We start from the raw sequence: 57671 nt of genomic DNA, 5'->3' as shown, positions 1-57671 counted from the left end.
GGTCGCCGAGCGCGCCCGCTTCGACGACACCACCAAGTGCATCCTCTGCGCCGCGTGCACGTCGTCGTGCCCCGTCTTCTGGACCGACGGCCAGTACTTCGGCCCCGCCGCGATCGTGAACGCGCACCGCTTCATCTTCGACTCGCGCGACGACGAGGCCAAGGTGCGCCTCGACATCCTGAACGACAAGGAGGGGGTGTGGCGCTGCCGCACGACCTTCAACTGCACCGAGGCGTGCCCCCGCGGCATCGAGGTCACGAAGGCCATCGCCGAGGTGAAGCAGGCCGTGCTGCGCGGCCGCCCGTAGCATCCGTCGGACGCCGAAGGGCCGGTGCGATCCCAGCGATCGCACCGGCCCTTCGCCGTCCGGCAAGTGCCGACGGGCGAGGGGCCGGTCCCCGACCGGCCCCTCGGTGGCGGTCGGGTCGCCGTTCCCCCGAAGGCGAGCCCGCCGCAACCCTCGTCCGTCAGCCGACGGGGCCCTCCCTCCGGCGGCGGATCGCCGCGATCGCGACCACGAGCCCGCCCAGCAGGACCAGCAGCCCGGCGTACCCGAGCACGCCGCCCTGGAAGCCGGTGCGCGCGAGCGGCTTCGGCAGGCTGACCGTCACGGTGTCCTCACCGCAGATCACCTCGGCGCCGATCGTGCCGTCGCCCTGCACCTCGCTCCAGCAGACCTCGCCGGTGTTCGCGATGCTCGACACCGTGGTGCCGGGCCTCACGTGCACCGCGAGGTCGACCACGGGCGCCTCGGGATAGCTCGGCCCCAGGACGCCGTACAGATCGCATCGGAGCGTGCCGCCGTAGCCGGCCGAATCCTCGCCGGTCACGTCGCAGTTCTCCCAGCGCGGGAACGCGGGCGCCCCGGCCGTCGTGATCGCATCCACCCGCAGGTGCGACGGGATCTCATCGATGAGCGTCACGGGCTGCGCCGCGCCGATGCCGGTGGAGGTCACCTGCAGCGAGTACGAGTAGTCCGCGTCGGGCGTCGTGGAGGCCACGCTCGCCGTCTTGTCGATGACGACGGCCGGCGGCCGGTCGAGCGCGCAGGCGGGCAGCGCCTGCGGGTAGACCGCGAGCACCGACTGCGACGGGTTGATCGAGAACGTCACCGACAGCGGTTCCTTCGTGACCGTGTAGGGGTCGGTCGGATCGCCGGTCGGGGTGTACGTCTCGCCGCGCCACGGGAAGGTCGGGCTCGTCTCGTCCAGGATCAGGTCGAGGAACCGGTAGCCGGGCACCACCGAGTCGGGATTCTCGAGATCCGCCTCGGTGATCGGCCGCCAGCCCGGGAACTCGAACGGTACACCGTTCTCGGCGATCGCGGCCCCGGGCCAGACCAGCCGGCCGTTCCGCGCATCCCACGGCACCTGCTCCGTCTTCACGAGCGAGCCGTCCGCCGACGTCCAGGTCACCGTGATCGGCGCAGGATCCACGTTGTCGGTGGTCTGGATGTCGAAGTAGAGCCACGGGACATCCGCGATGCAGCGCACATACGCGGCGGGCTGGATGCGCTTGACCGGCACCTCGTCGTCGGCGCAGTCGGGACCGGGATCACGGTCGCGCGCAGGGTCTTCCCCGGTGACCGCCACGCACGCGGTGTTCGGGATCGGAGCGGTGTCCAGCGGCGGCACCTCGGGCGGCGGCGCGTTCGGGTCGACCGCGGGCGGCGTCTCGATCGGCGCTTCGGGCAGCATGAGCACCGGGATGCGGATGGTGGTCACCGCACCCGACGGATACAGCCCGGTGTACGAGGCCGCGAACGCACTGTCGGTGTCGCCCGACGTCTGCGCCCACACCCCCGGCAGGACCGCGGGGTCGGTCTCGAACGTGGCCGGGCCCGTCACCGCGAGGGTCGGATCGATGAGGTCGGTGACCTCGAGATCCGTCACATCGCGGTCGAGGTTGGTGACCGTGAGCACCCACGTGAACGCGTCGCCGCTCTCGACGGCGGTCTCGCCCTCGTCGAGCTCGTGCGTCTTCTCGATGCCGACGTCGTAGTCGCAGTCGGCCTCGTTGATCACGTCGTAGGTGTTGACCGTGCGGTCGAGCGTCTGCTGGCCCAGCCCGGTGGCCCCGACGTAGAGGCAGGTCGGGTCGATCTCGACCTCGGTCTCGGCGATGCCGACCGTGTCGCCCAGCGCATACGGTCCGTTCTCGACCCCCCAGTCGACCTGGTCCTCGTCGAGCACGGCCTGCGCGTCGAAGCCGGGCACCTCGCCGTTCGGGATGGGCTCACCGCCGTCGATGACCCAGAACTTGTCGAGCACCACGACGACCGGCACGTCGAAGCAGGCCTCCGACCGCCATTCACCGCCCGACACGACGGTCGCGCCGTTCAGCAGGCCCTGCCCGCCCTCGCCCTCGCACAGCAGCGACGGGTCATCGGGCACGTCGGCGACCGTGAACGAGACGGTGACCGTCACCGTGTGGGTCGCACCGGCGGGAAGCTCCTGGTCGGCGACGATCGTGTCGGTCGTCGGCTCGGCTCCATTCCAGTCGGGGTCGACCGCGACGTCGGCGCTCGTGGCCTCGCGATCGGTGATCGTCACCCCGTCGGCGAAGTCCGGCGCGTCGATCAGGTCGTACACGAGCGCCTGCGTGTCGCTGCTGTTCGTGACGGTCAGCTCGTACGTCGCCTCCCAGTGGTAGGCATCGGCACCGTCGTCGACCTTCACGACGTCGCCGACCGTCGTCTTCAGGATCTCGGGCGCGGCGGGCACCCCGCAGCCCTCATCGGTCTGCACCGCGCCGTCGCTGACGAGCCGGATCACGTTCAGGAAGCCGACGTTCGGCGCGCCCTCCCACGCGGCGCAGGTCGTCGTGTCCGGATCCTCGAACGCGGCGGCGTCCACCGCAGCCGTCACCGTGACGGTGTAGGTGTGCACCTCGTCGATGCCGATCGGCGTCGGGGTCGCGACGATGACCGTCGTCGGGTCATCCGTCGGGTTCGCCCAGCTGCCGCTCTCGCCCTCGCCCGACCACGCGGCGCTCAGGATCTCGATCGACGGCCCGAATCGCAGCGTGTCGCTCAGCGTGTAGGTCGAGACGAACTCCTCGTTGCCCGTGACCGTGACCTGGTACTCGACCGTCCAGACGCCGTCGCCGGCCTGCGTCACGGTCGGGTCGTCCTTCACCACGGTGGGAACGCCGCCCTCTTCGATGTCGGTGCAGGTGTCGTCGGTGTCGACGATCTCGCCGCTCGTGAGCGTGGTCCCGTTGAAGAACCCGGTGCCCGGTTCGCCGGGCACGCAGAGCCGCTCATCGGCGGGCAGGCCGGCCGGAACGGTCACGTTCAGCGTGATGCGGTACTGATGCTCGCCGCCCGCCTCGATCTCGGTCGTCGGCACCACCGGGATGGTGTCGGGCACCGGCGACACGTCGTCGGCCAGCACCGTGGGATCGGGATCGATCCGCTCGATCGTGTACGAGTTGACCGTGACCGAGCCCGGGAACGCCGGCTCGTCGTCGAGCGTGTAGATGCCCGGCTTGGCGCCCGCCGACGTGTTCGTGACCGTGAGCAGGTAGCTCACGTCCCAGGTCGCGTCGTCGCGCTGCACGGCCGTGGCGCCCGTCTTCGCCACCTGGGGAGCGCTGGGTTCCGAGCAGGCCGTGTCGACCGAGTCGTCGCCGCCCACGGTCAGGATCGCCGCGTTGTTGAACGCGCCGTCGACGTCGGTCTGCGGGCAGGCGGTCTGGGCGGGGGTCAGCTGCGGCCCTTCGACCACGATGCCCTCGACGAGGATGCCCCAGGTCACGGATGCTCCGCCGGCGAGGTACTCGTCGACGACGAGGTCGCCCGATCCCGCCCACGACGTCGCGTACGGCAGCCCGTCACGGGTGACCGTGAACGTCGCACCCGATGCGTCGTTGCCCGTGCCGAAGTGCAGGTCGTCGGCGAGCGAGTAGAGACCGCCGAGTTCGTCGTCGAGGTTCTCGACCAGGATCTCGTAGGCGATCGTCCAGGTGCCGTCGGACGCCTGGCTCACCGAGTCCGCCACGACGGACTTGTCGTGCACGATGTCCGGCACGTCGATCTCGACGCAGCCCGTGGCATCCTGCTCCTGGTTGCCCGAGTGCAGCGTCGCCACGTTGTTCAGCCCGTTCTCGTCGGGGCAGCCGAAGGCGCCGTCGGCGGAGTCGAGCCGCACGACCACCTCGATCTCGTAGACGTGCGCTGCCGCACCGCCCTCGAGCTCGACCGCCTCGGCCAGCAGGGTGTTCGGCGCGACGCCGGTCCATCCGTCGACGGGGGTCACGCCCGCGGGCGCGGCCGTGACGACGGCATCGCCCACCTGCTCGACGTCGGCCGGCAGGTCGAGTGCGTCCTCCAGGTCGTAGACGACGGCCGTGTCGGGCGACGGGTTCGTCACCGTGATGGTGTACGGCAGGGTGAAGGTGCCGTCGCCGTGGTCGACCGCGGTGCCGCCGAGCTTCTCGATCTCGGGCAGCACGGGTTCGGCGCAGGCGTCGTCGTGGTCGACCACCTCGTCGTCGACCAGCAGGTCGACGGTGTTGAGGAAACCGCCCGCGCCGGGCTGCTCGCCGGGCTGGCACTGCACGTTCTGCGGTGTGAAGGCGCCCGCATCGACGATCGCATCGACGGTCACCGTCCAGACGGCCGGGTTCGGATCGGAGCCGATCGGGGCGACCGTGCCGCCGGCGGTGAAGCCGGTGTCGGGATCGAAGGGCGTGTCGGTCACGCTCCCCGGCGGCTGGTAGGTCGCCTGGCTGATCGTGATCTCGCCGCCGAAGTCGAGCTGGTCGTCGATCTCGTAGTCGACCGACGCGAAGTTGCTCGGGTTCTCCACGACGATCTCGTAGACGATCTCCCACGAGCCGTCGTCCTGCGGGGTGAGCGACACGACGTCCTTGTGCACGGTCGGCGTGAACGGCTTCAGCCGGTTCGTGATGGTGCAGGATGCATCGTCGCCCGCGCCGAGCGCCGGCAGCACGCCGTCCTGCAGCTCGAAGTCGTCGCCGCCGTCGATCGAGCACTCCCACGGGCCCGCGGCCTCCCATTCGTCGGCGTGCTCGAAGTCGGCCGCCGGCTCCTCGGTCAGCACGATCGGTTCGCCGATCGCCACCTCGGTGACCGGCAGATGGCCGGCCGCCGGGCCGAACACCGTCCCGCCCTGGGCGGCGCTCAGCTCCCAGTCGTTCGCGTCGCCGCCGGGCGAGTTCGGGTCGATGAGCTTGCGCAGCTCGATCGTCGGGCTCACGGCGGAGTTCACGATGCGGCAGACCAGCGCGTGACCGGATTCGACCGTGACGTCGTCGCCCTCGATCGCGGCGAACGCGCCGCCGTCCTCGGAGCACTCCCACACCGTGCCGTTCACGTAGCCGTCGGGCGCGTCCGTCTCGGACAGCGTGTAGCCGCCCGGCATGACCGCGGTGGCCGGGAAGCCGCCGGCCCCGCTGACATCGGCCTGGTCGCCCGGCATGGTGTGCGTCTGCACGCCGTTCGTGACGGTCGGGGCGACCCAGTCGCCGGCGGTGAGCGTCCACTGGTCGGCGCCGTCCTGCGTGTCGGGTTCGCCGTCGCCGTCCAGGTCGATCCACTTCTGGAGCTCGATGGTCGGCTTCAGGAAGTTGGTGGCGGTGCAGCGAGCCCAGTTGCCGGCGGGCACGTTCACCCCGCCGTTCAGCCCGTCGAATCGAGTGGTGCTGAAGATCGGGGCGCCCTGGCCGTCGACGCCGGTCGCGAGGACGCAGAACCAGGTTCCCGTCGCCCCGGCCGCCGCGTTCGAGTCCCACTGCAGGACGCCGGGTTCGTCCACGACCTCCGCGAAGGTCGGCGCGAACTCCTGGAAGTAGAGCTCGGCGTTCTCGGTGGTCGGGTCCTCGGCGAGCGCGTACACCGATGCCGGAGTGATCTCATGGGTCACCCCGTTCACCCCCGCAGCGAACTCGAGCGGGTTCTGCGGCTGCGTGGGGCCGGGGTTCGGCAGCGCGTCGAGCGACCACTCGTCGGGTTCGGCCGGGCCGCCCTGCGGGCTCTTCGCGAGCGTGAGGCGCGTCTCGCAGGTCACGGTGTTCGTGAGGGTCACCACGTTGACCGCCGGCTGCGGCTGCGTCAGGGTGAACTCGCCGTTATTGAGCTGCGGGGCGTAGCTCGCCGTGTTCGTGCAGAGCAGGGGCACCTGGACGGTCTCGGAGATCTCCACCGTCGAATCGACCCGGAGGTTCGGCACGACCACGCCGAACGCGTACGTGCCGTCTCCCGCCGGGAGGTCGTCGTTGCCCGCCAACTGCAGCGATGCGCTCGCGGCGATCGGCAGGGTCTGGCCGTCGGCGAACTCCTCGTAGACGCCGTCGCCGTCTGCGTCGATGCGCCAGAGCTTGTCGACGCGCAGGTCGGCCTGCTGCTCGACGGCCTGGTTGCGGATCGTGCAGCGCACGGTCTGCTCGAACAGCGCATCGACGAGCACGCCGTTCTCGATGTTCTCGACGTCGAGCCACTCTCCCGGTGCACTGGCGGTGTCGCAGCGCATGTTGTCGCCGTTGTCGAACGGCAGCAGATCGAAGTCGTTCTGCGGGGTCTCGGTGATGCGCAGCCGATGGCTCGGTGCGACATCGCTGAAGTCGATGCGGAAGCCGACCGACGGATTGGTCGTGCCGTCGGCGGACACGGCGTAGTCCTCGCCGACCTGGTCGAGCTTCACGATCGGTTCGCCCTCGGTGGACTCGGCGGTGATCTGCCAGCCGAATCCGTCGGTGACGGTCTGCCCGTCGGACGAGACGATCTGCTTGGTGACGTTGACGGTGCCGCCGCAGACCTCGCTCGCACGAGCCTGCAGACGCGCCGCGAGCTCGGCGTAGTCATCGACGGTCGACCAATCCGAACCCTCGATCGGGCCGCTCACGGCGATGAGGTTGTCGGGATCGTCGAACGCGCCGATGCCGACGGAGTACATGGCCACCCCCGACGCCTTCAGCGCGTTGGCCGAGGCGAGCGAGTGCTCCATCTCGATGAACCGGGTGTCGATGCCCGCGCCGGTGGCGGGGCTGTCGTACCGCGTGGGGTTGCCGTCGGTGAGCACGACGATGACGTCGAGTGCCTCGCGGTCGGGGAAGTAGCTCCAGAGGCCCCGATCCCAGTTGGTGTACTGCGCGGGCTGGATACCCGTGATGAGCCCGTTCGCCTTGTTCAGCAGCGTGGTGAGCCCGGCGCCGCTCGTCGGGGTGAGCCCGATGCTGCTGTTCGCCGCGTTCACCGTGGCGTTGCTGCCGGCCGCCGGGCTGAGGGTGCCGAACGTGTGGATCGCGACCTGCGACGGGGTTCCGGCGAGCGCGTTGACGAACCCCGCAGCGGCGTTGCGCAGGTCCTGCTGGGCTCCTGCGGCGTCGACGGACGCCGACAGGTCGACGAGCAGCCCGATGTTCAGGCCGCAGATCTGCGGGAGTCCGGGGTTGGCGCGCGAGAGCAGCCAGTCGCCCGTCGACGTGGTGCGACCCGCCCCCGAGGGCGGGACCTCGATCGTCTGGCCCGAGCCCAGGTTGCCCGTGTTCACCACCGAGTAGGGGGTCTGCTGGAACGATCCGTTGTTGAGACCGGTGACGAGGGAGGTGTTGATGCGCCAACCCTCGGGCACGTCCACGATGGCGGCGCGCACTGCGCGCTCGGCTCCGGTGGTGCCGGTGCTGAGCGCCCAGCACTGCCCGTTCGCGTCGGTGAGACAGGTCGCGACCGGAGGGCCGTCCCACGTGCCCGGCTGGTTCTGGTTCCAGAAGCCGACGGTGACGCCCGCGACGCCGACGATCGCGGTGTCCGCCGCGTTGCGGTCGCCCGACACGTTCGCGATCACCTTCGCCTGGTTCACGCCGGGGTCGGGCCCGGTGCCGGTGCCGGTGCCGTCGGGGGTGACGACGAGCGCCGTGGGTCCGATCTCGGGGGCGGAGAGTCCGGGGAGCGGATCCGCGGGGTCGGACGAGACCTGCTCCGCGCCCGGTTCCGAGGCGCCTGGATCATCGACGCCCGGCTCCTCGCCGTCGCGTGTCTCGGGGGGCGTGCCGGCCGGGGGCTCCCCCGCCGGCGGCTCGTCGTTCGGCGCCTCGGCCGGCGGGGTCGAATCGCCCGCGCCCTCGGTCGGCGCCGCGGGTGCGGAGGCTCCGCTGTCCTGCGCGCCGTCATCGGCGGTCGCCACGGCCGCGGTGCCATCGCCCACGGGCTCTTCGGCGAACGCCGTGGTGGGCACTCCGAGCAGCAGCAGCGCCCCGACGGTGAGACTCGCGACGGCGGCGCTGAGCCCTCGGCGGCGGCGGCGTTCCTGTTCGCGTCGTGCGCGCCGGGAGCGAGCGGCTTGCGGAAGGTGCTGCGGGAAGGTCATCGTCGGTTCCCCCGTCGAGTCGGTACATTCGCATAGAAAAGTGAGGAATGCGCACGTCTTCGGTGAGTCAAGCATCCGGCCGCGCCCGCCGACAGGTTCGGAGGGTAACCAATACGGGGGGTAGCACTGTCGCAAATCTCCCACTTGATCAGGGATTCACACAGAGCTGACCCTAGAACGGGGGTCATCCCGCCATACGGTCGCCGCGACCGCGCTTTCCGACCTCGGCTCGCGGGCCGTCGAGCACCGGCGACGGCCGTCGCTAGGGTGAGAACGTGAGCGACGGGCGACGTTCCAACGGCAGACGAGGCGCTCCTGCGCCCGACTCCCCTGCCGGCGGCGTCGACCGGGTGCGGCCCGCCGGCGAGGCATCCGAACCCGTCGACGACCGACCCGACCTGCGCGACCGGATCGAAGACCTGCGCCAGCCCCTGCGCGAACGCTTCGACCCGCAGATCCGCACCGTCACCACCATCACGAAGAAGACCCTGGCCCTGTTCCCCGTGCGCGTGTGGCGGCACTTCCTCGCGCAGAACGGCTTCATCCTCTCGGCCGGCATGAGCTATCAGTCGCTGTTCGCGGTGTTCGCGGGGATCTACGTCGTCTTCGCCGTCGCCGGCATCTGGCTCACCGGCTCCGCCCCGGCGATGACGGCGTTCGTGACGCTCGTGAACACCTACGCGCCCGGTCTCATCGGGGACGAGAACGCGGTCATCAGCCAGTCCGCGCTGGAGCAGATCGCCCAGTCCTCGAGCGGCGTCCTCGGCTGGACGGGTGTGATCGCCCTCGCCGGTTTCATCTGGACGGCGATCGGATTCGTCACCTACGCGCGCATCGGCGTGCGCAGCATGTTCGGCCTGCCGAAGGACTCCCGCTCCTACCTGCTGCTGAAGGCCCGCGACCTGGTCGCCGCCATGGCCTTCGGGCTCGTGCTGCTGCTGGCCTCGGCGATGTCGATCGTCACCGTGAACTTCATCGACTGGACGCTCGACCTGCTCGGATGGGACTTCGCCTCCCGGTGGTCGACCTATTTCCTCCAGGGCGGCGCACTGCTGGTGGTGTTCACGATCGACACGCTCGCGATCGCGGCGCTGTTCCGCTTCCTCTCCGGCGCGGCGATGCCGTGGCGGCGGATGTGGGCCGGCTCGCTGCTCGGCTCCGCGGGGTTGTCGCTGCTGCAGCTGTTCAGCTCGGTGGTGCTCGCGTTCACCACCGCGAACCCGCTGCTGGCGACCTTCGCGGTGTTCATCGGTCTGCTGCTGTGGTTCCGCGTCACGAGCATCGTGATCCTGGTCGCCGCGAGCTGGGTCGCGGTCGAGGCCGCCGACGCGCACGAGTCGCTGCGTCTGGTGACCCCGGCCCAGCTCGCGGCCGAGCGCGCGGCTCGGGAGCGGGCAGCGCTCATCACGGCCGCCGAGGTCAGGGTGCGCGAAGCGCGCGACGAGTTCGAAGCCACCGGATGGCTCGGCCGGATCCCGGCACGACATCGCCTCGAACGCGCCGAAGCGGAACTCGAGCGTGTGCGCGCGTCCGGCACGGACGGGGCCGACGGGGAGGAGGCGCCCGCGGGGAGAAGGGATGTCCGCGGGCTCCCATAGGATCGATCCCATGCCCTCGAAGCCCCTGCGCATCGCGACCGTGAACGTCAACGGCATCCGGGCGGCGTACCGCCGAGGCATGGGCGACTGGCTCGCCGGCCGCGGCGTCGACATCCTCGCGCTGCAGGAGGTGCGCGCCTCCACCGACGACCTCACCGGCCTCCTCGGCGACGACTGGGACATCGTGCACGACCCCGCCACCGCCAAGGGCCGCGCGGGCGTCGCGATCGCGAGCCGGCACCGCGCGAGCCTGCACCGCGTCGAACTCGGCGGCCCCGACTTCGACACCGCGGGGCGCTGGCTCGAGGCCGACTACGAGGTGGGCGACCGAGTCGTCACCGTCGTCAGCGCCTACGTGCACACCGGCGAGGCCGACACCCCGAAGCAGGTCGAGAAGTACCGCTTCCTCGACGCGATGGAGCAGCGGCTGCCCGAGCTCGCCGCGCACTCCGAGCTCGCCGTCGTGCTCGGCGACCTCAACGTGGGCCACCGCACCCTCGACATCAAGAACTGGCGGGGCAACCGCAAGAACGCCGGGTTCCTGCCCGACGAGCGCGCCTACTTCGACCGATTCGTCGGCGCCGAGGGCGACGAGCTCGCCAACCGCGGCGCCGGGCTCGGCTGGGTCGACGTGGGCCGCCGGTTCGCCGGCGAGGTCGACGGCCCGTACACCTGGTGGTCGTGGCGCGGCAAAGCGTTCGACAACGACACCGGCTGGCGCATCGACTACCACCTCGCGACCCGGGCGCTCGCCGACACCGTCGAGACGTACACCGTCGACCGTGCGGCCGCCTACGACGAGCGATGGTCCGATCACGCGCCCGTCGTCGTCGATTACGCCATCTGATCTGCAAGGACTCGTATGAACACCGCCCGCCCCGTCGTCTTCTCCGGCATGCAGCCGTCCAGCGATTCGCTGCACCTCGGCAACTACCTCGGCGCCCTCGTCAACTGGGTGAAGCTGCAAGACGAGGTCGACCCGATCTACTGCGTCGTCGACCTGCACGCGATCACCGTCTCGCAGGACCCGGCCGAGCTGCGCGCCTCGACCCGCCGCACCGCCGCGCAGTACCTCGCCGCCGGCGTCGACCCGCTGCGGTCGACGCTGTTCGTGCAGTCGCACGTGCCCGCGCACGCCGAACTCGCGTGGGTGCTCGGCACCATCACGGGCTTCGGTGAGGCGAGCCGGATGACCCAGTTCAAAGACAAGTCAGCCAAGCAGGGGGCGGATGCCACGACCGTCGGCCTGTTCACCTACCCCGTGCTGATGGCCGCCGACATCCTGCTCTACGGCACCGACCTGGTGCCCGTGGGCGACGACCAGCGTCAGCACCTCGAGCTCACCCGCGACCTCGCCGGCCGCTTCAACTCGCGATTCGGCGAGACGTTCACCGTGCCCGAGGCGTACATCCCGAAGGAGTCGGCGCGCATCTACGACCTGCAGGAGCCGACCGCGAAGATGTCGAAGTCGGCGGCGAGCGACGCGGGCCTCATCCGGCTGCTCGACGAACCGGCGCGCACCGCGAAGAAGATCAAGAGCGCGGTCACCGACACCGAACGGGACATCCGGTACGACCCCGCCGCCAAGCCGGGCATCTCCAACCTGCTCGACATCTACGCGACCATCACCGGCACCCCGATCGCCGACCTCGAAGCGCAGTACGCCGGCCGCGGCTACGGCGACCTGAAGAAGGAGCTCGCCGACGTCGTGGTGGGGGCGCTCGAGCCGATCCGCACCCGCACGTTCGAACTGCTCGACGACCCGGCCGAACTCGACCGCATCCTCGCGGTCGGCGCCGACAAGGCCGCCGAACGAGCCGAGCGCACGCTGGCGACGGTGTACGAACGCGTCGGCTTCCTGCGACGCCGGTGAGTCCCGAGATGCCGCCCGTCTCGCTCCGCACCGCGCGACTCGTGCTCGACCGGCCGTCTCCCGACGATGTCGACGTCATCACCCTCGCCGGTCAGGATCCGCCGTTCGAGCGGTACCCGACCATCCCGTGGCCAAACGCGCGCGACCACGCGGGCCTCGGCTCCTGGGCCGCCGCGCCGCACCGCGGTCAGGGTTTCATGGCCGAAGCGGTGCGGGCGGGCGTTGACCGGGCGTTCGACCTCGCATGGCCGACGGTGACGTGGCAGGCCCTGGTCGGCGACCACGCCGCTGCGGCAACCGCGCGCAACGTCGGCCTCGCCTTCGCGGGAATCGGGCCCGGGGTGCTTCCCCGACGCGACGGCTCGACGTCGATCCGCCGTCATCGTGCGGTGACTCCCGAGACCGACCCGGCCGCGGCCCGTTCGTCGTGGCCGGCCGAGACGTGCGCATGACCCTGCCGGCCGCGGTGCTGTTCGATCTCGACGACACGCTGTTCGCCCACCGGGGCGCGGTCGCCCGAGGCATCCTGACCCATCTCGACGCGGTCGGCATCGTCACCCCCGACGCCGATGCCGCCATCGCCGACTGGCATCGCCTCGAAGAGCTCCATTACCACCGCTACCTCGCCGGCGAGCTCGCCTACGAGGGCCAGCGGCGGGCGCGGGCCCGCGAATTCGCCGCGTCGCACGGGGTCGAGCTGACCGACGACGAAGCCGGCGAGTGGTTCACCGCGTACTTCGAGCACTATCGCGCGGCGTGGACGCTGCACGACGATGCACTCGCCTGCCTCGACGCCCTGCGCGCGAAGCGCGGCGACATCCGGTTCGGGCTCATCACCAACGGCGACCTCGAGTTCCAACAGCGCAAGGTCGCCCAGGTCGGGCTCGACCGGCTGGTCGACCTGCTCGTCGCGAGCGGCGAGGTGGGCATCGTGAAGCCCGACGCGCGTATCTTCCACCACGCGTGCGAGCTGCTCGGCATCGAACCCGCTGATGCGGCGTACGTCGGAGACCGGCTGCGCACCGACGCCATCGGAGCCGCTGAGGCCGGGCTCACCGGCGTCTGGCTGAACCGGGTCGGCGCGGTCGTCGAGCCCGCCGACGCAGCGCGCGCGGCCGACCTCGGCGTGCTCGAGATCACCGGCCTCGCCGAGCTGCCGGCCGCGCTCGCCCGCTGAACGCCGGCCCGCTCGACCACACCTGCCGACGCAGCGCCGAGCGCGATGCCCCCCTTCGCGCTGCGCCACGTACGCACGCGGTGCGCCAGCTCGGCCGGCACGGGCGGCGCACAACGCGATCCCCCTTCGCGCTGCGCCACGTACGCACGCGGTGCGCCAGCCCGGCTGGCGCGGACGGCGCCGAAGTGGCGCAAGGGCAGGGGCGAGACGGGGTCACCGCCCTCCTCGTCGAGGGGCATCGCACGCGGCCTCGGGGCGGCTCCGACAGTGTGACGGGATCGTGATCCCACGGGTCTCGTCGCTCGGATAACGTGCATCGACAGGCTGCCCGAACAGCCCACCTCGAGAGGACCCGATGGACCCCGCCACCGAGGTCGAGCGCTCGCTCGACGCCGAGCCCGCCGACACCTCGCCCGCCGACACCCCGCCCGCCGGCACCCCCGCGGCCCAGCCGGGCAGCGCCACCCCTGCAGGCGACGCGGCCGCATCCGGCACCCCGGTCGCCGAGCCGCGTCACGCACCCCGCGCTCGCCGGGGCGCGCTCACGGCGCTCGTCGTGGCGGCCGCCGTCATCGGTCTCGGGCTCGCCGGGTTCGTGCAGCACGTGGTCGCGACGGAGCTGCACGCCCGGTTCTGGCAGGGCTGGTCGGTCGCCGCCGGGCGGCTCGACGAGTCGTCTGCGGCCTTCGCCCGTCAGGTCGATCGCGGCGGATCCGACCTGCTTCGGGCCGAGTCGCTCCAGGCCGTCTTCACGCCGGCGCTCATCCCCGATGCCGACGCGGCGGCGTTCGGCGACGACGTCGACCGGTTGCGCGACGCCCTCGCGTCCGATCCCGCGGGGCCCGTGGCATCCGACACCGGGCTGATCGGAACCGACCGCTTCGCCTTCCCCTGGGAGCGGTACGCCGAGATCGCCCGACTGTTCGAGCTCGTGCCCGACCGGCACGCCGCGGCCGACCGCGCCGACGAGGCCGCGAGCGAACTCGGAGACGTCCGCACGGCCGTGCACGAGGCATCCGACGGCATCTTCGACACCGCGTTCGAGCAGGCCGAAGCGCAGCTCGCGGCGTACCCGGCGGCCACGAACCGCGCCCGGCTCGACCTGCAGTACCGGCTCGACGGCGACTTCCTCACCAGTGCGCCCGATGGCACCGCCCCGGTGCTGACCGAATTGGCGCAGATGGTCGAGGCGCTGCGGGTGTCGCACGAGGCGGAGCAGGCGCGCCGCGCCGATCCGTCGTACGGCGTCCGCGGTGAGATCGAGGCGTTCGCCGCGTCGCTGTCGAACGGGGTCGCGCTCGACTTCGCGTGGGCGTACGAGGTCGCGGGCAAGCCGAGCGACGGATGGTTCGCCGGCACCGCCGATTTCGCGATGGACGGCGACGAGTGGTCGTTGATCACGCTCTCGTTCTCGATCGCGGACGCGTGGCGCGACCCGGACGCCGAGGCGGTCGTGGTGCACGAGGTCGGTCACACCCAGGTGACCCGCGACGCGTGCCGGGCGATCTTCGACGGCCCCGAGTTCGCAGGCACCGATCATGAGATGTGGGCGACCGCGTGGGCGATCGGCATGGGGTACGACCGGCCCGGCGCCGGGATCCAGGCCTACGGCCGCCCCACCGACGCGCAGATCGCCGCCGCGAGCGCCTGCCGCTGACCCCTCGCCTCGTTCGGGAGCGCAGGGGGAGGCGCCCGCGGCACCGTCGCGCGTACGGAATCGCCCGGCAGAAGCCCCGGCGTCGGCGAGATGACGCGGAATAACGAGGACGTCCGGGCGTTGACCTAGAATCGACACGAGCAACGTGCTCCGGGGTCGGTGCAAGTCCGAACCGGCGGTGAGAGTCCGCGAGCGTCGCACGTCCGGCCGTCCGGCCGGGGGTGCGGGGTTGAACCGGTGGAATTCCGGTACCGACGGTGAAAGTCCGGATGGGAGGCGCACGTGTCGGCGACCGCATGCGCGGCCGTCGGTTCCGGCTTCACGCCGGGCGCCCCCGGAGCCGGAAACGGAAAACGACGGGATGACCGCCCACGAGGCCACGGCGATCGAGATCGCGGCGATGCGCCGCGCGCTCGAGCTCGCCGAGCGCGGCCCCGCGGCGGGTGTCAACCCGCGGGTCGGATGCGTCATCCTCTCGCCGGCGGGCGACGTGCTCGCCGAGGGGTGGCACCGCGGCGCCGGCACGGCGCACGCCGAGGTCGACGCGCTCTCGCATCTGCGGTCGGGGCAGGCGCGCGGCGCGACCGCCGTCGTCACCCTCGAGCCCTGCAATCACACGGGCCGCACCGGCCCCTGCGCGGTGGCCCTGCTCGACGCGGGCATCGGCCGCGTCGTCTACGCGGTCGGCGACCCGGGCGACCACTCCGCCGGCGGTGCCGAGCACCTGCGCGACGCCGGCGTCGAAGTGGTCGGCGGGGTGCTCGGGGCCGAGGCCGAGGCGTTCCTCGACGACTGGCTGTTCGCCGCCCGCCACCGCCGCCCGCACGTGACCGTGAAGTGGGCGTCCAGCCTCGACGGGCGGGCTGCGGCCGCCGACGGCAGTTCGCAGTGGATCACCGGTGAGGTCGCGCGCGCCGACGTGCATCGTCGCCGCGCCCTGGCCGACGCGATCGCGGTCGGCACCGGCACCGTGCTGGCCGACGACCCCGCCCTCACCGCTCGCGACGCCGCCGGGCGCCTCCTCGACGCCCAGCCCGTGCCGGTCGTGTTCGGCACCCGTCCCGTGCCCGCCGACGCGGCCGTGCTGCGGCACCCGCGCGACGCGGTGCTCCTCTCGGGCCACGACCTGGTCGCCGACCTGCACCTGCTCGCGGAGCGGGGCATCCGGTCGCTCTTCGTCGAAGGCGGCCCGACGCTCGCGAGCGCGTTCCTCGCCGCCGGGCTCGCGGACGAACTGCTCGTCTACCTCGCGCCCGCCCTGCTCGGCGGGCCGCGACTCGCGGTCGCCGATCTCGGCATCGCGACCATCGCCGACGCCCGGCGCTACGACTTCACCGACGTCACCCGGCTCGGCGACGACCTGCTCGTCGTCGCCCGGCCGAACCCGAGCCGCGCTCCGCGCCCCTCGGCCAGCCCCACGGAAGGGACCTGACATGTTCACCGGCATCATCGAAGAGCGAGGCTCGGTCACGCGCGTCGAGCGCACCGCCGACGCGGCCCGCCTCACCGTGCGCGGCCCGCTCGCGGTCGAGGGGGTGAAGCACGGCGACTCGATCTCGGTGTCGGGCGTGTGCCTCACGGTCGTCGACTTCGACGACGCATCCTTCACCGCCGATGTGATGGCGCAGACGCTCGCGATGTCGACCCTCGACGACGCGCGCGCGGGGCTCGCCGTGAATCTCGAGCGCGCGGCGAAGGTGGGCGACCGCATCGGCGGGCACATCGTGCAGGGCCACATCGACGGCACCGCCGAGGTGCTCGAGATCCGCCCGGGCGAGGCGTGGCGGGTCATCCGGTTCTCGCTCGATCCCGCGCACGCGCCGCTCGTGGTCGACAAGGGCTCGATCGCGGTCGACGGCGCCTCGCTCACCGTGAGCGCCGTCGGCGACGACTGGTTCGAGGTCTCGCTCATTCCCGAGACGCTCGCGGCGACCACGCTGGGCGAGCGGGCGGTCGGCGATCGGGTGAACATCGAGACCGACATCCTGGCCAGGCAGGTCGAGCGGATGCTGCGCTTCGACGCGCACCGGTCGCTGCCGTCGTCCCCAGCTGCCCCGGGTGCGCCGGCCGCCCCGGCCGCCCCGGGCGCGCCGGCACCCGAACCGTCCGTCGTCGAAGGGAGCCCCGCATGAGCCTCGCCGCCATCCCCGAGGTGCTCGACGCGCTGCGCGCCGGCAAGCCCGTGATCGTCGCCGACGACGAAGCCCGCGAGAACGAGGGCGACGCGATCATGGCCGCCGAGTTCGCCACCCAGGAGTGGATCGCCTGGATGGTGCGGCACACCAGCGGATTCCTCTGCGCGCCGATGCCCGCGGCGTTCGCCGACCGGCTCGAGCTGCCGCCCATGGTCGAGCGCAACGAGGACGCCCGCGGCACCGCGTACACGATCTCGGTCGATGCGGCGAACCGCAACTCCACCGGCATCTCGGCGGGCGAGCGCGCGCACACGCTGCGCGTGCTCGCCGACCCCGAGTCGACGCCCGACGCGCTCATCCGGCCCGGGCACGTGCTGCCGCTGCGCGCCGTCGACGGCGGCGTGCGCGAGCGCGCCGGGCACACCGAGGCCGCCGTCGACCTGATGCGGCTCGCCGGCCTGTCGCCGGTGGGCGTGATCGGCGAGCTCGTCGCCGACGACGGCGAGATGATGCGGCTCCCGCAGCTCATCGAGCTCGGCGACCGCGAGGGCCTGCCGGTGACGACGATCGCCGCGCTCATCGAGTACCTGCAGACGTGGCACGCGGGCCGCGACCTCGACGCGCCGGTGCCGCAGGTCGTCGCCGAGACGTCGCGGGTGCTGTTCGAGGTCGAGACGACGCTGCCGACGGTGCACGGCGAGTTCCGGGTGCGCGCCTACCGTGATCGGTCGACCGGTGCCGACCATGTGGCGATCATCGCGGGCGACCCCGCCGCCGACCCGGCCGGTGCGGTGGTGCGCGTGCACTCCGAGTGCCTGACGGGTGAGGCGTTCGGGTCGCTGAAGTGCGAGTGCGGCCCGCAGCTGGACGCCGCGCTCGAGGCGATCCGCGCCGACGGCGGGGTCGTCGTCTACCTGCGCGGCCACGAGGGCCGGGGCATCGGACTCATCAACAAGCTGCGCGCGTACCGCCTGCAGGAGGACGGCCTCGACACCCTCGATGCGAACGTCGCGCTCGGTCTGCCGATCGACGCCCGCGACTACACGGCGGCCAGCGCCATCCTCGACGACCTCGGCATCGAGCGGGTGCGGCTGCTCACGAACAATCCCGAGAAGGTGCGTCAGCTCGAGCAGCGCGGCATCCGCGTGGCCGAGCGGCTGCCGCTCGTCGTCGGCGTCGGCGCGGGCAACCAGGGCTACCTCGACACCAAGCGGCGTCGGATGGGCCATTCGATCGATGACGGTCAGCTGGCGGATGCCGCGGCCGAATCCCTGTTGGAAGGACACGCTTCATGAGCGGAAAAGGTGCACCCCGGTTCCTGAGCCCGTCGGAGGACGACGTCGACGGCACCGGCCTCGAGGTCGTGATCGTCGCCGGAAGCTGGCACGACGAGATCACCGACGGCCTCATCGCGGGGGCGACCCGCACCCTCGAGGCATCCGGCGCCTCGTTCTCGCTCGTGCGCGTGCCGGGCAGCTTCGAGCTGCCGGTCGTCGCGAAGGCGGCGCTCGAGGCGGGCGCGGACGCGGTGGTCGCGCTGGGGGTCATCATCCGCGGCGGCACGCCGCACTTCGAGTACGTGTCGTCGGCGGCGACCGACGGGCTCACCCGCGTCGCGCTCGACACCGGCAAGCCGGTCGGGTTCGGGGTGCTCACCCTCGACGACGAGCAGCAGGGCCTCGACCGCGCCGGTCTGCCCGGCTCGAAGGAGGACAAGGGGCGCGAGGCCGCCGAGGCGGCGATCGTCACCGCGCTGACGCTGCGGGCGCTGTCGCGGGGCGAGTAGCGACCGCCGGCGCTCTCGACCGGCGGATGGCGATCGAGGATTGGCATCTCGACACGGCGTAGAAATAGGCTGGCGGCATGGAGACCCTCCGCCACATCGTCGTGTTCATCCACCTCATCGGCTTCGCCGTGCTGTTCGGCGCCTGGGCGGTCGAGGCGGTGAGCCGTCGGTTCAAAGTGACCCGCCTGATGGACTGGGGCCTGCTCATCGCGGGCGTCGCCGGCCTCGCACTCGCCGCGCCGTGGGGCATCTCGTACGACCTCAACTACGTGAAGATCGGTGTGAAGCTGGTCGTGCTGATCGTGATCGGCGCGCTGCTGGGCATCGGTTCGGCGCGCCAGCGTCGCACCGACTCGGTTCCGCCGGTCATCTTCTGGTCGATCGGCGTGCTGACGCTCCTGAACGCGGGGCTCGGCGTCATCTGGCGATAGCCGACGACGATGCAGACGGATGCCTCGCGGCCGACGCCGGCCGCGAGGCATCCGCCGTTCGTCGCACCGGAGCGACCGCTCGTCGCACGAGGCCGCCGATGCCCCCCCATCCGAGCGATTGACGCGGAACCCTCACGTAGGCTATTGCGGTTGCCACAAGCGACCCGTTCCATCGCCGTACGCGGTTCGACGCCAGACCGACGCCTCCGTGCCGGCTCCGACTCTTCCCCGGAGCATCCGTCACCCATGTCAGCAACGCAGACTGCCCCTGCCGCAGCCGCCCCCTCCCCCTCGACCGTGAAGAACTCGCGCGGCCGGGTCATCCTCGCGAGCCTCATCGGCACGACGATCGAGTTCTACGACTTCTACGCCTACGCCACGGCCGCGGTGCTGGTCTTCCCGACCCTCTTCTTCCCGACCGGCGACGCCACCACGGCGCTGCTCGCGTCGTTCGCCGTCTTCGGTGCGGCCATGGTCGCCCGTCCGATCGGCGCGGTCGTGTTCGGGCACTTCGGCGACAAGCACGGCCGCAAGGCGACGCTCGTCGCCTCGCTGCTGACGATGGGCATCGCGACGTTCATCATCGGCCTGCTGCCGACGTACGGCCAGATCGGCTGGTTCGCCGCGCTCGCGCTGCTCGTGCTGCGTCTCGCGCAGGGCTTCGCGCTCGGCGGCGAGTGGTCGGGCGCCGCGCTCGTGGCCACCGAGAACGCCCCCGAGGGCAAGCGCGCCTGGTACGGCACGTTCCCGCAGATGGGCGCGCCGGTCGGCTTCATCATCGCCAACGGCTTGTTCCTGCTGATCAACTTCCTGGCGCCGTCGAGCGAGTGGTTCCTCGAGTGGGGCTGGCGCGTGCCGTTCCTGTTCTCGGCGGTCATGGTCATCATCGGCCTCTGGGTGCGTCTGAAGCTCGTCGAGTCGAGCGCGTTCGAGAAGGTCACCACCAAGGGCGCGGTGCGCAAGGTGCCGCTCGGCACGGTGTTCCGGTACCACTGGAAGGAGCTCATCCTGGGCACCTTCTTCATGCTGGCGACCTACGTGCTCTTCTACCTGATGACCAGCTACACCCTGGCGTGGGGCACGAAGCCCGCCGACGTCGAGACCGCTCAGGCCAAGGCCGACGCCGCGGGCGCCGCGTTCGATCCGGCCGCGTTCTACCCGGGCGGCGGCTTCGCCTACCCCGACTTCGTGACGATGCAGATCATCGGCGTGGTGTTCTTCGGCGTGTTCACGTTGCTGTCGGGCCCGATCGCCGACGCCGTCGGCCGCCGGCGCCTGCTGATCTGGGTCACCGCGGCGATCATCGTGTTCGGCTTCACGTTCAACGTGTTCCTGCTGCCCGCCGCCGACCCCCGCTTCGCGGGCGCGCTGGCGCAGGCGTTCCTCATCTTCGGGTTCACGCTCATGGGCGCGACGTTCGGCCCGATGGGGGCGCTGCTGCCCGAACTCTTCCCGACGAACGTGCGCTACACCGGCTCGGCCGTGGCGTACAACGTGTCGTCGATCCTCGGCGCGGCCGTGGCGCCGTTCATCGCCCTCGCCCTGTGGGCGTTGGTGGGCGAGCCGTGGCTGGTCGGCGTCTACCTGTCGGCGATGGGTGTGCTCACCCTGATCTCGCTCCTGCTCGGCAAGGAGACGAAGGACGTCGACTACGAGGACGCGGGCTTCACGTCGTCGGCCGTGCTGTAGGCGCGTACGCGCATCGCAGATCGGATGCCCCGGGCTTTCGCCCGGGGCATCCGCCGTGTGCGGACGATCCACGGTGGGCGCATGCCGTGCGGGACATCCCGGCGTCGCGCGGCCGGCGGAGCGGGAAAGGTTCACGCGGGCGTAACAGGACGGGCCTTCTGGGCGGATGTCACACGACGTAACATGGCCCGCAGCAGGGCCACCGGGCCATCCACCGGCGTCGTCGGTAGCCGGTCGCCCGGGAACGGCGGTCTCCCGTGATGAACATGACGATGGACATGATGAAGGGCGCGATGTCGGCGTCGGACATGCCGAAGGGCATGGACATGTCGATGATGGAGGAGTGTCTCGAGGCCCTCTCGGCGTGCATGCAGGCGTGCGTGATGTGCGCCGACGCGGACGCCGGCGAGGGCATGGGGCGGTGCGCGGCGATGTGCGCGAACTGCGCCGACATGTGCGGCACCATGATGCGGATGATGCTGCGCATGAACGGCTGGGACATGGCGCTCATGATGTCGATGATGGAGAGCACGATGGCCATGTGCCGCGCCTGCTCGGCCGAGTGCATGATGCACGCCGAGATGAGCGAGCACTGCCGGATGTGCGCGATGGCGTGCGACCAGGCCGCGATGGCGCTCGAGAAGATGCTCGGGTCGATGCGGGAGATGGCACCCGCGATGTGAGCCCGGCCCGCCCGGCGCCGGCCGGGCGTCGGCCCGGGGTTCGCCTCGGCTCGGCTCGGGGTTCGCTTCGGCTCGGCCTACGCCTCGGCGATGCTGAATCGGCCGGCGACGCTGTCGAGCACGCCGTAGACCGAGTGCAGCGCGACCGGCTCGCCCGGCTCGAGCACGTCGCCGAGCGGTGCGTGGTGCCACACCCGATCGATGCGGCGACCGTCGAGCGCGGCGAGTTCGACGAACCCGTCGTCGTGCGCGCCGACGACGATCGCGTCGACCCACTTCGACCCGGCGACCTCGGCGAGGCGCGCCTGCATGCGGTGCAGCCGGTGGCCGGGTCGGTCGCTCGCGCACTCGGCGTGTGCCTCGCAGCCGCGCATGCCCATCGCCCGGCCGGCGAGCGGCTGGGTGGCGGGGTGCGACTGGCGGTGCGACATGATGACTCCTTGCGGACGGCGGTGCAGGCGACGATACGCGGGCATCGATCGGATGTCGCGAGCCCTCGTCACATCGTGAAACATCCTCGATAGCGTGGCGTCATGTTCATCCACATGTCGATCCATCGGCCGAAGCCCGAGCACGTCGACGACCTCATCGCCTCGATGAACCTCGTGCGGCTCGGCGGCATCGGCACGCAGGGCCTGCTGCAGATCGGCCCCTGGCGGGAGGTCGACGGCGGGGAGCGGGTCGTGGGCATCGCGATCTGGGAGTCCCGTCGGCACTGGGAGGAGCACGTCGAGGAGGTGTTCGCCGTGGTGGCGGACCATCCGTTCGACGAATGGGAGGCCGCGCCCGTCGAGCGCATCCTGCTCGACGACGTGGGCGCGATGCCCGGCAACCCCGAAGAGATCTGAGATCGGGCCGGTGCCCGCGCGAATGTCGGCGCGCCGCCCTAGCATGGCCGCATGCCCGACGCCGTGAGCCCCTCCCCCGCCATCCGCGTCTCCGCCGAGGTGCGCACCGCGCTCGCCGAGGGGCGGCCCGTGCTCGCCCTCGAGTCGACGATCCTGAGCCACGGGCTCCCGCGCCCGCGCAATCTCGAGGTCGGCCTCGCGGCCGAGCGGCAGGTGCGCGATGCGGGCGTGGTTCCGGCGACGATCGGGGTGATCGGCGGTGAGGCGGTGGTCGGATGCTCCGCCGGAGAGCTCGAACGCCTCTGCACCGTCGACGGGGTCGTGAAGGCGAGCGTGCGCGACCTGCCCATCGCGCGGGCGAAGCGGTTGGACGCGGGCACGACCGTCGCGGCGACGGCGTGGCTCGCGCACCGGGCCGGCATCCGCACGATGTCGACCGGCGGGCTGGGCGGCGTGCACCGCGGGGCATCCGAGACCTTCGACGAGTCGGCCGACCTGCCGGTGCTGGCCGATACCCCGATCACGCTGGTGAGCGCCGGTGTGAAGTCGATCCTCGACATCGGCGCGACGCTCGAGCGGCTCGAGACGCTGAACATCCCGGTCGTCGGGTACCGCACGAATCGGTACCCCGCCTTCTACGTCACCGACTCGGGGTTCGAGCTCGACTACCGGGTCGACTCCCCCGACGAGGTCGCGGCGCTCGCCCGCGCCCGCGACGAACTCGGGCAGCGGGCCGCCGTGCTCGTGGCGAACCCCGTCGCCGCCGAGGCGCAGCTCGACCCGGCCGAGCACGACCGGATCCTGGCGGCGGCGCTCGCGGCGGCCGCCGAGGCGGGCGTCACCGGGCACGACTCGACGCCGTTCCTGCTCGACTGGGTGCAGCGCGCGACGGGCGGGCGCAGCCTCGCGGTCAACCTCGAGGTGTACCGCGGCAACGTCGCGCTCGGCGCGGAGATCGCCCGTGCGATCGCCGGCTGAGCCGGTGCTCGCCGTCGTCGGCGACCTCGTCGAGGACATCGTGGTGTGGACGAGCGAGCCTGTGCGCCACGGCACCGACACGGCGGCGCGGGTGTTCCGCACGCGTGGGGGCAGCGCCGCGAACGTCGCGGCGCTGGCCTCGGGCGCGGCGAGCGCGCGGGTTCGGTTCATCGGATGCGTCGGGCCCGACGCCGCGGGCGACGCCCTGGTCGCCGCGCTCGAACGCGACGGCGTCGACGTGCGGGTGCAGCGCCGGGGCACGACCGGCGCCGTGGTGCTGCTCGTCGACCCCGAGGGCGAGCGCACGATGTTCCCCGATCGCGGGGCCTCGGCCGAGCTCGGGCCGATCGACCCGTCGTACCTCGACGGCGTGTCGTGGTTGCACGTGCCGCTCTACGGATTCGAGCGCGATCCCGCGCGGTCGAGTGTGCTGGGCCTGCTCGCGCTCGCGCGCGAGCGCGGGGCGGGCGTCTCGGTCGACGCATCCTCGACCGGGCTGCTCGCGAGCCTCGGCATCGAGGAGGTGGCGGCGATGCTTCGCGAACTCGCCCCCGAGGTGCTGTTCGCGAACGAGACCGAGGCCGAGGCACTGGGCCTCGCGGCGGGCGGCCCGGCCGCAGCGGCGGTCGCCGCAACGGTCGTCGTCAAGCACGGCCCCGACCCGACCACCGTGTTCGAGCGCGGCCGGCCGACGCTGCGGGTCGAGGTCGAACCGGTCGACGTGGTGCGCGACCTGACCGGGGCCGGCGACGCGTTCGCCGCCGGCTACCTCGCCGCGACGCTCGCCGGTGCGGCGGCCCACGAGGCGGTGCTCGCCGGTCACGCGCTCGCGGCGCGGGTCATCACCACGGCGGGCGCCACCCCGATGTGATCGCCGGGGCGGTGCCGCGACACTGGGCGTCAATGCAGGTTGACGACTTTGCCGGCGTCAACTATGGTTGACGGTATGGACGACCGCACGCTCCGCACCGCGATCGCCGCCGCCGACGGCGACGACCCGTACCGCGCGCTCCGCGACATCCGGCACGCCCGTATCGAGCTCACCCGCGAACTCGACCGCGCCGAAGCGATCGCGGTGCGCCGCGCCCGCGCCGCCGGCGCGAGCTGGCAGCTCATCGCGCTCGCGCTCGAGGTCTCGAAGCAGGCCGTCCACAAGAGGTACGGTCGCGGCTGAGTGTCAGCCGATCCGTCTATGCTGCAAGGCGGCCCGCCCCGTTCGGGGGCCGAACGCGACCCGTCCGGGTTGATCAGGAACAGGTGACATGACCCAGAGCGAGACCCCCGCTACTCGTCGATCCCCCTTCACACGTCGCGCCGACCGCGGCGGCCCCCGCGCCACGGTGCGCCAGCTCATCCCGTACCTGCTCGAGCACCGCGGCGTCATCGCGGTCGTGATCGTGCTCAGCCTGCTGCTGGCCGCCGCGAGCCTCGCGCAACCGCTCGTGGTGAGCCGGGTGATCTCGGTCGTCGAGGCGAGCGAACCGCTCGGCGGGCTGGTCTGGCTGCTCGTCGGGCTGGTCGTCGCGCAGGGACTCCTCAGCGGCTACCAGCACTACCTGCTGCAGCGCACCGGCGAGGGCGTCGTGCTCACGAGCCGGCGCCAGCTCATCGCGCGCATCCTGCACCTGCCGATCGCCGAGTTCGACACCCGGCGCACCGGCGACCTCGTCTCGCGGGTCGGCAGCGACACCACCCTGCTGCGGGCCGTGCTCACGCAGGGCGGCGTCGAGGCGATCGGCGGCATCGTCACCTTCGTCGGCGCGATCATCGCGATGGCGATCATCGACCCCGTGCTGCTCGGGCTCACCGTGCTCGTCGTCGCCGTCGCGCTCGGCACCGCCGGCCTGCTGTCGCTGCGCATCCGCGACGCGTCGCGTCAGGCGCAGGAGCGCGTGGGCGCCCTCGCCGCCGCCGTCGAGCGGTCGATCAGCTCGGTGCGCACCATCCGCGCCGCCGGAGCCACCGAGCGCGAGATCGCCGCGACCACCGAAGAGGCCGAGGGCGCCTGGAAGATGGGCGTCAAGGTCGCCAAGATCTCGGCACTCGTGGTGCCCGTGGCCGGCATCGCGATGCAGGTGTCGTTCCTCGTGGTGCTCGGCGTCGGCGGCTACCGCGTCGCGAGCGGCGCGATCACGGTCGCGAACCTGGTCGCGTTCATCCTGTTCCTGTTCATGATGATCATGCCGCTCGGGCAGGTGCTCGGTGCGTTCATGGCGATCAACCAGGCGCTCGGCGCGCTCGGCCGCATCCAGGAGATCCTCGACCTGCCCGACGAAGACGCCGGCGACCGGGCGCTCGCCCCGCTCGCCATCATGGTCGGGCCGGCGAACGAGACGGTGCTGCCCCATGCGCCCGCCATCGAGTTCGACGACGTGTCGTTCGCGTATGCCAGAACGCGCCCGAACGACCCCGCCGACCCCGGCAACGCGTCCCCCGACGCGTTCGCGCCCGAGCCCGACGTGACCGACCGGCAGCACGTGCTGCGCGACGTGTCGTTCCGAGTGCCCCGCGGGCAGCGGGTCGCGCTCGTCGGCCCGTCCGGCGCCGGCAAGTCGACGATCCTGTCGCTCATCGAGCGGTTCTACGACCCGTCGGTCGGCAGCGTGCGGCTCGGCGGGCTCGACCTGCGCTCGCTCGACCGCGCCGAGCTGCGCGCGCAGATCGGCTACGTCGAACAGGATGCCCCGGTGCTGGCCGGCACGATCCGCGACAATCTGCTGCTCGGCAGCCCGAACGCCGACGACGCCCAGTGCGAGCACGTGCTGCGGGCCGTGAACCTGGGCGCCGTGCTCGAGCGCGACCCGGCCGGGCTCGACGCCCAGGTCGGCGAAGACGGCATCATGCTCTCGGGCGGCGAACGGCAGCGCCTCGCGATCGCTCGCGCGCTGCTCGCGGCCCCGCCGATCCTGCTGCTCGACGAGTCGACGTCGTCGCTCGACGGCGTGAACGAGCGCATGATGCGCGAGGCGATCGACGCGGTGGCCGCCGGGCGCACGCTGCTCGTCATCGCCCACCGGCTCTCGACGGTCATCGACTCCGACCGCATCGTGGTGCTCGACCAGGGTCGCGTGATCGGCGAAGGCACGCACGGCGAGCTCGTCGAGACGGTGCCGCTGTACCGCGAGCTCGCCGAGCACCAGCTGCTCGTCTGAGGTCAGCCGGGCTCAGGGCTGGCACGCAGGCGCGACCGGGGGCGATCCGGATGTCGCGGAGCACGGGGCATCCGATGCTCGAGTCATCCTCAGCATCCCCGGGCCGCACCGCGCCCGGCCGACCGGAAGACGACCCATGACCCTCCTCGACCACGCCCCCGCCCGACTCGCCGCTCCGCCGCGCGACCTGCTCGACTCGCTCGCCGGCCCGATCGATGCCGCCGACCTGCTGCCGGCCGACGCGCTCGGCGACGGATTCGACGCCGTGCAGGGTCGCGTCCGCGACTGGCTGCGCCACTGGGACGCCGTGCCGGTGCCCGCCTTCGAGCCGGTGCGCGAGACGCATCCCGCCGAAGAGCGACGCAGCTCGCTGAACGCGCTGCCCACGCGCGCCGACGGCGCCGCCCGGTTCACCGCGAGCGTGTACGACCCGCCGGCCCGCGACGACGCGCCGCTGTCGTGGAGCCGCAGCTGGGCGAGCGTCGTGCGCCTGCCCGAGGCGATCGAGGACGGACGCCTGCACTACCGGTTCGCGGTCGGCAGTCGGCTCGTGCTCGACGGACAGGCCGAGGTGAGCCTCGTCTCGACGAGCGTGCACTTCGGCGCGGTGCCCGATGCGCGGGTCGCGAGCCCGTTCGACGCACCCGGGTTCCGCACCCCGCTCGCCCGGCCGCTCGTCGGTGTGCAGGCCCGCGACGACGCCGACGCCGACGCGTCGCAGTCGTTCGAAGGGTCGCTCGACGTGAAGGCCGGCGACGCCCCCGCGTTCGCGTTCGTGCTCGGCGTCGACGTGCTCATGCGCGGCGGATGGATCCGAGTGCACGACGGGTCGTCGACCTGGGTCGGGCCGGCCGGCGCCGGCGCCACCGGCACGATCGAGACCCGCTTCACCCCCGCTCCGCTGCTCGCGATGTTCGGGTGATGCGCCGACGAGGCATCCGCGCCGCGCGCGACGCGCCCGACGCCCGCGCGGAGCACCCGCGGGAGCACCGCAGCGCGGGTCACACGCCGCCGGCGACGGCGAAGGCGCCCGTCGCCGCGCCGGAGGCGCCCGTCGCGACGGCGACCACGAGGGCCCCGTAGGGCTCGCGCCACTCGCTGTGCCGGCGCGCGAACTCCTCGGCGGGCGACTCGACGGACGCGGTGAACGCAGCACCGTCGCGGTCGACGGGGACGGCGACGCCGTCGACGAAGAGGCGCAGGCTCGCGGCATCCGTCTCGCCCGTGATGCGCACGCGCAGCGAACCCGGCCGATCCGACGCCGAGCCCGGCGCATCCGACACCGATGCCGTGAGCGTCAGCCGCGGCGCCGCGCCCGAACCGGGGGCGCGACCGGCCCGGTCGCACCCGGCATGCCCGGCGAGCTCGGGGGTCGAGGGCGGCGGCACGCGCCGCACGCTCACGCGCTCGTACGCCCAGGCGTACCGCAGCAGCGCCACATCGTCGTAGGCGCGGCCGGCGAACGTGAGGCCGACGGGCATCCGCAGGTCGGCGAGCAGCCCCATCGTCACGGTCACGGTCGGCACGCCGTAGTGGCGGATCATCGTGTTTCCGGTCGACACCCACACGCCGTTCGCCATCGCGCGCTCGTGCGAAGCGGGGTTCACGTCGGCGTCGGCCCGGCCCACGTCGACCGCGGTCGGGAAGACCAGCGCGTCGAGCCCCTGCTCGTCGAGCCAGGACTCGAGGTCGAGCCGGCGCAACTCCTCGAGCCCGCGCACCCCGTCGGCGAGATCGGGGATGTCCTCGAAGCGGTCGACGAGGCCGCCCTCGACACCCGGGCGGGCGGCGCGCACCGGGTACTCGGCGAGGTCGAGGTTGTACTCGTCGAACGCGCCGCGCACATGATCGGCGATCGCCCCGGTCGGGGTCGGGAAGATGAGCGACCCGTCGACGTCGGCGAGCCGATCGAGCGCGGGGTCGCCGTTCATGGCGAGGAAGTCGTTCCACGCCCAGGTCGTGAGGTCCCACATCTCGGCGTCGAAGAACCGGGCGGGCAGGATGCCCCGGTCGACGCCGTTGCGGGCGCCCGGCCGGTCGCGTTCGGAGTTCGACAGCGCCGGGAAGTCGACCTCGACGACCTCGGCGCCCTGCGCCTCGAGGTCGGCGCGGGCGCGGTGGAACAACTCGAGCATCGACAGACGCGGCACGATCTGCCACGCCATCTCATGATCGCGGCCGAGGAACATCCGCGGCACGCCGAACCGGCGGCCCCGCAACGCGGCGGGGTCGGGCACCGCGATCGAGAACGAGCGGGATGCCCCGGGCGGCCCCGGCCGCATCGCCGACGCCGGCGGCAGCTCGACCCACGGCTGCGACCGCCAGAAGTCGCCCCGGGTGTCGGGGTCGTCGACGACGAGGACGTCGAGCAGCGCGAGCAGGTCGTCGACGGTGCGGGTGTGCGGCACGACGACGTCCATCGTGGGGGTGAGCGGCCAGTTGCCGCGCACCGAGATGACCCCGCGCGAGGGCGTGTAGGCCACGAGCGCGTTGTTCGAGGCGGGCGAGCGGCCGCTCGACCAGGTCTCCTCGCCGAGTCCGAACGCGCAGAGCGATGCGGCCGTCGCCACCCCCGAGCCGTTCGAGGAGCCCGACAGGTAGGCGGCGGCGAGGAAGTCGCGGTTGTACGGGCTCTCGGCGCGCCCGTAGACGCCGCGCTGCATGCCGCCGTTCGCCATCGGGGGCATGTTCGTGAGCCCGAGGCAGACCGCGCCGGCGGCGCGCAGCCGTTCGATCGCGAACGCGTCGGCGCCCGCGACGAGGTGCTCGAACGCGGGCGATCCGGCCGCGACGGTGAGCCCGCGCACCTGGTAGCTGTCCTTCGCGGTGTACGGGATGCCGTCCAGCGGCCCGAGCGCCTCGCCGCGCGCACGGCGAGCGTCGGACGCGCGCGCCTCGGCGAACGCGTCGGGGTTGAGCACCGGCACGGCGTTCAGCGCGAGCCCATGGCGGTCGTACCGGCCGATGCGGTTCAGGTAGCCGGCGACGAGCTCGACGCTCGTGGTGCGGCCGGCTTCGAGCGCGGCCGCCAGGTCGGCGAGGGATGCCTCGACGAGCGAGACGGATGCCCCGGATGCCCCGCTCACCCGCCGACCGCCGGCTGCTGCTGGGTGATGCAGTGGATGCCGCCGCCGCGGGCGAGGATCTCGCGCGCGTCGACGGTCACGACGGTGCGGCCGGGGTACGCGTCGCCGAGGATCTCGCGCGCCCGCGCATCGGCGCGCGGCTCGTCGTAGCCGCAGGCGATCACGCCGCCGTTCACGGGCAGGTGGTTCAGGTAGTTCCAGTCGACGAATCCCTCGGCGTCGCGCAGGGTCTCGGGCGCCGGCACGTCGACGATGCGCCAGGGGCGGCCCGAGGCATCCGTCTCGCCTTCGAGGAACCGGCGCAGCTCGCGCATGACCGCGTGGTCCGGGTGCTCGGGGTTCGGTTGCTCGTGCAGCAGCAGCGTGCCGGGGCTCGGGATCGCCGCGACCATGTCGACGTGCCCGCGGGTGCCGAACGGCTCGTAGTCGCGGGTGAGCCCGCGCGGGAGCCAGACCACGTGGGTCGCGCCGATCGCGCGGGCGAGCTCGGCCTCGACATCGGCTCTGGTCGCGCCGGGGTTGCGGTGCGGGTCGAGCTGCACGGTCTCGGTGACGAGCACGGTGCCTTCGCCGTCGACGTGGATCGCGCCGCCCTCGTTGACGAGCCGCGACGCGATGACCGCGGCGCCTGAGCGTTCGCCGACGAATCGGCCGATCAGCGCGTCGTGCTCCCAGGCGGCGGTGGGCTGGGCGCCCCAGCCGTTGAACGTCCAGTCGACGGCGCCGAGCTCGCCGCCGTCGCTCACGACGAAGGTCGGGCCGATGTCGCGCATCCAGAAGTCGTCGAGCGGCGCTTCGACGAGTTCGACCTCGGCGCTCAGCATGCGCCGCGCCCGATCGCGTTCGACGGGGTCGACGACCATCGTCACGGGTTCGAACTCGAGCACGGCGTGTGCGACCGCCGTCCAGGCGGCGTACGCCGCTTCGGCTTCGAGCACGGTGCCGCCGAGGGTCTGGTTGGGCCGCGGGAACGCCATCCAGATGCGCTCGTGCGGCGCCGCCTCGGCGGGCATGCGCCAGCCCGGTGAGGCGATCGGCTCGTCGGTCACGGTTCCTCCCGTCACGCTATTGATCACTTGATCAATACGTGTCAGGCTAGGCGGGATCGTTCCAGCTTGTCAACAGGCGAGGAGTCGCAGTGCCGGATGCCACGAGGCCGCGAGCCGCACGCAAATCCCCCGCCGAGCGCGCCGCCGAGATCCGCGACGCCGCTCGCGCGCTCGCCCTCGACGGCGGGCTCGTCGCGGTCACGCTCCGCGCCGTGGCGGCACGCGTCGGCGTCGCCCCCGCGCTCGTCGCCCACTACGAACCGAGCATGGACGAGCTCGTCGCCCAGACCTTCCGCGCGATCACCACGGACGAGCTCGCCGACGTGGTCGAGCTCGTGACCGGCGCCGGCGAGGCATCCGCCCGTTCCCGAGTGCGCGCGCTCGTCGCGACCGCCCTCGACCCCGCCCGCGACGACGTGACCGCGGTGTGGGTCGACGCGTGGAGCCTCGGCCGCCGCAATCCCGCGCTCGCCGCCGCGGTGCGCGCGGTCGCCGACGGTTGGCAGTCGCAGGTCGCCCGGATCGTGCGCGACGGCATCGCCGACGGCGAGTTCGGCGCCGATGTCGACGCCGACGCCATCGCCTGGCTGCTCGTCGGCATCATCGACGGGTTGAACGCCCAATCGGTCGTCCACGACCGGCACGACCCCGGCCGAGCCGAGATCGTGCTGCGCACGATCGACCGCGAGCTCGGCGCGCGCCCGGACGTGTAGGGCCGGTCAGAGCTGCACCGCCGCACCGACCAGATCGGCGACGGCCCTGGTCCGGCGGTGCGGCGGCCAGGCGATGACGGTGGTGACGGCCGGAGCGTCGGGCACGGGCACGACGGCGTGATCGCCGCGGAGCCGGGCCCCGAGCGACTCTGGCACGAGCGCGCACGTCAGGCCGAGCGCGACCGACTGGGTCAACTGCGTCAGGTCGCGCACTTTCGGGCCGGGGCCGTCGGGATAGCTGCCGTCCACTCGAGGCCAGCGCGGCAGGGGAAGGTCCGTCAGAGCGTCGATCTCGGCCCCCGACACGCGGTCCCGGCCGGCGAGCGGATGCCCCGCCGGCAGTACCACGACCTGAGGCTCGGTGCGCAGCTCCTCGGTGTCGAATCCGGCCGCCGGATCGTAGGGCCGCTGGAGCAGCGCGACGTCGGCGCGCCCGTTGCGGAGCAGGCTTTCGGCTTCACCGGGCCCGCAGAGCATCACCTCGACGGCGACGATCGCGCTGGTGACCGGCGCGAACAAGGGAATCGGATACCAGATCGCGGCCGGCCTGGGTGCGCTCGGCTGGCGGGTCGGCGTGGGCGCGCGGGATCGGCGACGCCGCGACACCGCGGTGCAGCAACTGCGCGCGGCGGGGGCCGACGCGTTCGGCGTGCCGCTCGACGTGACCGACGACGCCAGCGTGGCCGCGGCGGCCGAGTTCATCGCCGGGCACGCGGGCGGGCTCGACGTCCTGGTCAACAACGCCGCGATCGTCGGCGGCATGCCGCAGACCCCGAGCACGGTCGACCCCGCGACCGTGCGCACCGTCGTGGAGACCAACGTGATCGGGGTCGTCCGGGTCACGAACGCCATGCTGCCCATGCTGCGCGCCTCGGGCGCTCCGCGGATCGTCAACATGTCCAGCAGCGTCGGCTCGCTCGCGCTGCAGACGGCATCCGGCGTCGACCTGGGGCCGGTCCCCGCCGCGTACCTGGCCTCGAAGACCTTCCTCAACGCCCTCACGATCCAGTACGTGAAGGAACTGGGCGATACGGGCATCCTGATCAACACCGGCTGCCCGGGTTTCACGGCCACCGACCTCAACGGCTTCAGCGGGGACCGCACGCCGGAGCAGGGTGCGGCCATCGCGATCCGTCTCGCGACCCTGCCCGCCGACGGGCCGACCGGCGGGTTCTTCGACGACGCCGGGCCCGTGCCGTGGTGACGATGCGGGCGGTCAGGCGGGGTCGGCCGCGCGCGGTGCGACTGACGGTTCGGCCTCGTCGCCGGCGGTGCGGCGCTGCCACGGCCATCGACCCGCGATCTCGAGCTCCAGCGACCAACTGAGGAAGGTGCGGATGAGCACGATGATCGCCAGCACGATCACCGAGTCGAGCGTGGGCGTGACGGCGACGGTCTTGACGATGTCGGCCGCGACGAGCAGCTCGAGCCCGAGCAGGATCGCCCGCCCCAGCACGCGCCGGAATCGCACGTACACGGGCCCGCGACGGCCGACCGCCCGCACCGCGGCATCCCCGAAGGCGTACAGCACGCCGACCACGATCGCGACGACGCCGGCGACGTCGATGATCTCGCCGACCGTCTGGATGGCCTCGCCGAACTCCATGCGTCCCCCTCGGGGCCACGGTACCGGCGCGACCCGCGTCGGCGGCGGCGAACCGCCGCCGCCCCGCCATCGGCGCGCGTGCGCGGTCGGCGGGCGAAGACACGGGTGCCCCGGGGCGCGCCTTCCCGTGCACGCCACCGGGGCATCCGTCACGTCCCGCAGCCGGGAGTCGATCACCGACCCGGGAACCCTCGGTCCGGGCGACTCCGGCACTGATGCGCGTGTGGCATATCTCGTGGGCGGTCCACAGGTTGCCCATGCCACCGGCGCATCAGTGCCGGAGTCGCCGCGACCCGGCGCCTCCGTCGAACGCTACGACTGCGTCGCCCGCTCGAGGTGGTAGCGCAGGCTCGCCAGTTCGGCGCGCAGCGCCGCCGGCACCCGGTCGCCGAACTGCGCGAAGTACTCGTCGGTGAGGTCGCACTCGGCGAGCCACGACGCGGGGTCGACGTCGAAGAGGTGCGCGACCGTCTCGTCGGACAGGTCGAGACCGTCGAGGTCGAGCGAGCCGGGTGCGGGCAGCAGGCCGATGGGCTCCTCCACGGCGTCGGCCGTGCCCTCGATGCGGCCGACGATCCACTCGAGCACACGCGAGTTCTCACCGAACCCGGGCCAGAGGAACGACCCGTCGGCACCCTTGCGGAACCAGTTCACCTGGAAGATCTTCGGCGCCTGCTCGCCCAGGATGCGACCCATCTTCACCCAGTGACCCCAGTAGTCGGCCATGTTGTATCCGCAGAACGGCAGCATCGCGAACGGGTCGCGGCGCAGCTCGCCGACCGTGCCCTCGGCCGCGGCGGTCTTCTCCGACGAGATCGTCGCGCCCATGAACACGCCGTGCTTCCAGCTGCGGGCCTCGGCGACGAGCGGCACGTTCGTCGCCCGGCGCCCGCCGAACAGGATCGCGTCGATCGGCACGCCGTCGTGTGCGTCCCAGTCGTCGGAGATCTGCGGGCACTGCGCCGCGGCCACTGTGAACCGCGAGTTCGGGTGCGCCGCCGGGCGACCCGAATCGGGCGTCCACGGGCGGCCCTCCCAGTCCGTCAGCTCGGCGGGCGGAGCATCCGTCAGCCCCTCCCACCAGACGTCGCCGTCAGGTCGCAGCGCGACGTTCGTGAAGATCGTGTTGCCCCACAGCGTCTGCACCGCGGTCGGGTTCGTCGACTCCCCCGTGCCGGGCGCGACGCCGAAGAACCCCGCTTCGGGGTTGATCGCGTAGAGCCGGCCGTCCTCGCCGGGACGCATCCAGGCGATGTCGTCGCCGATCGTCTCGACCTTCCAGCCGGGGATCGTGGGGCGCAGCATCGCGAGGTTCGTCTTGCCGCACGCCGACGGGAACGCCGCAGCCACGTGGTACGCCTTGCCCTCGGGCGAGGTGATCTTGATGAGCAGCATGTGCTCCGCCAGCCACCCCTCGTCGCGCGCCATGACCGAGGCGATCCGCAGCGCGAAGCACTTCTTCGCGAGCAGCGCGTTGCCGCCGTACCCCGAGCCGTACGACCAGATCTCACGCGAGTCGGGGAACTGCACGATGTACTTCGTCTCGTTGCAGGGCCAGTCGACCTCGGCGCGCCGGTGCCCGACGGCGTCGACGAGCGGGTACCCGACCGAGTGCACGGTGCGCACCCACGGCTCGCCCTGCTCGATGAGCCGGACCACCTGCTCGCCCATGCGCGTCATGATGCCCATCGACAGCACCACGTAGGGCGAGTCGGTGATCTCGACGCCGAGCTGCGAGATCGGGCCGCCGAGCGGGCCCATCGAGAACGGCACGACGTACATCGTGCGACCCTTCATCGAGCCGGCGAACACGCCGTGGAGCTCGTCTCGCATCTCGCGCGGGTCGCGCCAGTTGTTCGTGGGGCCGGCATCCTCTTCGTAGGTCGAGCAGATGAAGGTGCGGTCCTCGACGCGGGCGACGTCGCCCGGGTCCGTGCGGGCGAGGTAGCTGTTGGGCCGCCACTCGGGGTTCAGCTTGATCAGCTTGCCCTCGGCGACCTGCTGCCGGGTCAGGCGGTCGGCCTCCTGCAGCGAACCGTCGCACCAGACGATCTCGTCGGGCTGGGTGAGCGCGGCGATCTCGGCGACCCAGGCGGCGAGCGCGCGGTCGGTGGTGCCGGCCGCCCCCTGAGCCTGTCGAAGGGCGGCCTGTCGAAGGCCCGCCTCCCGAAGGCCCGCCTCTCGAAGGCCCGCCTCTCGAAGGGCGGATGCCTCGCGGCCGTCGTACTCGGATGCGCCGGTGCCGGCGCTGAGGTCGGAGATCGTCATCATCGAGCCCTTCGATCGACCGGGTGGATGCCCCGGGATGGTTCGTTGCATCCAGAATCCGTCAGATCGTGACATCCGATAGGCCGATTCTGCTCGAAAGATCTGGTGATCTTTCGATACCGTTAAGCCATGAAGGCAGGCACCCCCGACCTCGCGACGCTCGGCCACCGCATCCGCCACTTCCGCGGCGAGCGCGGACTCACCCTCGACCAGCTCGGCGAACTGGTCGGGCTCGCCGGCAGCCAGCTCTCGCTCATCGAGAACGGCAAGCGCGAGCCGAAGCTGTCGACGCTCGACGCCCTCGCGGCCGCCCTCGACGTGCAGCTCGCCGACCTGCTCGCGCGCGAAGCCCCGAGCCCGCGCGCGGCGCTCGAGCTCGAACTCGGGCGAGCACAGGCGTCGCCGCTGTACCAGAGCCTCGGCCTGCCGCCCGTGCGGCCCGGCCGCGGCATCAGCGACGAGACGCTCGCGGCGATCGTCGGCCTGCACCGCGAACTGCAGCGCCGCGCGAGCGAGGCGATCGCCACGCCCGAGGAGGCGCGCCGCGCCAACACCGAGCTGCGCGAGCGCATGCGCGCCCGCGACAACCACCTGCCCGACATCGAGGAGCTCGCCGAGGAGCAGGTGCGCGCCTCGGGGCACCGCTCGGGTGCCCTGACCCACCGCGAGGTGAGCGTGATGGCCGAGCGGCTCGGCTTCAAGCTCATCTACGTCGACGACCTGCCCGGCTCGACGCGGTCCATCACCGACCTCGCGAACGGGCGCATCTACCTGCCGCCGGCGTCGATCCCCGGCGGCCACGGTCTGCGCTCGATGGCGCTGCAGGCGATGGCGCACCGGCTGCTCGGCCACCAGCCGCCCGCGAGCTACGACGAGTTCCTCTGGCAGCGGCTGCAGATCAACTACTTCGCGGCCGCGTGCCTCATGCCGCAGGAGGCATCCGTCGCGTTCCTGTCGCAGGCCAAGAAGGAGAAGCGGCTCGCGATCGAGGATTTCCGGGACGCGTTCGGCGTGACCCACGAGGCGGCCGCGCTGCGGTTCTCGAATCTCGCGACGGTGCACCTCGACATGACGCTGCACTTCCTGCGGGTGAACGGCGACGGCGCGCTGCTGAAGGGGTACGAGAACGACGGGATCCCGTTGCCGACCGACGTGACCGGCTCGATCGAGGGGCAGTGGGTGTGCAAGCGGTGGAGCGCGCGCCGCGCGATCGAGCACACCAACCGCACCACCGAGAACTACCAGTACACCGACACCCCGGCGGGCACGTTCTGGTGCGCCACGCAGACCGGGCGCACGGATGCCACGGAGTTCTCGATCACCGTCGGCGTGCCGTTCAACCAGGCGAAGTGGTTCCGCGGGCGCGAGACGACGGTGCGTGCCGAGTCGCACTGCCCCGACGAGTCGTGCTGCCGGCGGGCTCCCGACACGCTCGCCGAACGCTGGGCCGGGCAGGCGTGGCCGAGTGCGCGCCTGCACGCGCACGTGCTGTCGCCGCTGCCGTCGGGCACCTTCCCGGGGGTCGACGACGCCGAGGTCTACGCCTTCCTCGAGGCCCACGCCGAGCAGTAACGGCTCGACGCGGACGGATGTCGCGAGCCCGCGACATCCGTTACTGTGATGTTTCTCTTGCAATAGTGTGTGTCGCACAGTATCGTGTGAGTCATGAACCTCCGAGACGAGACGACCGCGGGCCACGTGCAGGAGCTGCGCCGCGGCACGGTCGTGCTCGCGTGCCTCATCCGACTGCGCACGCCCGACTACGGGTACGCACTGCTCGAGTCGCTCGACGCGATCGGCATCGCGGTCGACGCGAACACGCTGTACCCGCTGCTGCGCCGACTCGAGAAGCAGGGCCTGCTCACCAGCGAGTGGAACACCGATGAGGCCAGGCCCCGCAAGTTCTACCGCACCAGCCCCGACGGCGAGCAGCTCGCCGCCGCACTCACCGACGAATGGCACCTGATCGATCGAGCGATCTCGCGCCTCACCGACCCCACCGATGGAGACGAATCATGACCGCCGCATCCCTCACCGACCGCTACGTGTGGGCCGCCGCACGCAACGTCCCCGAGGCCCAGCGAGCCGACCTGCAACGCGAACTGCGCGAGCGCATCGGCGACGCCGTCGACGCGCTCGTCGATCAGGGCCACGACGCAACCGACGCCGAGCGCGCCGCGCTCACCGACCTCGGCGACCCGGGCGCGCTCGCCGCCGCGTACGTCGACCGACCGTTCTTCCTCATCGGGCCGCGCTACTACCTCGTCTGGTGGCGGCTGCTGAAGCTGCTCGCCGCGATCGTGCTGCCGATCATCGCCGCCGTCATGGTGTTCGTGCAGTTGCTCACGGGCGCGACCGTCGGCGAAGCCATCGGCACCGTGGTGTCGGTCACCCTCACCACCGCGGTGCACCTCGCGTTCTGGACGACGCTCGTGTTCGCGGTGCTCGAGCGCACCCCCGCTGCCGAAGGGCAGCGCGGCATCGACGAGCCGTGGACGGTCGACCGGCTTCCGCAACTGCCCGACGAGGTCCGGCCGCACCGGGTGAGCGATCTCGTCGCGTCCCTCGTCGGGCTCGCGGTCTTCGCCGGCCTCATCGTGTGGCAGCAGTTCGGCGGGGTGATCCTCGACGGCCGCGGCATGCCGCTGCTGAACCCCGAGCTGTGGAGCTTCTGGCTGCCGTACTTCCTCGTGCTCATCGCCGTGACGGCGGCGTTCTCGGTGGCGATCTACGCCTGGGGCTGGACCTGGTGGCTCGCGCTCGCGAACCTCGCCCTGCAGGTCGCATTCACGGTGCCCGCGCTGTGGCTGCTGCTCACCGGGCAGCTCGTCAACCCCGACGCGCTCGACGCCATGGGGTGGCCGTGGGGCGACTCCGACGAGGTCATCGTCCCGCTCATCGTCACGGCCTTCATCGCCGCCGCGATCTGGAACGTCATCGACGGCGCCGTCAAGGCCTGGCGGGCGGGCGGCGCGCGCCGCGAGGCATCCGTCGCCCGCTGACGAACGCCACGACGGGGCCCGCTACTTCGGCTGCATGCGGATCGCCCCGTCGAGGCGGATCGTCTCGCCGTTCAGCAGCGGGTTCTCGACGATGTGCCGCACGAGCGCGGCGTACTCGGCCGGGGTGCCCATGCGCGACGGATGCGGGATCTGCTCCTCGAGCGAGCGCTGCACCTCGTCGGGCATGCCCGCCATCATCGGCGTCCGCATGATGCCGGGGGCGATGGTCACAACCCGGATCAGCAGCTTCGACAGGTCGCGCGCGAGCGGCAGCGTCATCGCCGCGACACCGCCCTTCGACGCCGCGTACGCGGCCTGCCCGATCTGCCCGTCGAAGGCCGCGACCGACGCGGTGTTCACGATGACGCCGCGCTCGGCGGTGTCGGGGACCCCGGGCAGCGCCTGCGACTCGACCGGGTCGTTCGCCGCCATCGCGGCTGCGGCGAGACGCGCCACGTTGAAGGTGCCGATCAGGTTCACCCGGATCGTGCGCTCGAACGCCGCGAGATCGAGCGGCCCCTCGCGGCCGACCGTACGCCCGGCGGTCGCGATGCCCGCGCAGTTCACGGCCACGCGCAACGGCGCGCGCCGGCGCACCAGGTCGATCGCGGCCTGCACGGATGCCTCGTCGGTGACGTCGGCAGCGGCGAACCGCACGCTGCCGCCCGTGGCATCCGCGAGCTCGGCGGCCACGTGATCGCCGGGCGCGGTCGGCAGGTCGACGATGACCACCTCGGCACCCGCTGCCGCGAGCACCTGCGCGGTGCCGCGACCGAGCCCCGACGCCCCGCCGGTGACGATCGCTCCTCGGCCGTTCAGTTCCATCGATGGGTCCTCTCGAAAGGCCCGCTGAGCCGGTCGAAGCGGGGTTCGACGCTCCTCGCGTCGACCGGCTCGGCGAGCGATGGGTGGGGGTCAGATGCGTTCGATGATCGTCGCGTTCGCCATGCCGCCCCCTTCGCACATGGTCTGCAGGCCGTAGCGGCCGCCGGTCGCCTCGAGCTGGTTCACGAGCGTCGTGAGCAGCCGGGTGCCGGATGACCCGAGCGCGTGCCCGAGCGCGATCGCCCCGCCGCGCGGGTTCAGCTTCGCCGCATCCGCGCCGGTGTCGGCGAGCCAGGCGAGCGGAACCGACGCGAACGCCTCGTTGACCTCGTACGCGTCGATGTCGTCGTGCGCGAGCCCGGCTCGGTCGAGCACGCGCGCGGTCGCGGGGATCACGCCGGTGAGCATGACCAGCGGATCGCTGCCGACCACCGAGAACGCGCGGAACCGCGCGCGCGGCTCCAGCCCGAGCTTCTCGGCCGCGTCGGCGCTCATGATGAGCGCTGCGGATGCCCCGTCCGTCAGCGGCGACGAATTGCCCGGCGTGATGCGCCACTCGAGTTCGGGGAAGCGCTCGGCGAGGGCATCGGTGCGGAACGCCGGGTTGAGGCCCGCGAGCGAGTCGACCGATGTCCCGGGGCGCACGGTCTCGTCGACGAGCGAGTCGACGCCGGGCACGGGCACCACCTCGGTCGCGAAGGCGCCCGACTCCCCCGCCGCGGCGGCGAGCTCGTGCGACCGGGCGGCGAACGCGTCGAGCTCGTCGCGCGCGAAGCCCCACCTCTGCGCGATGAGCTCGGCAGACACGCCCTGGTTCACGAGCCCGTCGGGGTAGCGCGTGCGGATGCGCGACCCGTACGGGTCGGCGCCCTGCGCACTCGATCCGAGCGGCACCCGGCTCATCGACTCGACACCGCACGCGATGACGATGTCGGCCTGACCCGCGAGCACCGCCTGCGCGGCGAACGTCGCGGCCTGCTGGCTCGACCCGCACTGCCGGTCGATCGTGGTGCCCGGCACGTGCTCGGGGAACCCGGCCGCGAGCACCGCGTTGCGGGTGATGTTGTAACTCTGCTCGCCGACCTGACTCACGCACCCGCCGATGACGTCGTCGACGAGCGCCGAGTCGAGATCGTTGCGGTTCACGAGCGTGTCGAGCACACCCGCGAGCAGGTCGACCGGATGCACCCCCGAGAGCTGCCCGCCGGGCTTGCCCCGGCCGACCGGAGTGCGGATGACGTCGACGATGACGGCTTCGGTGACCATGCCGCCAGCCTACGTCGCGTTCAGTACCCGATCCGAGTCAGCACGGCCAGCGCAGTCTGGACGGGGTCGGCCTGCCCGTCCGTGGGCCGGTGCGCGGTCGCGGTCGGGCCGCCGGCACGCCAGTTCTCCTCGATCGCGACGACGCGCTCGCGAAGCACCTCCACGTCGGGCGAACCCCCGCGTCCGGCCGCCTCGGCGAGCCACTCGGCCCAGGCCTGCCAGCGCGGCAGGTAGAGCCCGCTCACGAGCCCGGCCCAGTGGCGCCCCGAATAGTCGTGCAGCCCGCTGGACTGGTGCCCCCATACGGAGACGAGGCTGCGGGCGTCGCGCTCCATGATCGCCGCTTCCTCGGGGGTTTCGGCCCACGCCCTGGCGGCATCGAGCCAGGTCTCCACCCGCGAGGACGGGACGGTTGCGGCGAGCGCATCGAGGTCGAGCAGGTCGGCGCGCAGTCGTTCCAGGCAGTCGTGCACGCCCGCGGGGTCGCGCGCGGCGACAGCCGCGAGGATGCCCCGGATGTGCACCCGCGCCTGCTGGGCCAGCACGTGCCCGGTCAGCTCGGCGACGTCGTGCTCGAGCGCGCGGCGCTGCGGCGCGAGGTCGGAGATCGCCGCGAGCTCCCGTGCGGCCCGGGCGATGCGCGGGAGGTCGCCGAGCACCGCCGGATCGTTCTCGGCGTCGATGTTCGCCGACATCCGTGCCGGTTCGGGCAGCGCCTCGCCTGCGAGCCGCTGCGCGGCGAACGGTGCCGCCGCGTGCCACGGACGCGCGATGACCGGGGACGGGATCGAGCGGGTCCGGCCGGGCGCGTAGAGCGTCGAGGCGAGGAGGCGCCACGCGACGCGTGCGCGCTCGTCGTCGAGACCGTAGCGTTGCACGGCGAACTCGTCGACCCAGGTCGACGGATCGACGGGCCCCCACACCAGATCGGTCGCGAGCTCGTAATAGACGGTGTTGTTCTCGATCGCCTCGGGGGCGAGGCCCACGCCTTCGAGTCGCGCGGGGCGCTCGGACGCGAGCTCCAGGACATCTCGGGCGAGGCCGTCGAGATCGCCGAACAGGGCGAACCGGCCGCCGAAGTTGTGCACCGCCGTCCAGAGCCACCGCCGCCCGTGCATGCCGCCCCGCCACATCGGCGCGTGCTCGCCCCAGAGGTCGATGAGCAGCAGCGACTCGTCCGGCACCTCCGACAGGTAGGCGTCGATGCGCTCGGAGGTCCAGAACGCGCGGTGATAGTGGAACGGCCAGCCCTGCAGCAGCCAGGTCGCCCCCGGGGCGGCCGCCGCGATGGCCCGGTGCACGCCGCCGCCCGCGGCTGCGAGCGCGGCGAGGTCGCCCGAGGGAGGCACCGACTCGATGTAGGGGTCGACGGCGATCACGGGGTTCGGTCCGGGGTCGCCGAGGACTTCGCGCTGGACGCCGAGGAAGGTGCGCACCAGTGCCGCGTACGCGTCGGACGACGGGTCGAGGGCCGGAGTGCGCCACCCCTGCCATTCGATCTCGGGAGCGTCGGGCCCCGCGAGCGAGCGCGGCACGTGACCGCCGGTCAGCGGCAGCACCGGGATCATCCCGAGTTCGCGCGCACGGGCGAGGATCCGCCGGGCGAGGCGCACCCGGCGCTCGCCCCAGCTCCCCGGCAGCGGCCCGCCGAAGTCGTGCATGCCGCCCATCGACATCCACGGCACGTGCGGCGCCCCGCCGACCCACGCGCGCGCCTCGGCCTCGCCCACGCCCGAGCGTCGCAGCGTCTCCTCGAGCACGACCTCGTACGCGGTGAGGACCAGCGGATGCGTGACCCCATGCAGGGCCATCCAGTCGAGCTCCCGCTCCCACCGCTCCCACGTCCAGAACGGGGTCGAATAGCCGTGCGTCACGACGTTCAGGTGATATCGGATCGCGAACGGCGTGCCGAAGGACGTGGCCGGCGCATCCGGCCAAGCCCGGAACGGCGGAACCAGCGTCGGCGCCTCCCAGGTGATGCGCCGCCCCTGCAGGTGCAGGTAGCGCGCGTAGGCGCTCGCCGCGGCCACCGCGTCGGTGCCGCGGAGCGTGAGCAGCCCACCGGATGCCTCGAAGCCGCCGGCTGCGGCATCGCCTGCGCCGGCCGCCATCTCCTCGACCCGCACGCGTGCGCCGTCGCCGCCGCTGCGGGCGACGACGCCGAGCACCGCCTCGGCGAAGTCCGCCGGCCGCTTCACGAACCGGCCCCGGCCGCCGCATCGGCGCGACCCGAGATATCCATGCCCTCGACCCAGGCCGCGAAATCGACGCGGCTGCCGGTCAAGCGGGACTCCTCGGCCGCGAACGCCATCAAGTGGCTGTCGAGCGCGGTCGCGAACGACAGTTCGCCGGTACCCACCGTGCCGCGGCCGAGCGCGGCGACGAACTCGGCCATGAGCGCGGCGTCGCCGCCCGCGTGACCGGCGTGGTCGCCGAGCTGCTCGCTGGGCATGGCCACACGGATGCGATGGCGGGCATGCCCCATGGGCGGCTTCGCCGTCTGCTCATGCTCGGCGATCGGCAGCCCGCCGGGGAGTCTCCCGAGCGGTGAGAACAGGTCGACGACGAGTTCGCCGCTCTCCATGTGGCCGGTCAGCTGCCCTTCCGAGCCGGTGATCGCCACGTTCCGCGTGTTCTCCGCCGTGAACGCAGACGCGGTGAGCGACGCGGTCAGCCCGCCGGGGAACTCGATCACGGTCTGCTGATGATCGGCGACGTCGTTGTCGCTGCGGAAGACGCAGCGACCGTAGTCGCCGGTGCGCAACGACCTGAGGCGGCCGGCACTCGACGTATCGCTGCCGAGCAGGTGCACGGGGTGCCCGTGCACCTCGGCGAGCGCGTCGACGTAGTATCGGGGTGCGAAGAACGGGCATCCATCGGCCGCCGGGCAGCCGTCGAGGCAGAAGTCGGGCGCCCCTTGCGGCGCGTTCTCGGGGCGGAACCACGACAGCTCGCCCACGCTGTAGACCGTTTCGGGCGCGCTGCCCGCGATCCACCGGATGAGGTCGAGGTCATGCGACGTCTTCGCCAGCACCATCGCGCTCGACAGATCGGTGCGTCGCCAGTTGCCCCGCACATACGAGTGCGCGAAGTGCCAGAACCCGATGTTCTCGCGCACCTCGATCGTCATGGGCCGCCCGATCGCGCCCGAGTCGACGATCCGTTTGACACTGCGCCAGAACGGCGTGAAGCGCAGCACGTGGCCGATCGCCAGGCGCGCGGACACCCGGCCCTGGTGGGCCGCGAGCCGTTCCAGTTCGGCGAGCGTCGGTGCCGCAGGCTTCTCGAGCAGAAACGGCACGCCCTGGTCGGCGACGGCGATCGCGACGTCGACGTGCAGCGCGTCGGGCACGGCGATCACCACGCCGTCGACCGCCAGCTCGCCGAGCTCTGCGACGAGGTCCGCCCAATCGCCGTACTCCGCCGCTCCACCGGCAGCGCGCGCCAGCGCACCTCGTCGCGCCGGGTCGATGTCGGCGACCGCGACGATGCGCGCCTCATCGGGATGCTCGATGGCCCAGCGACCGTAGGCATCGCGGCCCCGGCCACCGGCGCCGATGATCGCGATCCGCTGCACGGCCATCACTTCTCCGCTCCGGCCGTCAGGCCGTCGACGAGGTACCGCTGCGCGAGGAAGAACAGCACGATCACGGGCAGCGTGACCGTGATCGAACCTGCGAGCAGCACGGTCACGGGCACGTTGAAGTCGCTGAGCTGGGCGATGCCGAGCGGCGCAGTCCACAAGTCGCGGTCCTGCACGAGGAACAGGAGCGCGTAGAAGTACTCGTTCCACGCGATCATGAACACATAGATGGCCGTCGCGACGACTCCGGGCAGCGCGATCGGCAGCACGACGCTGCGCAGCATGCGGGGCAGCGAGGCGCCGTCGATGATCGCCGCTTCCTCGATGCTGTCGGGCAGCGCGAGGAAGTAGTTGCGCATCATGTAGATCGCCACGGGCACGGTCGCCGCGACGTACACGAAGAACAGTCCGGCGAGCGAACCCGTCAGCCCTGCCCGCGCGAGCAGCACGAACAGCGGCACCGAGAGCACGATGCCGGGGAACAGGTAGACGCCGAGGATGATCGCGTTCATCATGCCCCGGCCGCGGTAGCGCAGCCGCGCGGCCGCGTACGCGCCGAAGATGGACACGACGATCGAGAGCACGACCGTGCCGATCGCCACGAGCAGCGAGTTCACGACGAATCTGCCGAGACCGAACCCACCCTGCGACTCGTCGAGCATCGCGGTCGCGAACGCCGAGAAGTCGAGCTCGTCGAACGACGGCAACAGGTCGAGCGGATTCTGGACCACCGCCGAGTAGGGCCGCAGCGACAGCAGGATGCCGTAGATCACGGGCCCGATCGAGAGCACGAGGGCCACCGCGATGAGCACGAAGCGGCCGACCTGCGCCGCGGGCCGCGGGGCGAGCGGCGAGCGTCTGCGCGTCATTCGACATCCACCTTCCGTCGCGCGAGCACGACGTAGACGGCGAGCAGCGCGATGAGGATGACGCTCATGAGCAGGCCGTACGCGGCCGCGCTGCCGATGTCAGCCCGGGTGATGAGTTCGGTGTAGACCTTGAGCGCCATGACCTGGGTGCCGCCGGCACCCTCGGTGAGCAGGTAGACCTCGCTGAAGCTCTGGAACGTCCAGATGAACCGCAGCAGGAGCAGCAGCAGGATGACCCCCTTCAACTGGGGCATCACGATCCGCATCGTGATCTGCCGGCCGTTCGCCCCGTCGAGGGCGGCGGCCTCCTCGATACCCGGGGTCACCCCCTGCAACCGCGCCGTGATGAACAGGAACGCCAGCGGGGCCGACCGCCAGATCTCGAAGAGCACCACGACGAGGAGCGACAGCGGAATCGGGATGCCCCAGAGCTCGGAGGTGGTCGTGTTCAGGAACCCGATCGGCGCCTCCCACCCGAGCACGGCTCGCCCGAACGCGTTCACGAGGCCGTACTGCGGGTTGAGCATCGTCTGCCAGATCGTGACCGCCGCGATGATCGGCAGCACGTACGGCACGAGCAGCAGCGCCCGTACGATGCCCCTCCCGCGGAACGGCCGGCGCAGGGCGAGCGCGAGCGCGAGCCCCACGCCCACCGAACCGATCATGGTGAGCGTCGCGAACAGCAGTGTGGTCCACATCGCCTGCCAGAACGCCGGATTGTCGAGCGCCCGAGCGAAGTTGTCGAGCGACCACTCGATGGGCTCGGTGCCGAACCGCGGGATGTCGACGAGGCGGATCTCGCTGAACGCGAAGACGATGACGAGGATGAGCGGAATGATCGACGCGACCAGCACGACGGCGAACGTCGGCGCGGTGAGGAGCAGTCCGTTGCGGTTGTCCCGTCGGGCGCGGCTGAGCTGCCGCGCCCGACGGGGATGGCTGGCGGTCGTCACAGGCTTGCTTGCACGTCCTCGACGGCCCGCCTCATGGCGGCGGTCACCTCGGCGGCACTCGTGCCGTTGTACAGCTGCTCGATCTGCCCCGAGAGCACACCCTGACTGAAGACGAGACCGGCGATCGCTGCATCGTCGGTGCCCATCCCCCAGAGGAAGATCGAGTTGATGCCGTCGGCCATCTGCGACACGAACTCGTCGCCGTAGAGCTCTGCGGTCGTCTTCTCCTGCGCCGCACCGATGCCGAGCTGCCCCCACGCCTCGATGAACTCGGTCGGGTTATCGGCCGTGCCGTTGCGCAGCGGGATGCGGCCCTCGGTCGCCACGGCGAGCGTGTCGACGTAGCCGGTGCTCAGCACGTACTCGATGTACGCCTGCGCGGCAGCGGTGTTCGCCCCCGTCGGAATGCCGTAGCTGAGCACTGCGCCGTACTGGGCCGGGTGGTCCTCGTCGAGCACGGTGATGAACTCGGAGTTGTCGGCGAGGAACGTGGGCGAGGCACCGCATTCGGGGCAGGTCACGGGGTTCGCCTCGTCGAGCCCCGCGAGTTCGTCGAGGATGTGCGTCGAGAAGAGCAGCATCGCCGCGTCGCCGTTGAGGTAGGCGGCGCGTGCGCTCGTCGCGTCGAAGTCTCCGGCGACCGAGGAGTTGCGCAGCTCGAGGAAGTGCTCGGCGGCGTCGACGCACGCATCGGAGTCGATCGTGACCTCACCGTCGTCGACGAGTTCGCAGCCGGCGCTCTGGAAGAGCGACTGGATTCCCTCGGTCGCCGACGCGCTGCCGGCCTGGGTACCGAACGCGAGTCCGGTCACGCCGAGCTGTTCCTTGATGGTCGTCGCGGCCGCGGCGAGTTCGGCGACGCTCCCCGGCACCTCGACGCCGGCCTGCTCGAAGAGGTCGGCACGGTAGACGATGAGATGGCTCCATCCGTCGCTCGGCACGGCGGCGACCTCGCCGCCGACGGTGACCGCCTCGAGCGCGTGCTGGTTGAACGTGTCGGCGCCGAGCGTGTCGACCGTGGCTGCTGCCGCCTCGGTGTCGAGCAGCCCCTGCGAGTTCCACGCCGCCGTCTGCGCCGAGGCGTGGAGGATCACGTCGGGCACGTCGCCCGAGGCGGCGCCCGTGACGAGCGCCTGGTCTTGATCGGCGCCGGCCATCGGCACGACTTCGACCTCGATGCCGGTCTCCTCCGTGAACGCCGCGGCGACGGCCTCTTGCGCTGCCAGTCGCTCGGGTGTGGTCTGGGGGGTCCAGAACGTCACCGATCCGGCGGCGGCCTGGCGCTCTTCGGTGGTATCGCCGCCGGAGGTGCAGCCGGCGAGCAGGGCGATGGCGGCGACGGTCGCGACGGATGCTGCGAACAGCGGTGTGTGCAGATGAGCCATGTACGTCACTCCTCAGTGTGATGGGGGTGCGGTGCACCGTGCTGACCGGACGACTTCGGCCGGTCAACGGACGGTGCTGCGATCTTGCCCCCCATTCGAGTGGCATCGATGGCAAACTACTTCGGAATGCAAGAAACCCGCACTGTCGCCCCCTCGATTGAACGCAGCCTATGGATGAACTGGACCGGCGCATCGTCGGCGCCCTCCTCGCGAGTCCGCGCGCGACCAACGCGCAGATCAGCGAGGTCGTCTTCACCTCGGAAGCGACGGTCTCCCGCCGGGTGACCCGCCTCATCGCCACCGGCACGGCTCGGGTCATCGGCGTGCTCGACGGCGAGGCGACTCGGCGCACCCGATCGCTGTTCGTCCGCCTGCGCTGCCGGCCGGGCGAGGTGCATCGCACGGCCGAGCGGCTCGCCGCGTGGCCGGAGTGCGGCTCGGTCAAGCTCGTCACCGGCAGCGTGGACTGCGTCGCCGAGATCAGCTACACCTCGAACGAGCATCTGCTCGCGCTCACGCTCGCGCACCTCCCCGCCCTCGACGGCGTACTCGCGGTGTGGAGCAACCAGGTGATCCGACGGTTCGCCACGCCGCACAGCTGGCTCCCGTCGCTCCTCACCGGTGACGAGGTCGAACAGCTCCGGGCACAGCGCCTCGATCCGTGGCACGATCCGATACCCGACGGACCGGCCCCCACCGACGCCCTCGACGACCGCATCGCGGCTGCGCTCGCCGAAGACGGTCGGCTCGGCTGGCAGCGGCTGGCCGAACTGTGCGATGCGAGCCCGGTCACCGTCCGCCGGCACACCGAGAGCATGATGCTGTCGGGAGCGCTCCGCATGCGCACGGTCGTCGAGCCGGCACGCATCGGCCTCCCGGTGAACGCGTTCGTATCGCTCAGCGTGAACCCGACTCAGCTGGGCCGCGCCGGTCAACTGCTCGCCGAGCATCCATCGGTGCTGATGATCTCGGCCACGACCGGCGATCGCAACCTGTGCGGCGAGGTCGCGCTCGATTCCGACGCGGCACTGTACGGGTTCATCTCCGACACGATCGGGGGGCTCCCCGGCCTGCAGCACGCCGACGTGGGCGTCACCCTGCAATCCGTCAAGCGTGCCGGGCGTCTCGTACGTGCCGAGGCGCCCGCGGCGTAGTTCCCCCGCACCCTCAGATCCGGATGCCTCGCAGCACGCCGTCCTGCGCGCCGACGACGAACGTGTCGCCGACGATCACGGGTTGCGAGAAGGTGTTCGCCGTGAAGAGCTGCCGCTCGGAGGTGACTGCGCCGCTCGCGGCGTCGACCGAGACGACGAGTCCGCCCGCTCCGACCAGCCAGACCGATGCGGACTTCGCATGCGGCACGGGACCGGTGTTCACGAGGCGGGGCACTGCCTGCGAACTCCAGCGCTTGGCGCCGGTCGCCGGGTCGACGAGCTCGACGACGCCCCACTCGGTCGCCAGCAGCAGGTTCGACTCGTCGAGCACCCGGCCAGGAGCGAGCAGGTAGCCGCCCGCGAGCCGCCAGAGCTCGGCGCCCGTCGCCGGGTCCGTGGCGATCGCATCGGTCACGGTGCTGAACAGCACCGCCCCGGTCGGCAGCACCTGCGTCCAGTCGTCCCACGGGCCATAGATGAGCTGCCGGTACGTGTCGACCCGATCGTTCGTGAGGATCGACCAGAGATGGGCGCCGGTCGCGAGGTCGTAGGCGTGACCACGGCCATCACCACCGCCCATGAACACGCGGAATCCGTCGGACGTCGCTCGTCCTGCCGCCATCCCCGGCACCTCCGAGGTCCACACGGTTCCGCCTGCGGCATCCAGACAGTGGAGCCGGTCGCCCGCGGCGACCACGATGCGATCCTCGCCGCCGATGTCGAATACCGCCGGCGTGGACATGACGGGTCGGGCGAGGTCGGTCCTCCAGCGCCGACGCCCGTCGTCGGCGCCGAGCGCGGTGAGCGTGTGATCGGCGCTCGGCACGTAGACCGTGCGCGCGTCGGTCGAGAACGCGGCGCCGCGGTGGATGGGGCCGAGCTGCGCGGTCCAGCTTGTGCGCGGCTTGCGCCCGTGGCCGATCCGCACCGCCGCCACGGTGCCCGAGGTCGAGACGGCCACCACCGTGTCGCCCGCGGCCGCGAGCGCACCCTGGAGCTGACCGCCGATCTCGACTTCCCATGGACCCGGTGACGTGTGACCGGATTTCCGCTCGAACGTCGCCGTCTCGTACCGGAACGAACCCGACTCGTCGAAGGCCCGCACCTGCACGCGGTGCACGCCTGCGGCGAGGGCGGCGGCGTCGAGTTCGCCGTGCCAGGACCCGCCTCGCGTGCCGAGCGGCGTCCAGTCGCCCGCGTTCGCGGCGCCGAACACGCCCTGCGGGTAGACCTGCGCTTCGGCGCGCACGGCGGCCCGGGCGCGGCCCGCGGTGACGTCGACCACGTCGCGGTTCGAGCGCACCTTCGGGCGCAGCTCGCCGATGCCCTCACCGGTGGCGGAGTCGAGCGGAATCTCGGCGAGCAGGTCGATCGCGACGGGGTCGGCGTCGGTCGCGCCGAGCGTGATCAGCTCGACGACGAACGCCCGGCCCGAGGCATCCCGCCGCTCGGTGACACGGAGATAGAAGGGGTCCTGCCGGCTCGTGACCGCAGCCACCTGGGTCAGGCCGTTGAACCGGTCGACCTCGTTGCGGTGGATGTGCCCGGCGAAGATGCCGCGAACGGGGAAGGGGTCGATCGTGCGCAGGAACTCGTCGGCATCGTTGACGAAGAAGTTGCGGTCGCCGAGCGGATAGTGCAGGAACATGATCGAGGGGGTGTCACCGGCCGCGGCGAGATCGTCGCGGATCCACGCGAGGTCGTCGGAGAAGAGCCCGGGTTCCTGCAGCGCCTGCGTGGGATCGAGCGCGACGAAGTGCACGCCGCCGGCGTCGAAGCTGTAGCTCGTGGGGCCGAACCAGCGCTGGTACCGCTCGCGTGCGGTGATGTCCCATCGGATCTCGTGGTTACCCGGGACGTGGCGGATGCGGTCCCACAGTGGGGCCGGGATCAACGACCGGTACGTTTCGAAGTCCGATTCCCGACCGGCGTCGGTGATGTCGCCGCAGTGCAGCACGAAGTCGGGGTTCTCCGCCTCGACGGCGGCGAACACGCGGGTGAGGTTCGCGAGCATGGCCGTCTCCTCGAGGTTGGCGTGGGTGTCGGTGAAGACGGCGAACCTCAGCGGCGCGGTGTCGTCGGCGCGCGCGGCGCCGACCGCCGCGCCCGGCCATGGGCCCCACTCGGCGCCGGTGAGACCGAGGCCGATGCCGATGGCGCCCACCCCCAGGAATCCTCGCCTGCTCACGCCCCCGCCGGACTCGTGTCCGTTCGTCCCGCTCGTCCGGTTCGTCATCCTCACGCTCTCCTTCGAGTCAACCTGTTCCTGCACCCAATCGGAGGTGCACCCGGCGGGCAAAGCGTCTCCCTCCGAAATGCGAGGGATCGACACCGGAGACGGCGGTCGGCGCAAGGAACCACCAGCCCGCCGTGACGCATTCCGTCAACGTCGTCGGGGAGATGCGCGGTTCCTTGCATGCGCCCGGCTTCGGCTTGATCGATGCCGCGGCGGTCGAGAGCGTCGTTCACGTCCGGCCGATCGGCCGGGAGTTCCGAAGGTCCATCGTCTTCCCGAAGAAGGAGAAACGTTGCGCAGTTCGAACAGATCCAGATCCATCGCCGCGCTCGTCGCAGCCGGTGCACTCGCATTCGGATGCTTCAGCGCCACCGCCGCGAGCGCCACCGATGACCGTTCGGGCGCCGGTGGCCCTGGGCGGCACCACCCCCACGCATCCGCCGACCACGTCGTGCTCCTCGCGCTCGACGGCTTCGACATCGACTACCTGGATCGCGCACCGATGCCGAACCTCGCGCATCTGCTGAAGCGCGGCAGCCTCACGACCTCGACGGGTGTGATGACCTCGATCACCAACCCCTCGTGGGCCTCGATCGCCACAGGAGCGTGGCCCGAGCACCACCTCAACACCGCGTTCTGGTATGACGAGGAAGCCGGTGTCGCGCGCGGCTCGAGCCGGGACATCGCGGTTCCCACCATCGCGGAGGCGATTCGCGATCAGGGCGGCACGGTGGCGTCTGCGCAGTGGTTCATCGTGCAGGACCACGGGACGAGCTACGGCGATCCGGAAGCTCTGTATACGCAGCCCGGCGGCACCTGCGAGCGGCGCGTCGACGACGGCGTCGCGGTGCTGACCGGCAAGCCGGTGCTGAGCCAGGGCGTGGAGGTCACGGTACCGAAGATCCCCGACCTGACGGCGGTCTACTGCGACACGCTCGACGCGATCGGGCACGACGGCGGCGCCGAGGATCCCCGCATTCCCGGCGCGCTGCAGATGATCGACGAGCAGATCGGCCGGCTCGTGCAGGCGGCGAAGGACGCCGGGATCTACGGCCGGACCACGTTCGTGATCACCGGCGACCACGGGATGACCACGTTCACGAACGGATTCGGGGCAGAGGTGCTCGCGGCGATCGCCGACGCCGGCTACCAGGCCGAGATCCTGTCGGCGAACCAGTCGCCCGCCGCCGACACCGACGTGGTGCTCACACTGGGCGGAGTGGCCGACGTGCACCTCATCGGAGATGCCGAGAACGACCCTGATGCGGCCGCGCGCATCACTGCCGCGGTCGAAGGTCTCCCCTACATCCATGCCGTTTACGACAAGGAAGCGCAGCAGGCGATGCACATGAGCCCGAAGCACGGTGAGCTGCTCATCGAGCCGGCTCCCGGTTGGTCTTGGTCGACACCGTCCGACGGGGTCTCGGGGCGCCACGGCTCGACCACCGAGATGGAGGTGCCGCTGATCCTCGCCGGTGCCGGCGTGCGTCCGAACGCGAAGCCGGTCGCCCCCCGTCACATCGACGTCGCACCGACCATCGCGGCGCTGCTCGGCTACGACGCCCCCGCCGCCGCCGAAGGGCGAGTGCTGAAGGAGGCGATCCGGGTGCGCTGACCGCGCGACCCGACGGGCGAGCCCGCGCGCTCGCCCGTCGGGTGCTCGCATCCCGCCAGCCAGGCCCACCCACACCCCCTCGTTGCGCCACTTCGGCGCCCTCTGCGCCAGCCCAACTGGCGCAGGCCGGCCCGAAGTGGCGCAGCGGCGAAGGGAGGTGGGGGCAGCGCGCCGGCGCGGGCGAGGCGCCGGCGCGGGCGAGGCGCCCTCAGCCGACGGGCGCCGCCGCGCGCTCGACGCGTACCGGCTCGCGCTCGGGCAGCACCACGGGGTGCGTGCCCGCCATCGCCTCGATGACGCGCACGACCTGGCACGAGTAGCCGTACTCGTTGTCGTACCAGACGTACAGCACGACATCGCGGCCGTCGGCGATGGTGGCGAGGCCGTCGACGATGCCGGCGCGGTTCGAGCCGACGAAGTCGGTCGACACGACCTCGGGCGACTCGATGTAGTCGACCTGCTGGCGAAGCGGCGAGGTGAGCGACACGCGGCGCAGGTAGGCGTTCAGCTCGGCCTTCGAGGCCGGCCGGCCGAGCCGGAGGTTCAGGATCGCGAGCGAGACGTCGGGCGTCGGCACCCGGATCGCCGACCCGGTCAGCTTGCCCTCGAGCTGCGGCAGCGCCTTCGACACCGCCTTCGCGGCGCCCGTCTCGGTGATGACCATGTTGAGCACCGCTGAGCGGCCGCGACGGTCGCCCGAGTGGAAGTTGTCGATGAGGTTCTGGTCGTTGGTGAACGAGTGCACCGTCTCGACGTGGCCGCGCTCGACGCCGTACGCCTCGTCGATCGCGGCGAGCACGGGCGTGATCGCGTTCGTCGTGCACGACGCCGCCGACAGGATGCGGTCGCCCGGCTCGATCGAAGCGTGGTTGATGCCGTGCACGATGTTCTTGATCGCGCCCTTGCCGGGTGCGGTGAGCAGCACGCGCGCGACCCCGGTCGACCGCAGGTGCTGCGCGAGGCCGGCCTCGTCGCGCCAGCGGCCCGTGTTGTCGACGACGATCGCGTCGCGGATGCCGTACGCGGTGTAGTCGACGGTCGCGGGGTCGTCGGAGTAGATCACCTGGATGAGCGTGCCGTTGGCGAGGATCGTGTCGCGCTGCTCGTCGACCTCGATCGTGCCCTGGAACGGGCCGTGCACCGAGTCGCGGCGCAGCAGGCTCGCGCGCTTCTGCAGGTCGTTCTCGCTGCCCTTGCGCACCACGATCGCACGCAGGTTGAGCCCCTGGCCGCCGCCGGCGTGCGCGATCAGGATGCGGGCCAGCAGCCGCCCGATGCGTCCGAACCCGTACAGCACGACATCGGTGCCGGTCGCGGCCTGCGGCGCACCCGAGGCATCCGGTTCGCCCGAGGCATCCGCGCCCAGGGCATCCGCGCCCGGAGCATCCACCAGGACGCTCGCGAGCTCGCTGCGCAGGAACGCGACCAGGTCGGATGCCTCCCCCACCGCCTCGGCGGCGCGGAACCGCGCGACCAGGCGCGCGACGTCGATCGACGCCGGGCCGGGCGAGAGCTGGCGCAGCGCCTCGAGCACCAGGATCGTGTCCGCCGGGTCGAGCTCGACGTCGCCGGCCTGCCGGGCGAACCGGTGCGCCTTCAGCAGGTCGACCGGCGACCGGTTGATGAGCCGGCGCCCGTGGATCGAGGTCACCACCCCGTGGTCGCGGTAGAGGCCGCCGATGAGCGGGATCATCCGCTCGGCGAGCTCCTCTCGGGCGATCCAGGCCTGGCGTCGGGCGTCGAACTCGTGGCTCACGTGGCGTTTCCTCTCGGCCGAGCCGCCGGGTGGGCAGCGTCGACCACAACTCGGTTCCGAAGGGATGCCTCGATCCTATGCAGCCCGCCACTGGAGAACCGCTGGACACCGCGGCGGTCGACACGCGCCGAGCTCGACGCGATGGCGAAGCATCCGGTTCGTACACTCGACCGATGGACCGACTGATGCCCGGCCTCATCGCCATCCTGTTCGGGGCCCTGGTGCTGCTCGTCGTGTTCGTGCCCCTCGTCGCGCTCAGCTACCGTCGGCGAGGCGGATTCTCGGCGGCGCGGTTCGCCGGCTGGATCGCGCTGCTGTTCTACGCCATCGGGCTGTGGGCGTACACGCTCCTGCCGTTCCCCGAGCCCGGTTCGTACACCTGCGTCGGCGCGGTGCTGAACCCGTTCGAGGATGTCGTCGACATCCTGCGTCGGCAGGCCGCCGGCGAATCGCTGCTGCGCAATCCCGCGCTGCAGCAGGCGGCGCTGAACGTGCTGCTGTTCGCACCGCTCGGGGTGTTCGCCCGGCTGCTGTTCGGTCGCGGCGTCGTCGTCGCGACGATCGCGGGCGCCGCGGTCTCGCTCGCGATCGAGCTGACCCAGCTGACCGGGCTGTGGGGCGTCTTCTCGTGCGCGTACCGCGTGTTCGACACCGGCGACCTGGTGACCAACACGGCCGGCGCGATCATCGGCTCGCTGCTGGCCGTCCCGGTCGTGCGGCGCGTGCAGGCGCGTCGTCGCCCGGAGGCCGCGCCCGCCGCGTCGGGCCCCGTCTCGGCAGGCCGACGGTTGCTCGCGATGCTCGCCGACTGGTTGTCGAGCTGGCTGCTCGCCGGCGCAGCCGCCGTGCTCGTGAACGCGGCGGTGCTCGCGCTCGCCGGCCGCGACCGGCTCGTCGAGGTCGGCGACACCGTCTCGACCTGGTCGGCGATCGTGCCGATCGTCGCCCAGCTCTGGTCGGTGCTGGCCACGGGCGCGACGCTCGGCGAGCACGCGACGCTCATCGAGGCGGTCGAGTCGCGCCGACCCGTGCTGTGGTGGCGGCTGGTGCGGTTCGGCGCCGGCATCGGCGGCTACCTCGTGCTGGCGCAACTGCCCGCACCGTTCGGCCTCACCGCGTTCGGGCTCGCGGTCGCGAGCATCGTGGTCGCGTTCACGTCGCGCGGCCATCGCGGACTCGCGCAAGCGGCCGCGGGCATGGACGCGCGCGGGCTGGTGCGAAGCGACGACGACACTCGCCGCGACGCGACTACGACGCCGTGACGTCCTCGACGATGCGGATGACCGACGATGCGACCCGCTGCGGCTGACCCTCGAAGGCCGCCGCCCGGGCCGCCGACGGGAGGTACGCCGCCTCGCGCGCCTCGAACTCCGCCCGGTCGCCGTCGACGCTGACCGCCCACACGAATTCGTTCGTCTCGGGCAGCCCGTACGCGAACTCGATGCCGAAGCCGGCTTCGGCGCGCACCCGGGGCATCCACTCCTGCCACCACGCGACGAACGCGTCGTACGTCCCGTCGACGAGCTGGTACCTGCGCAATTGGATCGTCTTCACGCGCCCATCCTGCCAGCCGCGACGGCGCCGGCTCACCCGAGCGGCATCGCGACCGCCATGAGCGCCATGCCCACGGCCATGAGCGGGTGCCGCCAGGCGGCCCACCGGGCTGTGTGCGGTGTGCGCACCCGCCCCGGCGGATGCGCCATCGTCGCGGCCGCCGGGGTCGGCGCGGCGACCGCGAGGGCGAGCGCCGCCACGACCACGACAGCCGTGAACGGCAGACCGAACAGCCCCGACCCCCCGTGCGACGCGTGCCCGCCGCCGATGGCCGGCCCCGAGGCATCCGCCGTCATCGCGAACCACATGCCCGCCATCGCGAGCAGTGCGCCCGCGTGCCGGGCGAGGTCGGCCCGCTCCGGCGTGCCGGGTCGCGCCCGCGGCACGACCAGCAGGGCGAGGGCGAGCGCGGCGAGCAGACCGCCCCAGACGACCGGCGCGACGGGCTGCACGGCGGGCACCGCCATGTCGACCGCCGACACCACCATCACGACGGCCGCGAGCCGTTCGCGCCGCACGACCGCACCGCCGTGCCGCACGGGCACGACGGTGCACGCCGCCGATGCAAGAGTCAGCGCGACGGCCGCGGCGGTGACGGCAGCGCCCAGGAGGGCGACGGCGGTCGACACGGCCCGGATGCCCCGTTCAGCCGAGGTGCTCGGCCGACGCCTGCTCGGCGCCGCGCCCGATGCGGGCGTACACCTCGGGCCGCCGCACGCGCAGGACGAGCGCCCACACCGCACCGGCGATGCCGGCTGCGACGATGAGGCCCGGCAGCACGAAGGTCAGCGCGTTCGACTCGGCCTGGTCGAGCAGCACGTTGAAGTTCGCGACGATGAGCACGAGCACGGTCGCGAGCGCGAGGAACGCGATGATCGGCGCGATGAGCCGCGAGCCGACGCCGACGTCGCGCGCATCGCGCCGGAAGAACCCGATCACCGCGAGCGAGACAACGGCCATGAGCAGCACCAGGCCGAGGGCGCCGGTGTTCGTGAGCCACGAGAACAGGGTGACGACGGGGAACAGCGGGCCGAGCTCCGACCCGGTGCCCGCGATCGCGAAGGCGACGATCACGACGACGGCGCTGATGCTCTGGGCGATGGAGCCCGCCCAGGGCGCGCCGCTGCGCTCGCGCACGCTCGCGAGTCCCGAGGGCAGCACGCCGTCGCGGCCGAGCGAGAACAGGTACCGGGCGACCGCGTTGTGGAAGCTGACCAGCGCGGCGAACAGGCTCGTGATGAACAGCAGCGACATGAAGTCGACCATCACCAGGCCGAGCCGTTCGGCGACGAAGCCGAAGAACAGCGGCGGTCCGGCCTCTTCGACGGTGATGCCTCCCGACGAGATCTTGTCGGTGCCGATCGCGAGCGCGAGCGCCCACGACGAGAGGGCGTAGAACACGCCGATGATGACGACGGCCGCGAACGTGGCGCGCGCGACGGTGCGCTTCGGGTCCTTCGCCTCCTCGCCGTAGATGGCGGCCGATTCGAAGCCCATGAACGCGGCGATGCCGAACACGAGCACGGCGCCGATGCCCGGCAGCAGCAGGGAGGCGGGCGAGATGGGGTCGGCGGTGAAGCCCTCGACGGGGTTGGCGAACGCGACGACGTCGAACACCGTGACGGCGATGAACTCGAGGGCGACGATGACCCCGAGCACCTTCGCCGACAGGTCGACGCGGTTCACCCCGAGGATCCCGACCACGACGACGAACACGATGACCCCGACCCACCACGGCAGGTCGATGCCGAACTTCTCGGCAAGCAGCGTCGAGACCTGGAACCCGAACATGCCCCAGATGCCGATCTGCATGCAGCTGTACGCGACGAGCGCGATGAGCGAGACGCCCACGCCGACGGGACGGCCGAGCCCCTGCGCCGCGTAGGCGGCGAATGCGCCGGCGTTCGTGATGAACCGGCTCATCGCCGCGTACCCGATCGAGAAGATCGCCAGCACGACCGCGAGCACGATGTAGCCGATCGGCACGGCGATCGAGCCGGTCACCGAGTATGCGGTGGTGGCGCCGCCCGCGATGACGGTGAGCGGTGCGGAGGCGGCGATGATGAGGACGGTGACGGCCGGGACGCCGAGGCGGCGACGCTGCCGCGTGTCGGTCCCCGGGGTCTCCGAGACGGTGGTCGCACTCATTCGGACTCCTGTGTCAGGGGTGGAGGGGGTCGACTCGAATGCTCGTTGCTGCGGGCGACGGGGTCTTGACGGTTCGAGCACGACCGTTGTCGTTCCGGGCACGGTGCGCGATCGCCTCGTAGGGTGCTCGTGTGAGTTCCACGACGCCCGCCGGGCGCAGGTCCCTGCTCGAGGCGACGATCACGGTCGTCGCGCGGTCGGGGCTGCGCGCCCTCACCTACCGCGCGGTCGCGGCCGAGGCGGGCGTGTCGCACGGCCTCGTGCGC

47 protein-coding genes, 1 pseudogene and 1 riboswitch (2 of these 49 running past the window's edge) are annotated in these 57671 nt (G+C 71.8%); of the genes and pseudogenes, 29 read left to right on the top strand and 19 right to left on the bottom strand.

Annotated elements, in window-relative coordinates; genetic code table 11:
• Positions 1–307, top strand: partial view of a succinate dehydrogenase iron-sulfur subunit gene (locus MTO99_RS01230; protein ID WP_243556271.1) — the 3' end only. The gene continues 455 nt to the left of window position 1, outside the view; only the last 307 of its 762 coding nucleotides appear in the window; its start codon lies beyond the left edge, outside the window; the stop codon is at positions 305–307.
• A gap of 160 nt (positions 308–467) precedes the next feature.
• Here MTO99_RS01230 and MTO99_RS01225 read toward each other — a convergent pair whose 3' ends face one another.
• Positions 468–8330 (bottom strand): hypothetical protein, encoded by a 7863-nt coding sequence (locus tag MTO99_RS01225; protein ID WP_243556270.1) that lies wholly within the window; start codon positions 8328–8330, stop codon positions 468–470.
• A 275-nt stretch (positions 8331–8605) separates the two neighbouring features.
• Here MTO99_RS01225 and MTO99_RS01220 point away from each other — a divergent pair, with 275 nt between their 5' ends.
• The 13 genes from MTO99_RS01220 (at position 8606) to MTO99_RS19265 (ending at position 21359) form a co-directional block, all read left to right on the top strand.
• Positions 8606–9928: a YihY/virulence factor BrkB family protein gene (locus tag MTO99_RS01220; protein WP_243556269.1), complete on the top strand. Its 1323-nt coding sequence runs from the start codon at positions 8606–8608 to the stop codon at positions 9926–9928.
• A 10-nt stretch (positions 9929–9938) separates the two neighbouring features.
• Positions 9939–10775: an exodeoxyribonuclease III gene (locus MTO99_RS01215; protein ID WP_243556268.1), complete on the top strand. Its 837-nt coding sequence runs from the start codon at positions 9939–9941 to the stop codon at positions 10773–10775.
• A 15-nt stretch (positions 10776–10790) separates the two neighbouring features.
• On the top strand, positions 10791–11801 hold the full coding sequence (trpS, locus tag MTO99_RS01210) for a tryptophan--tRNA ligase (protein ID WP_243556267.1): 1011 nt from the start codon (positions 10791–10793) through the stop codon (positions 11799–11801).
• Positions 11802–11809: 8 nt separating this feature from the next.
• Positions 11810–12253, top strand: coding sequence for a GNAT family N-acetyltransferase (locus tag MTO99_RS01205; RefSeq protein ID WP_243556266.1), 444 nt, complete (start codon positions 11810–11812; stop codon positions 12251–12253).
• Positions 12250–12978 (top strand): HAD family hydrolase, encoded by a 729-nt coding sequence (locus MTO99_RS01200; protein ID WP_243556264.1) that lies wholly within the window; start codon positions 12250–12252, stop codon positions 12976–12978. Before MTO99_RS01205 ends, MTO99_RS01200 begins: the two co-directional genes overlap by 4 nt.
• Positions 12979–13333: 355 nt before the next feature.
• On the top strand, positions 13334–14635 hold the full coding sequence (locus MTO99_RS01195; protein ID WP_243556262.1) for a hypothetical protein: 1302 nt from the start codon (positions 13334–13336) through the stop codon (positions 14633–14635).
• 142 nt (positions 14636–14777) lie between these two features.
• Positions 14778–14920: riboswitch (FMN riboswitch) on the top strand.
• Between the two features lie 76 nt (positions 14921–14996).
• Positions 14997–16067, top strand: coding sequence for a bifunctional diaminohydroxyphosphoribosylaminopyrimidine deaminase/5-amino-6-(5-phosphoribosylamino)uracil reductase RibD (gene ribD / locus MTO99_RS01190; protein WP_243556260.1), 1071 nt, complete (start codon positions 14997–14999; stop codon positions 16065–16067).
• A 1-nt stretch (position 16068) separates the two neighbouring features.
• Complete coding sequence (locus MTO99_RS01185) at positions 16069–16767, top strand: riboflavin synthase (RefSeq protein ID WP_243556258.1); 699 nt, start codon at positions 16069–16071, stop codon at positions 16765–16767.
• Entirely contained in the window at positions 16764–18065 is a 1302-nt protein-coding gene (gene ribA, locus MTO99_RS01180) for a GTP cyclohydrolase II (RefSeq protein ID WP_243556256.1), read from the top strand. Before MTO99_RS01185 ends, ribA begins: the two co-directional genes overlap by 4 nt.
• The gene (gene ribH / locus MTO99_RS01175) at positions 18062–18556 is read left to right on the top strand and encodes a 6,7-dimethyl-8-ribityllumazine synthase (protein ID WP_243556254.1); all 495 of its coding nucleotides are present in this window, start codon (positions 18062–18064) and stop codon (positions 18554–18556) included. The genes ribA and ribH overlap by 4 nt, the downstream gene beginning before the upstream one ends.
• Before the next feature lie 77 nt (positions 18557–18633).
• Positions 18634–18987, top strand: a complete 354-nt coding sequence (locus tag MTO99_RS01170) for a Fe-S protein (RefSeq protein WP_243556252.1) — start codon at positions 18634–18636, stop codon at positions 18985–18987.
• 246 nt (positions 18988–19233) lie between these two features.
• A complete protein-coding gene (locus MTO99_RS01165) occupies positions 19234–20676 on the top strand; it encodes an MFS transporter (protein WP_243556250.1) in 1443 nt (480 codons plus the stop codon).
• Between the two features lie 260 nt (positions 20677–20936).
• Positions 20937–21359, top strand: a complete 423-nt coding sequence (locus tag MTO99_RS19265) for a four-helix bundle copper-binding protein (protein ID WP_494337201.1) — start codon at positions 20937–20939, stop codon at positions 21357–21359.
• Between the two features lie 77 nt (positions 21360–21436).
• Here the strand turns inward: MTO99_RS19265 and MTO99_RS01150 are convergent, their stop codons facing one another.
• Positions 21437–21790 (bottom strand): hypothetical protein, encoded by a 354-nt coding sequence (locus MTO99_RS01150; RefSeq protein WP_243556245.1) that lies wholly within the window; start codon positions 21788–21790, stop codon positions 21437–21439.
• 102 nt (positions 21791–21892) lie between these two features.
• On the opposite strand from MTO99_RS01150, the gene MTO99_RS01145 reads away from it, so the two are divergent.
• From MTO99_RS01145 to MTO99_RS01120, 6 genes are all read left to right on the top strand, one after another.
• Positions 21893–22207 carry an antibiotic biosynthesis monooxygenase gene (locus MTO99_RS01145; RefSeq protein WP_243556243.1) on the top strand — a complete coding sequence of 105 codons (315 nt, stop codon included), beginning with the start codon at positions 21893–21895 and terminating at the stop codon, positions 22205–22207.
• 51 nt (positions 22208–22258) lie between these two features.
• Complete coding sequence (locus MTO99_RS01140) at positions 22259–23185, top strand: pseudouridine-5'-phosphate glycosidase (protein WP_243556241.1); 927 nt, start codon at positions 22259–22261, stop codon at positions 23183–23185.
• Positions 23169–24056, top strand: a complete 888-nt coding sequence (locus tag MTO99_RS01135; protein ID WP_243556239.1) for a carbohydrate kinase family protein — start codon at positions 23169–23171, stop codon at positions 24054–24056. Before MTO99_RS01140 ends, MTO99_RS01135 begins: the two co-directional genes overlap by 17 nt.
• Before the next feature lie 75 nt (positions 24057–24131).
• A complete protein-coding gene (locus tag MTO99_RS01130; RefSeq protein ID WP_243556237.1) occupies positions 24132–24359 on the top strand; it encodes a hypothetical protein in 228 nt (75 codons plus the stop codon).
• Between the two features lie 88 nt (positions 24360–24447).
• Positions 24448–26337, top strand: coding sequence for an ABC transporter ATP-binding protein (locus MTO99_RS01125; protein WP_243556235.1), 1890 nt, complete (start codon positions 24448–24450; stop codon positions 26335–26337).
• 136 nt (positions 26338–26473) lie between these two features.
• Positions 26474–27259 (top strand): hypothetical protein, encoded by a 786-nt coding sequence (locus MTO99_RS01120; protein ID WP_243556233.1) that lies wholly within the window; start codon positions 26474–26476, stop codon positions 27257–27259.
• Between the two features lie 439 nt (positions 27260–27698).
• Here the strand turns inward: MTO99_RS01120 and MTO99_RS01115 are convergent.
• Together MTO99_RS01115 and MTO99_RS01110 are read right to left on the bottom strand one after the other, a co-directional pair.
• A pseudogene (locus MTO99_RS01115) lies at positions 27699–29423 on the bottom strand (amidase); the annotation flags it as partial.
• Entirely contained in the window at positions 29420–30436 is a 1017-nt protein-coding gene (locus MTO99_RS01110) for an agmatine deiminase family protein (RefSeq protein WP_243558875.1), read from the bottom strand. The gene MTO99_RS01110 and the pseudogene MTO99_RS01115, both read right to left, overlap by 4 nt.
• 125 nt (positions 30437–30561) lie before the next feature.
• Here MTO99_RS01110 and MTO99_RS01105 point away from each other — a divergent pair, with 125 nt between their 5' ends.
• The gene (locus tag MTO99_RS01105; RefSeq protein ID WP_243556231.1) at positions 30562–31185 is read left to right on the top strand and encodes a TetR/AcrR family transcriptional regulator; all 624 of its coding nucleotides are present in this window, start codon (positions 30562–30564) and stop codon (positions 31183–31185) included.
• A 6-nt stretch (positions 31186–31191) separates the two neighbouring features.
• Here the strand turns inward: MTO99_RS01105 and MTO99_RS01100 are convergent, their stop codons facing one another.
• Positions 31192–31704 carry a LysR substrate-binding domain-containing protein gene (locus tag MTO99_RS01100; protein WP_243556229.1) on the bottom strand — a complete coding sequence of 171 codons (513 nt, stop codon included), beginning with the start codon at positions 31702–31704 and terminating at the stop codon, positions 31192–31194.
• Here MTO99_RS01100 and MTO99_RS01095 point away from each other — a divergent pair.
• The gene (locus tag MTO99_RS01095; RefSeq protein WP_243556227.1) at positions 31688–32389 is read left to right on the top strand and encodes an SDR family NAD(P)-dependent oxidoreductase; all 702 of its coding nucleotides are present in this window, start codon (positions 31688–31690) and stop codon (positions 32387–32389) included. The two genes, MTO99_RS01100 and MTO99_RS01095, sit on opposite strands and share 17 nt — an antisense overlap.
• A gap of 12 nt (positions 32390–32401) precedes the next feature.
• Here the strand turns inward: MTO99_RS01095 and MTO99_RS01090 are convergent, their stop codons facing one another.
• Together MTO99_RS01090 and MTO99_RS01085 are read right to left on the bottom strand one after the other, a co-directional pair.
• The gene (locus tag MTO99_RS01090) at positions 32402–32791 is read right to left on the bottom strand and encodes a DUF1622 domain-containing protein (protein ID WP_243556225.1); all 390 of its coding nucleotides are present in this window, start codon (positions 32789–32791) and stop codon (positions 32402–32404) included.
• Between the two features lie 312 nt (positions 32792–33103).
• Entirely contained in the window at positions 33104–35110 is a 2007-nt protein-coding gene (locus MTO99_RS01085) for a phosphoenolpyruvate carboxykinase (GTP) (RefSeq protein WP_243556223.1), read from the bottom strand.
• A 78-nt stretch (positions 35111–35188) separates the two neighbouring features.
• Between MTO99_RS01085 and MTO99_RS01080 the strand changes: the two genes are divergently transcribed.
• From MTO99_RS01080 to MTO99_RS01070, 3 genes are all read left to right on the top strand, one after another.
• Positions 35189–36631, top strand: coding sequence for a helix-turn-helix transcriptional regulator (locus MTO99_RS01080; protein ID WP_243556221.1), 1443 nt, complete (start codon positions 35189–35191; stop codon positions 36629–36631).
• A 93-nt stretch (positions 36632–36724) separates the two neighbouring features.
• Positions 36725–37078 carry a PadR family transcriptional regulator gene (locus MTO99_RS01075; protein ID WP_243556219.1) on the top strand — a complete coding sequence of 118 codons (354 nt, stop codon included), beginning with the start codon at positions 36725–36727 and terminating at the stop codon, positions 37076–37078.
• Positions 37075–38061, top strand: a complete 987-nt coding sequence (locus tag MTO99_RS01070; RefSeq protein WP_243556217.1) for a permease prefix domain 1-containing protein — start codon at positions 37075–37077, stop codon at positions 38059–38061. The genes MTO99_RS01075 and MTO99_RS01070 overlap by 4 nt, the downstream gene beginning before the upstream one ends.
• Positions 38062–38082: 21 nt before the next feature.
• On the opposite strand, the gene MTO99_RS01065 is transcribed toward MTO99_RS01070, so the two are convergent.
• The 7 genes from MTO99_RS01065 to MTO99_RS01035 all read right to left on the bottom strand — a co-directional run bounded on the left by MTO99_RS01065 (position 38083) and on the right by MTO99_RS01035 (position 46942).
• Positions 38083–38886 carry an SDR family NAD(P)-dependent oxidoreductase gene (locus tag MTO99_RS01065; protein WP_243556216.1) on the bottom strand — a complete coding sequence of 268 codons (804 nt, stop codon included), beginning with the start codon at positions 38884–38886 and terminating at the stop codon, positions 38083–38085.
• Positions 38887–38976: 90 nt separating this feature from the next.
• Complete coding sequence (locus MTO99_RS01060) at positions 38977–40152, bottom strand: thiolase family protein (protein WP_243556214.1); 1176 nt, start codon at positions 40150–40152, stop codon at positions 38977–38979.
• A gap of 20 nt (positions 40153–40172) precedes the next feature.
• Positions 40173–42350 carry an alpha-N-acetylglucosaminidase TIM-barrel domain-containing protein gene (locus tag MTO99_RS01055; protein ID WP_243556212.1) on the bottom strand — a complete coding sequence of 726 codons (2178 nt, stop codon included), beginning with the start codon at positions 42348–42350 and terminating at the stop codon, positions 40173–40175.
• Positions 42347–43735, bottom strand: a complete 1389-nt coding sequence (locus MTO99_RS01050) for a Gfo/Idh/MocA family protein (protein ID WP_243556210.1) — start codon at positions 43733–43735, stop codon at positions 42347–42349. Before MTO99_RS01050 ends, MTO99_RS01055 begins: the two co-directional genes overlap by 4 nt.
• On the bottom strand, positions 43735–44604 hold the full coding sequence (locus tag MTO99_RS01045; protein ID WP_243556208.1) for a carbohydrate ABC transporter permease: 870 nt from the start codon (positions 44602–44604) through the stop codon (positions 43735–43737). Before MTO99_RS01045 ends, MTO99_RS01050 begins: the two co-directional genes overlap by 1 nt.
• Positions 44601–45557, bottom strand: coding sequence for a carbohydrate ABC transporter permease (locus MTO99_RS01040; protein WP_243556207.1), 957 nt, complete (start codon positions 45555–45557; stop codon positions 44601–44603). Before MTO99_RS01040 ends, MTO99_RS01045 begins: the two co-directional genes overlap by 4 nt.
• Entirely contained in the window at positions 45554–46942 is a 1389-nt protein-coding gene (locus tag MTO99_RS01035; RefSeq protein WP_243556205.1) for an ABC transporter substrate-binding protein, read from the bottom strand. Before MTO99_RS01035 ends, MTO99_RS01040 begins: the two co-directional genes overlap by 4 nt.
• Before the next feature lie 170 nt (positions 46943–47112).
• On the opposite strand from MTO99_RS01035, the gene MTO99_RS01030 reads away from it, so the two are divergent.
• Complete coding sequence (locus MTO99_RS01030) at positions 47113–48096, top strand: Lrp/AsnC family transcriptional regulator (protein ID WP_243556202.1); 984 nt, start codon at positions 47113–47115, stop codon at positions 48094–48096.
• Between the two features lie 13 nt (positions 48097–48109).
• Here MTO99_RS01030 and MTO99_RS01025 read toward each other — a convergent pair whose 3' ends face one another.
• Positions 48110–50260, bottom strand: a complete 2151-nt coding sequence (locus MTO99_RS01025; protein ID WP_243556200.1) for an outer membrane protein assembly factor BamB family protein — start codon at positions 50258–50260, stop codon at positions 48110–48112.
• Positions 50261–50624: 364 nt separating this feature from the next.
• On the opposite strand from MTO99_RS01025, the gene MTO99_RS01020 reads away from it, so the two are divergent.
• On the top strand, positions 50625–51947 hold the full coding sequence (locus MTO99_RS01020) for an alkaline phosphatase family protein (protein ID WP_243556199.1): 1323 nt from the start codon (positions 50625–50627) through the stop codon (positions 51945–51947).
• Between the two features lie 208 nt (positions 51948–52155).
• Here MTO99_RS01020 and MTO99_RS01015 read toward each other — a convergent pair whose 3' ends face one another.
• On the bottom strand, positions 52156–53703 hold the full coding sequence (locus MTO99_RS01015; protein ID WP_256461025.1) for a glyceraldehyde-3-phosphate dehydrogenase: 1548 nt from the start codon (positions 53701–53703) through the stop codon (positions 52156–52158).
• Between the two features lie 173 nt (positions 53704–53876).
• On the opposite strand from MTO99_RS01015, the gene MTO99_RS01010 reads away from it, so the two are divergent.
• Positions 53877–54965 carry a VanZ family protein gene (locus tag MTO99_RS01010; protein WP_243556197.1) on the top strand — a complete coding sequence of 363 codons (1089 nt, stop codon included), beginning with the start codon at positions 53877–53879 and terminating at the stop codon, positions 54963–54965.
• Here the strand turns inward: MTO99_RS01010 and MTO99_RS01005 are convergent.
• Genes MTO99_RS01005 through MTO99_RS00995 form a run of 3 tightly spaced genes read right to left on the bottom strand, consistent with a single transcriptional unit; the run spans position 54952 to position 57405 of the window.
• Positions 54952–55257, bottom strand: coding sequence for a hypothetical protein (locus MTO99_RS01005; RefSeq protein ID WP_149159659.1), 306 nt, complete (start codon positions 55255–55257; stop codon positions 54952–54954). The genes MTO99_RS01010 and MTO99_RS01005 overlap by 14 nt on opposite strands.
• Before the next feature lie 32 nt (positions 55258–55289).
• A complete protein-coding gene (locus tag MTO99_RS01000) occupies positions 55290–55886 on the bottom strand; it encodes a hypothetical protein (protein WP_243556195.1) in 597 nt (198 codons plus the stop codon).
• 16 nt (positions 55887–55902) lie between these two features.
• Positions 55903–57405: an APC family permease gene (locus MTO99_RS00995; protein WP_243556193.1), complete on the bottom strand. Its 1503-nt coding sequence runs from the start codon at positions 57403–57405 to the stop codon at positions 55903–55905.
• A gap of 131 nt (positions 57406–57536) precedes the next feature.
• Between MTO99_RS00995 and MTO99_RS00990 the strand changes: the two genes are divergently transcribed.
• Positions 57537–57671, top strand: partial view of a TetR/AcrR family transcriptional regulator gene (locus tag MTO99_RS00990; RefSeq protein WP_243556191.1) — the 5' end (the start) only. It continues 456 nt past the right edge of the window; only the first 135 of its 591 coding nucleotides appear in the window; it begins with the start codon at positions 57537–57539; its stop codon lies beyond the right edge, outside the window.

The sequence above is a fragment of the Agromyces larvae genome, from assembly GCF_022811705.1.
Classification (GTDB): Bacteria; Actinomycetota; Actinomycetes; order Actinomycetales; family Microbacteriaceae; genus Agromyces; species Agromyces larvae.
The sequence above is the reverse complement of the archived record's forward strand: the minus strand, read 5'-3'. Positions and strand labels throughout refer to the sequence as shown.

What these genes read in the sequence shown, in the direction of transcription:
- trpS (WP_243556267.1), top strand. Translation starts at nt 10,791, where the DNA reads ATGAACACCGCCCGCCCCGTCGTCTTCTCCGGCATGCAGCCGTCCAGC.
- MTO99_RS01130 (WP_243556237.1), top strand. Translation starts at nt 24,132, where the DNA reads ATGGACGACCGCACGCTCCGCACCGCGATCGCCGCCGCCGACGGCGAC.
- MTO99_RS01070 (WP_243556217.1), top strand. Translation starts at nt 37,075, where the DNA reads ATGACCGCCGCATCCCTCACCGACCGCTACGTGTGGGCCGCCGCACGC.
- MTO99_RS01045 (WP_243556208.1), bottom strand. Translation starts at nt 44,604, where the DNA reads ATGACGCGCAGACGCTCGCCGCTCGCCCCGCGGCCCGCGGCGCAGGTC.
- MTO99_RS01010 (WP_243556197.1), top strand. Translation starts at nt 53,877, where the DNA reads ATGGACCGACTGATGCCCGGCCTCATCGCCATCCTGTTCGGGGCCCTG.
- MTO99_RS01185 (WP_243556258.1), top strand. Translation starts at nt 16,069, where the DNA reads ATGTTCACCGGCATCATCGAAGAGCGAGGCTCGGTCACGCGCGTCGAG.
- MTO99_RS01035 (WP_243556205.1), bottom strand. Translation starts at nt 46,942, where the DNA reads ATGGCTCATCTGCACACACCGCTGTTCGCAGCATCCGTCGCGACCGTC.
- MTO99_RS01120 (WP_243556233.1), top strand. Translation starts at nt 26,474, where the DNA reads ATGACCCTCCTCGACCACGCCCCCGCCCGACTCGCCGCTCCGCCGCGC.
- MTO99_RS01170 (WP_243556252.1), top strand. Translation starts at nt 18,634, where the DNA reads ATGGAGACCCTCCGCCACATCGTCGTGTTCATCCACCTCATCGGCTTC.
- MTO99_RS01065 (WP_243556216.1), bottom strand. Translation starts at nt 38,886, where the DNA reads ATGGAACTGAACGGCCGAGGAGCGATCGTCACCGGCGGGGCGTCGGGG.
- MTO99_RS01050 (WP_243556210.1), bottom strand. Translation starts at nt 43,735, where the DNA reads ATGGCCGTGCAGCGGATCGCGATCATCGGCGCCGGTGGCCGGGGCCGC.
- MTO99_RS01225 (WP_243556270.1), bottom strand. Translation starts at nt 8,330, where the DNA reads ATGACCTTCCCGCAGCACCTTCCGCAAGCCGCTCGCTCCCGGCGCGCA.
- MTO99_RS01150 (WP_243556245.1), bottom strand. Translation starts at nt 21,790, where the DNA reads ATGTCGCACCGCCAGTCGCACCCCGCCACCCAGCCGCTCGCCGGCCGG.
- MTO99_RS01085 (WP_243556223.1), bottom strand. Translation starts at nt 35,110, where the DNA reads ATGCAACGAACCATCCCGGGGCATCCACCCGGTCGATCGAAGGGCTCG.
- MTO99_RS01205 (WP_243556266.1), top strand. Translation starts at nt 11,810, where the DNA reads ATGCCGCCCGTCTCGCTCCGCACCGCGCGACTCGTGCTCGACCGGCCG.
- MTO99_RS01195 (WP_243556262.1), top strand. Translation starts at nt 13,334, where the DNA reads ATGGACCCCGCCACCGAGGTCGAGCGCTCGCTCGACGCCGAGCCCGCC.
- MTO99_RS01080 (WP_243556221.1), top strand. Translation starts at nt 35,189, where the DNA reads ATGAAGGCAGGCACCCCCGACCTCGCGACGCTCGGCCACCGCATCCGC.
- MTO99_RS00995 (WP_243556193.1), bottom strand. Translation starts at nt 57,405, where the DNA reads ATGAGTGCGACCACCGTCTCGGAGACCCCGGGGACCGACACGCGGCAG.
- MTO99_RS19265 (WP_494337201.1), top strand. Translation starts at nt 20,937, where the DNA reads ATGAACATGACGATGGACATGATGAAGGGCGCGATGTCGGCGTCGGAC.
- MTO99_RS01075 (WP_243556219.1), top strand. Translation starts at nt 36,725, where the DNA reads ATGAACCTCCGAGACGAGACGACCGCGGGCCACGTGCAGGAGCTGCGC.
- MTO99_RS01145 (WP_243556243.1), top strand. Translation starts at nt 21,893, where the DNA reads ATGTTCATCCACATGTCGATCCATCGGCCGAAGCCCGAGCACGTCGAC.
- MTO99_RS01215 (WP_243556268.1), top strand. Translation starts at nt 9,939, where the DNA reads ATGCCCTCGAAGCCCCTGCGCATCGCGACCGTGAACGTCAACGGCATC.
- ribD (WP_243556260.1), top strand. Translation starts at nt 14,997, where the DNA reads ATGACCGCCCACGAGGCCACGGCGATCGAGATCGCGGCGATGCGCCGC.
- MTO99_RS01165 (WP_243556250.1), top strand. Translation starts at nt 19,234, where the DNA reads ATGTCAGCAACGCAGACTGCCCCTGCCGCAGCCGCCCCCTCCCCCTCG.
- MTO99_RS01140 (WP_243556241.1), top strand. Translation starts at nt 22,259, where the DNA reads ATGCCCGACGCCGTGAGCCCCTCCCCCGCCATCCGCGTCTCCGCCGAG.
- MTO99_RS01110 (WP_243558875.1), bottom strand. Translation starts at nt 30,436, where the DNA reads ATGCCCGCCGAGGCGGCGCCGCACGAGCGCATCTGGATGGCGTTCCCG.
- MTO99_RS01030 (WP_243556202.1), top strand. Translation starts at nt 47,113, where the DNA reads ATGGATGAACTGGACCGGCGCATCGTCGGCGCCCTCCTCGCGAGTCCG.
- ribH (WP_243556254.1), top strand. Translation starts at nt 18,062, where the DNA reads ATGAGCGGAAAAGGTGCACCCCGGTTCCTGAGCCCGTCGGAGGACGAC.
- MTO99_RS01060 (WP_243556214.1), bottom strand. Translation starts at nt 40,152, where the DNA reads ATGGTCACCGAAGCCGTCATCGTCGACGTCATCCGCACTCCGGTCGGC.
- MTO99_RS01090 (WP_243556225.1), bottom strand. Translation starts at nt 32,791, where the DNA reads ATGGAGTTCGGCGAGGCCATCCAGACGGTCGGCGAGATCATCGACGTC.
- MTO99_RS01125 (WP_243556235.1), top strand. Translation starts at nt 24,448, where the DNA reads ATGACCCAGAGCGAGACCCCCGCTACTCGTCGATCCCCCTTCACACGT.
- MTO99_RS01200 (WP_243556264.1), top strand. Translation starts at nt 12,250, where the DNA reads ATGACCCTGCCGGCCGCGGTGCTGTTCGATCTCGACGACACGCTGTTC.
- ribA (WP_243556256.1), top strand. Translation starts at nt 16,764, where the DNA reads ATGAGCCTCGCCGCCATCCCCGAGGTGCTCGACGCGCTGCGCGCCGGC.